51 protein-coding genes and 3 pseudogenes (2 of these 54 cut by a window edge) are annotated in these 56,072 nt (G+C 58.4%); 24 read left to right on the forward strand and 30 right to left on the reverse strand.

The window, feature by feature from the left end; translation table 11 throughout:
- From RGM3321_RS12905 to RGM3321_RS12925, 5 genes are all read left to right on the forward strand, one after another.
- Positions 1-852 carry the 3' portion of a DUF4329 domain-containing protein gene (locus tag RGM3321_RS12905; protein WP_244393348.1) on the forward strand. The gene continues 558 nt to the left of window position 1, outside the view, so only the last 852 of its 1,410 coding nucleotides appear in the window; its start codon lies beyond the left edge, outside the window; its stop codon occupies positions 850-852.
- A 206-nt stretch (positions 853-1,058) separates the two neighbouring features.
- Complete coding sequence (locus RGM3321_RS12910) at positions 1,059-1,832, forward strand: FKBP-type peptidyl-prolyl cis-trans isomerase (RefSeq protein ID WP_002552635.1); 774 nt, start codon at positions 1,059-1,061, stop codon at positions 1,830-1,832.
- A gap of 365 nt (positions 1,833-2,197) precedes the next feature.
- The gene (locus tag RGM3321_RS12915) at positions 2,198-2,650 is read left to right on the forward strand and encodes a YkvA family protein (protein ID WP_002552636.1); all 453 of its coding nucleotides are present in this window, start codon (positions 2,198-2,200) and stop codon (positions 2,648-2,650) included.
- Between the two features lie 100 nt (positions 2,651-2,750).
- Complete coding sequence (locus RGM3321_RS12920; RefSeq protein WP_244393349.1) at positions 2,751-3,092, forward strand: helix-turn-helix transcriptional regulator; 342 nt, start codon at positions 2,751-2,753, stop codon at positions 3,090-3,092.
- Positions 3,089-3,460 carry a hypothetical protein gene (locus RGM3321_RS12925; protein WP_057442012.1) on the forward strand — a complete coding sequence of 124 codons (372 nt, stop codon included), beginning with the start codon at positions 3,089-3,091 and terminating at the stop codon, positions 3,458-3,460. Before RGM3321_RS12920 ends, RGM3321_RS12925 begins: the two co-directional genes overlap by 4 nt.
- Before the next feature lie 135 nt (positions 3,461-3,595).
- Here the strand turns inward: RGM3321_RS12925 and RGM3321_RS12930 are convergent, their stop codons facing one another.
- Positions 3,596-5,368, reverse strand: coding sequence for a bifunctional diguanylate cyclase/phosphodiesterase (locus RGM3321_RS12930; RefSeq protein ID WP_244393350.1), 1,773 nt, complete (start codon positions 5,366-5,368; stop codon positions 3,596-3,598).
- Between the two features lie 116 nt (positions 5,369-5,484).
- Complete coding sequence (locus tag RGM3321_RS12935; protein ID WP_244393351.1) at positions 5,485-7,566, reverse strand: carboxy terminal-processing peptidase; 2,082 nt, start codon at positions 7,564-7,566, stop codon at positions 5,485-5,487.
- A 138-nt stretch (positions 7,567-7,704) separates the two neighbouring features.
- Here RGM3321_RS12935 and RGM3321_RS12940 point away from each other — a divergent pair, with 138 nt between their 5' ends.
- Entirely contained in the window at positions 7,705-8,667 is a 963-nt protein-coding gene (locus RGM3321_RS12940; protein ID WP_244393352.1) for an NAD(P)H-quinone oxidoreductase, read from the forward strand.
- 19 nt (positions 8,668-8,686) lie between these two features.
- Here the strand turns inward: RGM3321_RS12940 and RGM3321_RS12945 are convergent, their stop codons facing one another.
- The 6 genes from RGM3321_RS12945 to RGM3321_RS12970 all read right to left on the reverse strand — a co-directional run bounded on the left by RGM3321_RS12945 (position 8,687) and on the right by RGM3321_RS12970 (position 14,017).
- Positions 8,687-9,340 (reverse strand): HAD family hydrolase, encoded by a 654-nt coding sequence (locus RGM3321_RS12945; protein ID WP_219171124.1) that lies wholly within the window; start codon positions 9,338-9,340, stop codon positions 8,687-8,689.
- Positions 9,341-9,450: 110 nt separating this feature from the next.
- Positions 9,451-10,440, reverse strand: a complete 990-nt coding sequence (locus RGM3321_RS12950) for an ABC transporter ATP-binding protein (RefSeq protein ID WP_057402091.1) — start codon at positions 10,438-10,440, stop codon at positions 9,451-9,453.
- Between the two features lies 1 nt (position 10,441).
- Positions 10,442-11,239 (reverse strand): ABC transporter permease, encoded by a 798-nt coding sequence (locus tag RGM3321_RS12955; protein WP_244393353.1) that lies wholly within the window; start codon positions 11,237-11,239, stop codon positions 10,442-10,444.
- Entirely contained in the window at positions 11,226-12,068 is an 843-nt protein-coding gene (locus RGM3321_RS12960; RefSeq protein ID WP_244393354.1) for an ABC transporter permease subunit, read from the reverse strand. Before RGM3321_RS12960 ends, RGM3321_RS12955 begins: the two co-directional genes overlap by 14 nt.
- The gene (locus RGM3321_RS12965; protein WP_058399782.1) at positions 12,065-12,871 is read right to left on the reverse strand and encodes an alkaline phosphatase family protein; all 807 of its coding nucleotides are present in this window, start codon (positions 12,869-12,871) and stop codon (positions 12,065-12,067) included. The genes RGM3321_RS12960 and RGM3321_RS12965 overlap by 4 nt, the downstream gene beginning before the upstream one ends.
- A 78-nt stretch (positions 12,872-12,949) precedes the next feature.
- Entirely contained in the window at positions 12,950-14,017 is a 1,068-nt protein-coding gene (locus tag RGM3321_RS12970; RefSeq protein ID WP_219171125.1) for an ABC transporter substrate-binding protein, read from the reverse strand.
- Positions 14,018-14,371: 354 nt separating this feature from the next.
- Between RGM3321_RS12970 and RGM3321_RS12975 the strand changes: the two genes are divergently transcribed.
- Positions 14,372-15,094: a UTRA domain-containing protein gene (locus RGM3321_RS12975; protein ID WP_244393355.1), complete on the forward strand. Its 723-nt coding sequence runs from the start codon at positions 14,372-14,374 to the stop codon at positions 15,092-15,094.
- 628 nt (positions 15,095-15,722) lie between these two features.
- Here RGM3321_RS12975 and RGM3321_RS12980 read toward each other — a convergent pair.
- Complete coding sequence (locus tag RGM3321_RS12980) at positions 15,723-15,890, reverse strand: hypothetical protein (protein WP_244393356.1); 168 nt, start codon at positions 15,888-15,890, stop codon at positions 15,723-15,725.
- A gap of 114 nt (positions 15,891-16,004) precedes the next feature.
- Between RGM3321_RS12980 and RGM3321_RS12985 the strand changes: the two genes are divergently transcribed.
- The gene (locus tag RGM3321_RS12985) at positions 16,005-19,034 is read left to right on the forward strand and encodes an Ice nucleation protein (protein ID WP_244393357.1); all 3,030 of its coding nucleotides are present in this window, start codon (positions 16,005-16,007) and stop codon (positions 19,032-19,034) included.
- A 253-nt stretch (positions 19,035-19,287) separates the two neighbouring features.
- On the opposite strand, the gene RGM3321_RS12990 is transcribed toward RGM3321_RS12985, so the two are convergent.
- The 5 genes from RGM3321_RS12990 to minC all read right to left on the reverse strand — a co-directional run bounded on the left by RGM3321_RS12990 (position 19,288) and on the right by minC (position 24,042).
- Positions 19,288-20,577: a M18 family aminopeptidase gene (locus RGM3321_RS12990; protein WP_122258286.1), complete on the reverse strand. Its 1,290-nt coding sequence runs from the start codon at positions 20,575-20,577 to the stop codon at positions 19,288-19,290.
- A gap of 700 nt (positions 20,578-21,277) precedes the next feature.
- Positions 21,278-21,913, reverse strand: a complete 636-nt coding sequence (locus RGM3321_RS12995) for an RluA family pseudouridine synthase (protein ID WP_122258285.1) — start codon at positions 21,911-21,913, stop codon at positions 21,278-21,280.
- Between the two features lie 90 nt (positions 21,914-22,003).
- Positions 22,004-22,258: a cell division topological specificity factor MinE gene (gene minE / locus RGM3321_RS13000; protein ID WP_002552653.1), complete on the reverse strand. Its 255-nt coding sequence runs from the start codon at positions 22,256-22,258 to the stop codon at positions 22,004-22,006.
- Entirely contained in the window at positions 22,258-23,070 is an 813-nt protein-coding gene (gene minD / locus RGM3321_RS13005; protein ID WP_003382726.1) for a septum site-determining protein MinD, read from the reverse strand. The genes minE and minD overlap by 1 nt, the downstream gene beginning before the upstream one ends.
- Positions 23,071-23,301: 231 nt before the next feature.
- A complete protein-coding gene (minC, locus tag RGM3321_RS13010) occupies positions 23,302-24,042 on the reverse strand; it encodes a septum site-determining protein MinC (RefSeq protein WP_244393358.1) in 741 nt (246 codons plus the stop codon).
- 120 nt (positions 24,043-24,162) lie between these two features.
- On the opposite strand from minC, the gene RGM3321_RS13015 reads away from it, so the two are divergent.
- Positions 24,163-25,095 carry a lipid A biosynthesis lauroyl acyltransferase gene (locus tag RGM3321_RS13015; RefSeq protein WP_244393359.1) on the forward strand — a complete coding sequence of 311 codons (933 nt, stop codon included), beginning with the start codon at positions 24,163-24,165 and terminating at the stop codon, positions 25,093-25,095.
- Between the two features lie 32 nt (positions 25,096-25,127).
- Positions 25,128-26,309, forward strand: a complete 1,182-nt coding sequence (locus RGM3321_RS13020) for a patatin-like phospholipase family protein (RefSeq protein ID WP_244393360.1) — start codon at positions 25,128-25,130, stop codon at positions 26,307-26,309.
- A gap of 41 nt (positions 26,310-26,350) precedes the next feature.
- Here the strand turns inward: RGM3321_RS13020 and RGM3321_RS13025 are convergent, their stop codons facing one another.
- The 5 genes from RGM3321_RS13025 to RGM3321_RS13045 are packed head-to-tail and all read right to left on the reverse strand — an operon-like array spanning position 26,351 to position 29,934.
- Positions 26,351-26,587: a Rieske 2Fe-2S domain-containing protein gene (locus tag RGM3321_RS13025; RefSeq protein WP_002552658.1), complete on the reverse strand. Its 237-nt coding sequence runs from the start codon at positions 26,585-26,587 to the stop codon at positions 26,351-26,353.
- On the reverse strand, positions 26,571-27,428 hold the full coding sequence (locus RGM3321_RS13030; RefSeq protein ID WP_244393361.1) for an iron-containing redox enzyme family protein: 858 nt from the start codon (positions 27,426-27,428) through the stop codon (positions 26,571-26,573). The genes RGM3321_RS13025 and RGM3321_RS13030 overlap by 17 nt, the downstream gene beginning before the upstream one ends.
- Positions 27,428-28,225: a dihydrodipicolinate synthase family protein gene (locus RGM3321_RS13035; protein WP_244393362.1), complete on the reverse strand. Its 798-nt coding sequence runs from the start codon at positions 28,223-28,225 to the stop codon at positions 27,428-27,430. The genes RGM3321_RS13030 and RGM3321_RS13035 overlap by 1 nt, the downstream gene beginning before the upstream one ends.
- Entirely contained in the window at positions 28,215-28,745 is a 531-nt protein-coding gene (locus RGM3321_RS13040) for a DUF6190 family protein (protein ID WP_244393363.1), read from the reverse strand. Before RGM3321_RS13040 ends, RGM3321_RS13035 begins: the two co-directional genes overlap by 11 nt.
- Positions 28,738-29,934 (reverse strand): pyridoxal phosphate-dependent aminotransferase, encoded by a 1,197-nt coding sequence (locus tag RGM3321_RS13045; protein ID WP_244393364.1) that lies wholly within the window; start codon positions 29,932-29,934, stop codon positions 28,738-28,740. Before RGM3321_RS13045 ends, RGM3321_RS13040 begins: the two co-directional genes overlap by 8 nt.
- Before the next feature lie 217 nt (positions 29,935-30,151).
- Here RGM3321_RS13045 and RGM3321_RS13050 point away from each other — a divergent pair, with 217 nt between their 5' ends.
- A complete protein-coding gene (locus RGM3321_RS13050; protein ID WP_347880972.1) occupies positions 30,152-30,832 on the forward strand; it encodes an acyl-homoserine-lactone synthase in 681 nt (226 codons plus the stop codon).
- A gap of 1 nt (position 30,833) precedes the next feature.
- Here the strand turns inward: RGM3321_RS13050 and RGM3321_RS13055 are convergent, their stop codons facing one another.
- Positions 30,834-31,577, reverse strand: coding sequence for a LuxR family transcriptional regulator (locus RGM3321_RS13055; protein WP_279613996.1), 744 nt, complete (start codon positions 31,575-31,577; stop codon positions 30,834-30,836).
- A gap of 289 nt (positions 31,578-31,866) precedes the next feature.
- On the opposite strand from RGM3321_RS13055, the gene RGM3321_RS13060 reads away from it, so the two are divergent.
- On the forward strand, positions 31,867-32,970 hold the full coding sequence (locus RGM3321_RS13060; protein ID WP_244393366.1) for a pyruvate dehydrogenase: 1,104 nt from the start codon (positions 31,867-31,869) through the stop codon (positions 32,968-32,970).
- A 2-nt stretch (positions 32,971-32,972) separates the two neighbouring features.
- Here RGM3321_RS13060 and RGM3321_RS13065 read toward each other — a convergent pair whose 3' ends face one another.
- Positions 32,973-33,425, reverse strand: coding sequence for a MarR family transcriptional regulator (locus RGM3321_RS13065; RefSeq protein ID WP_054098552.1), 453 nt, complete (start codon positions 33,423-33,425; stop codon positions 32,973-32,975).
- A gap of 144 nt (positions 33,426-33,569) precedes the next feature.
- On the opposite strand from RGM3321_RS13065, the gene aceE reads away from it, so the two are divergent.
- A complete protein-coding gene (aceE, locus tag RGM3321_RS13070; protein ID WP_244393367.1) occupies positions 33,570-36,239 on the forward strand; it encodes a pyruvate dehydrogenase (acetyl-transferring), homodimeric type in 2,670 nt (889 codons plus the stop codon).
- A 109-nt stretch (positions 36,240-36,348) separates the two neighbouring features.
- On the opposite strand, the gene RGM3321_RS13075 is transcribed toward aceE, so the two are convergent.
- The 3 genes from RGM3321_RS13075 to RGM3321_RS13085 all read right to left on the reverse strand — a co-directional run bounded on the left by RGM3321_RS13075 (position 36,349) and on the right by RGM3321_RS13085 (position 40,339).
- A complete protein-coding gene (locus tag RGM3321_RS13075; RefSeq protein WP_244393368.1) occupies positions 36,349-37,203 on the reverse strand; it encodes a pirin family protein in 855 nt (284 codons plus the stop codon).
- A 201-nt stretch (positions 37,204-37,404) separates the two neighbouring features.
- Positions 37,405-37,815: a PA2817 family protein gene (locus RGM3321_RS13080; protein ID WP_004657828.1), complete on the reverse strand. Its 411-nt coding sequence runs from the start codon at positions 37,813-37,815 to the stop codon at positions 37,405-37,407.
- A 76-nt stretch (positions 37,816-37,891) separates the two neighbouring features.
- Positions 37,892-40,339, reverse strand: a complete 2,448-nt coding sequence (locus RGM3321_RS13085) for an acyl-CoA dehydrogenase (RefSeq protein WP_244393369.1) — start codon at positions 40,337-40,339, stop codon at positions 37,892-37,894.
- A gap of 162 nt (positions 40,340-40,501) precedes the next feature.
- On the opposite strand from RGM3321_RS13085, the gene RGM3321_RS13090 reads away from it, so the two are divergent.
- From RGM3321_RS13090 to RGM3321_RS13100, 3 genes are all read left to right on the forward strand, one after another.
- Positions 40,502-41,125 carry a glutathione S-transferase gene (locus RGM3321_RS13090; protein ID WP_244393370.1) on the forward strand — a complete coding sequence of 208 codons (624 nt, stop codon included), beginning with the start codon at positions 40,502-40,504 and terminating at the stop codon, positions 41,123-41,125.
- Between the two features lie 183 nt (positions 41,126-41,308).
- Positions 41,309-42,241 carry an ABC transporter ATP-binding protein gene (locus RGM3321_RS13095; RefSeq protein WP_005733932.1) on the forward strand — a complete coding sequence of 311 codons (933 nt, stop codon included), beginning with the start codon at positions 41,309-41,311 and terminating at the stop codon, positions 42,239-42,241.
- Entirely contained in the window at positions 42,238-43,026 is a 789-nt protein-coding gene (locus RGM3321_RS13100) for an ABC transporter permease (RefSeq protein ID WP_244393371.1), read from the forward strand. The genes RGM3321_RS13095 and RGM3321_RS13100 overlap by 4 nt, the downstream gene beginning before the upstream one ends.
- A 33-nt stretch (positions 43,027-43,059) precedes the next feature.
- On the opposite strand, the pseudogene RGM3321_RS13105 reads toward RGM3321_RS13100, so the two are convergent.
- The 5 genes and pseudogenes from RGM3321_RS13105 to RGM3321_RS13125 form a co-directional block, all read right to left on the reverse strand.
- Positions 43,060-43,682, reverse strand: a pseudogene (locus RGM3321_RS13105) (hypothetical protein).
- Positions 43,679-44,104, reverse strand: coding sequence for a hypothetical protein (locus tag RGM3321_RS13110; RefSeq protein WP_244393372.1), 426 nt, complete (start codon positions 44,102-44,104; stop codon positions 43,679-43,681). The pseudogene RGM3321_RS13105 and the gene RGM3321_RS13110 overlap by 4 nt, the downstream one beginning before the upstream one ends.
- Positions 44,105-44,182: 78 nt before the next feature.
- The gene (locus tag RGM3321_RS13115; RefSeq protein ID WP_244393373.1) at positions 44,183-44,329 is read right to left on the reverse strand and encodes a hypothetical protein; all 147 of its coding nucleotides are present in this window, start codon (positions 44,327-44,329) and stop codon (positions 44,183-44,185) included.
- Positions 44,326-44,613: pseudogene (locus RGM3321_RS13120) on the reverse strand (DUF4123 domain-containing protein); the annotation flags it as partial. The pseudogene RGM3321_RS13120 and the gene RGM3321_RS13115, both read right to left, overlap by 4 nt.
- Positions 44,614-44,617: 4 nt before the next feature.
- A pseudogene (locus RGM3321_RS13125) lies at positions 44,618-44,938 on the reverse strand (contractile injection system protein, VgrG/Pvc8 family); the annotation flags it as partial.
- 237 nt (positions 44,939-45,175) lie between these two features.
- Here RGM3321_RS13125 and RGM3321_RS13130 point away from each other — a divergent pair.
- From RGM3321_RS13130 to murB, 7 genes are read left to right on the forward strand one after another with little or no spacing between them, the layout of a single operon-like run.
- Entirely contained in the window at positions 45,176-47,392 is a 2,217-nt protein-coding gene (locus RGM3321_RS13130) for a DNA internalization-related competence protein ComEC/Rec2 (protein WP_244393374.1), read from the forward strand.
- Positions 47,393-47,434: 42 nt separating this feature from the next.
- Positions 47,435-48,151: a MotA/TolQ/ExbB proton channel family protein gene (locus RGM3321_RS13135; protein ID WP_010214839.1), complete on the forward strand. Its 717-nt coding sequence runs from the start codon at positions 47,435-47,437 to the stop codon at positions 48,149-48,151.
- Positions 48,148-48,579 (forward strand): biopolymer transporter ExbD, encoded by a 432-nt coding sequence (locus RGM3321_RS13140; RefSeq protein WP_002552677.1) that lies wholly within the window; start codon positions 48,148-48,150, stop codon positions 48,577-48,579. Before RGM3321_RS13135 ends, RGM3321_RS13140 begins: the two co-directional genes overlap by 4 nt.
- Positions 48,579-49,574 carry a tetraacyldisaccharide 4'-kinase gene (gene lpxK / locus RGM3321_RS13145; RefSeq protein ID WP_244393375.1) on the forward strand — a complete coding sequence of 332 codons (996 nt, stop codon included), beginning with the start codon at positions 48,579-48,581 and terminating at the stop codon, positions 49,572-49,574. Before RGM3321_RS13140 ends, lpxK begins: the two co-directional genes overlap by 1 nt.
- Before the next feature lie 17 nt (positions 49,575-49,591).
- Entirely contained in the window at positions 49,592-49,777 is a 186-nt protein-coding gene (locus tag RGM3321_RS13150; RefSeq protein ID WP_002552679.1) for a Trm112 family protein, read from the forward strand.
- Entirely contained in the window at positions 49,774-50,538 is a 765-nt protein-coding gene (gene kdsB, locus RGM3321_RS13155; RefSeq protein ID WP_244393376.1) for a 3-deoxy-manno-octulosonate cytidylyltransferase, read from the forward strand. The genes RGM3321_RS13150 and kdsB overlap by 4 nt, the downstream gene beginning before the upstream one ends.
- 34 nt (positions 50,539-50,572) lie before the next feature.
- Positions 50,573-51,592 carry a UDP-N-acetylmuramate dehydrogenase gene (gene murB / locus RGM3321_RS13160; RefSeq protein WP_244393377.1) on the forward strand — a complete coding sequence of 340 codons (1,020 nt, stop codon included), beginning with the start codon at positions 50,573-50,575 and terminating at the stop codon, positions 51,590-51,592.
- Positions 51,593-51,682: 90 nt separating this feature from the next.
- On the opposite strand, the gene rne is transcribed toward murB, so the two are convergent.
- The gene (gene rne / locus RGM3321_RS13165) at positions 51,683-55,006 is read right to left on the reverse strand and encodes a ribonuclease E (RefSeq protein ID WP_244393378.1); all 3,324 of its coding nucleotides are present in this window, start codon (positions 55,004-55,006) and stop codon (positions 51,683-51,685) included.
- 725 nt (positions 55,007-55,731) lie between these two features.
- On the opposite strand from rne, the gene rluC reads away from it, so the two are divergent.
- Positions 55,732-56,072 carry the start of a 23S rRNA pseudouridine(955/2504/2580) synthase RluC gene (gene rluC / locus RGM3321_RS13170; protein ID WP_002552683.1) on the forward strand. 616 nt of this gene lie beyond the right edge of the window, so the window shows 341 of its 957 coding nt (coding positions 1-341); the start codon lies at positions 55,732-55,734; its stop codon lies off the right edge, out of view.

Below are 56,072 nucleotides of genomic sequence, written 5' to 3' on the forward strand. Positions count from 1 at the left end.
GCGTTGCAGAACCTCACCATGATGCCCAGTGATGTGGTCCGGTTGCTTGCAGGTGCCGGGGACCTTGAAGTGATAGTGCCCAGCCGCCTGTGGGGGAGGGTCGGGAAAGTGTCTACTGACTGGCGTCCTTATCCGGACGATACTGCCACTCGCACGTCTTCTGTAACACCGCCCGCAAGCTGCGCCGTGCAATGGCCACCCAGGCCGCTGAGCCTCAGTGTGCCATTCACCAGTGCCGATGAGGCTGCACGTTACGCGCACGGCCAGATCGGCACTCGCATTCATTCGCAGATCATCGGTTTTCTACTGTTCAACCCGGTAACACGCGCCTACCGGATTGCCGAGCCGATCCTTGAAGACCGTACCCCGGTGTACGCGCCCTGTTCGGCATTTCACCCCGATGCGTACTACCGGCCTGCGTTACCTGATGGCTATCGTGTTGACGGCATGTATTTTTCGTCTGCCAACCTTGTAGCCGACGGCGGGCGTGAAGTAGTGAGCGATTTCTTCGAACCTGACGACCTGCATCGCATGTTCAGTTATCGGTACAAGCCTGCACAGCGGCCCAAAGGCCCGCCGATTCGCTATGGTTTCGAGATGTCGGCAGTTTATTTCTCGACAGCCGATGGTGCACTGCTCGCGTACACACCCAGCCGGTCCGACGAGGAGCTTCAGCTTTTGCGAAGCGTGTCGCGCGTGTACTCGGGGGCTGAGTCCATCCAGGCGCAACTCGCCGCAGGTACGATCAATATGCAGGACTTTGTTCGTAGAGTGGCACGAGCCGGGCAACTGCGCGTGCTGCAGACCAGTGATCGCTGGCCTCATGCAGGGGTGGTCAGCCCCGTGCCTTGAGCCCTTCGCTGCAAACCTGCGCGTTTCCCATGCGAATCAAAAACTGAACTGCAACTGAACAATCCAGTGCCGCGCCGGGAAAACCTTTGGATACCTGAACTTATCGGCGTTTTCTCCCTCTCATGCCGGTAGCCATTGATCGCGGCGGCCTGATAAGCTCGCGGCTTTACTCGTTTGCCCTTTTGGCGCATGAACAAGGAATTAGCATGAAACAGCATCGGTTGGCAGCGGCGATTGCCCTGGTCGGTCTGGTACTCGCAGGTTGTGACAAGCAAGCCAGCACCGTAGAGCTGAAAACTCCGGCACAAAAAGCGTCTTATGGCATCGGTCTGAACATGGGCAAAAGCCTGGCTCAGGAAGGTATGGATGATCTGGATTCCAAGGCTGTGGCCCTGGGTATCGAAGACGCAGTCGGCAAGAAAGATCAGAAACTCAAAGACGAAGAGCTGGTTGAAGCCTTCTCGGCCCTGCAGAAGCGCTCCGAGGAGCGTCTGGCCAAGATGAGCGAAGAGGCTTCGGCCGCCGGCAAGAAATTTCTCGAAGAGAACGGCAAGAAGGACGGCGTGGTCACCACTGCTTCCGGCTTGCAGTATCAAATCATCAAGAAAGCGGATGGCGCTCAGCCAAAGCCTACCGATGTTGTGACTGTTCACTACGAAGGCAAACTGATTGACGGCAAGGTCTTCGACAGTTCCGTTGAACGCGGCAGCCCGATTGACTTGCCTGTAGGCGGCGTTATTCCGGGTTGGGTCGAAGGTCTGCAACTGATGCACGTAGGCGAGAAGATCAAACTCTTCATCCCGAGTGATCTGGCCTACGGCGCGCAGAGCCCGAGCCCGGCTATCCCGGCCAACTCGGTACTGGTGTTCGATCTTGAACTGCTGGGTATCAAGGACCCTGCAGCGGCACCGACTGCTGGTGCTGATGCCGACGAAGAAGAAGAGGCAGCTCCTGCCGCTTCGGCTCCGGCCAAGAAGTAACGCACTACCTGGCTACAGAAAACGCCCTGTCTCGACAGGGCGTTTTTGTGTCCGGCTTATTTCCCGAACGCTTGGCCATTCGGGCAGTCCCACTATCATGGACGCTCGCAGTAGCATTGTCCGACAGTCCGGTAAGGTAACGGCACTCGCTTGAGCGAGGCGCCGGTTTCACACCTTTGTAGCTTTTTTGTGAGTAAAAAACGCCCGATTTGACTGTGGCCCCCCGATAACGGGGAGTTCAGGCATGAAAAAAGCCACTGTTCACAAGGTTATCCACAATTATTGTGGATAACCTTGTGGCACCGGCCAGGCAGGTTCGCCGGATCTGCTTTTATCGAAAGACATTTTGCTGAACGGGAGTGGGTATGAAAGCACCGTGGAATTTTATCCGTTATCTGCCCGGAGCCCGGCGTCTGCTGGCAGCGGGGCGACTGCCAGGGTTGTTGTTTGCTGTTGCGCGCAAGGGCAATAGCGAAGGTAATCGTCTGGGCAAGCTCAAGGACGATCTGCGTTTGCTCCAGGCCCTGTGCCTGGCTTACTGGCGCGGAGAGTACCGAAGCATCAGCCCCAAAGCCATTTTGTCCATTGTCGCGGGCCTGATGTATTTCCTCAGCCCGCTGGACGCTATTCCTGACTGGATTCCAGGCCTGGGAATGTTCGATGACATCGCAGTGCTGGCCTGGGTCACCAAGCACTTGAGCGACGAACTGGATGCTTTTCGCGCATGGCGCGAGCAGCAACCGCCCGAGAAGCTCATCGTGGTCGAGCAGTTGCCCAAGACTCAGGCGCTGTTGGAGAAAGAGCGGGGTAAGGTGTAAGTCTCACGGATGGAACACAAGCCGTAGCGTTACGCTGTTAAGATGCCAGCCTATGAATCAAGCCTGATCAGTATGCGGTCGTGTAGCACAAGGTGACTCTATGGATCTTCAAGTGATATCCCGTGATGGTGAGCCGGAATATGCAGTGCTGCCCTGGGCTCAGTACCAGGCACTGCTCAAGGCTGCCGGGTTGGTAGGCAAGCCGCGCCAGGAACCGGCTGCATCGACTTCCGGCATCGCTGCCGGTGAGCTTCCAGGGTTCGATGAGTTGCGGGCACTGCGCGAGGCTAGAGGCCTTGAAGTGGCCAGCCTGGCCCGTACGGTCGGCATCAGTCCGTCTTATCTGGAGTTGATCGAGAATGGTACTCGTCAGCCCGATGCTGCAATCAGACGCAGCCTGGCATGGGAGCTTGGAGTGCCGGGCTGGCGAGGCGAGTCGTGAGCGTGCGCATCAGCCGTCAGCATTGGGACGGCCTGCTCAATGAGCTCGACCAGGCGCGCCGCCAGCGTCATCTGCTGACCTATCGCGCGTTGGTCGAGCGTTTGCAATTGCCCAGTCCGGCCATGCAGACCCTGACCGCGGCCCTGGAGCATCTGGCCGCCATGGACGCCCGCGCGGAACAGCCTTTGCGCAGCTCGCTGGTGATCAGTCAGGGCGCAAGCCGCCTGCCGCGCCCAGGCTTCTTTGAGTGCGCAGAGCGCCTCGGACGCTTCTCTGGGCCGTCAGATGGCGTCGCCGCCGCTTCGTGGCACGCAGCCGAAGTGGTTCGGGTGTTTGAACACAGCTACCCGGAAGTGGAAGTGCAGTAGAAGAGGTCCCGCCCCGAATCTTCAATGGCTGTATCGACCCCTTCGTGAGCAATGCGGATCGCCGCCCCGGTCACTCCCACAACTGCGAACCTGTGCGAGCTTGCTTGCGAAGTCGCACGTTCACCTCATCTACCCTCACGCTTGCACCAATAAATCCAGCCGCGTCGAATCGATCACATGAATGCTCGCGCCAGCAACGTCCTTGGCGAAATGTTTGGCTTGTGAGGCCAGGTCGGCCAACTGGCTGGCATCGACCAGCGTGCAGCTTTCTTCGTGCAGATGTACTACGCCAATCGACAGTGATAACAACGGGAATTCCTGGCGTTGTCCCTGTCGGTTGAGGGCGACGAAGCAACCGGCTTCCAGATGTTCCGCGCGGTAGAAACGTCGGCATTGATTCTGGAAATCATCCAGCAGGGTTTTCAGGCGCCGCTCCCAGTCCTCAATGCCCAGCACCATCAGAAAATCATCCCCGCCGATGTGTCCGACAAAGTCCCTGCTCGGGTCGATACGGTCGTTCAGGCACTGCGCGAGACACAGCAGCACTTCATCACCACGGGCGTAACCGTAGATGTCGTTGAAAGGCTTGAAGCTGTCAATGTCCACATAGCAGATCACCGATTCGCGGCCCTGTTGCAGGAGACGCGTCAGGCATTGCTGGATCGGAACATTGCCGGGCAGCAGGGTCAGAGGGTTGGCGTAACGTGCCTGCTGGATTTTCATCTCGGTAATCAATTTCAGAACATCGATCACCCGTCCGAGGCCCAGATAGGTACCGTTGGAGGTGATGATGAAATCCTCTTCGATGCGCTGCCGGGCGCGGCTGGTCAACAGTCGGCTGACCTGTTGCAGTGACTGGCTGACTTCCACGGCCAGAAAGTCATCGCTCATCAGGCGGCTGATCGGCTTGCGGGCAAACAGTTCGGTGCCGAAGGGCTTGAGCAGTGCCTCGGACAATGAATGCCGATGGACGATGCCGCAGGGCCTGGCCTCGTCGTCCAGCACGGCCAGCGAGTTGAGGTTGGCCTGCCTGCGAAACGCTTCCAGCACTTCGGCGGTGGGCGTGGACTGGCTCACTGATGGTTGCGGGTTGAGCAGGGCAGAAAGGTCTGCCGCTTCTTCGTTCAGCGACACGCTGGTGGTCTCTGCCTTGGGCAGCATGGCGCGGGTGTCGCGCGGCGGGCGTTCTTGCGGACGCGCAAGCAGATAGCCTTGAACCAGGTTTACGCCCATGTCCTTCAGCGTTGCCAGCTCTTCGGGCAATTCGATGCCTTCGGCAATCACGGTCGCTCTGGAAGCCTTGGCCATCTGCAGCATGGAGCCAACGAACTCGCGCTTCACCGCATCCTGATGAATTCCGTCGATGAAGTGCCGATCGATTTTCACGTAGTCCGGGCGCAGCTCCGACCAGAGTCGCAGGCTTGAATAACCAGCGCCCAGGTCATCCAGCGCGATGGAGAAGCCCATGTCGCGGTAGTGGTGCAGCGCGTTGTACAGCAGGTCGAAATCATCGGTGGGCATCTGCTCGGTCAGTTCGATGACTACATCCTTGGGCGCGATCTGATAACGACGCAGCATTTCCAGGGTGCGACCCGGTGGATGAGATGTTTCGAGCAGCGATTCGGGAGAGACGTTGAGGAACAGCTTGCCCGGCAACTTCTGCTGACTGAAACGCCGGCAGGCGCTGTCACGGCAACTCAGTTCCAGCTCACTCAGGCGGCCTGCCTGTCGAGCGATGGCAAACAGGTTCAGGGGCGAATGCAACGCGCTGTTGGAAGGTCCGCGGGTCAAGGCTTCATAACCCAGAATTCGACGTTCCGATAGCGAAACGATGGGCTGGAACAAGCTGTGCAAATCACCACGAGCCAGAATTGAACTCAGTGTGCTCAACTGTTCGGTTAGGGGCATGGTCGTCTCGAAGAGAATAAAAAGGGCTGAGCGCTTGCGCGTTCAGCCCCGTATTTCACGACAGCTTCATGACTGTTTGATGACGTTGGAACTAAATGGCCATCAATGAGCCTGCCTTATTTTTTTGCCACGGCAGCGCTCAGACCCAGATAGTCGATCAGAATACGCCCGGTCTCTGCCAGGTAGGCATCGTCCTCGGGTTTGGTTTTCTCATCTTCCACTGGCAGCGCGTCTTCATCTTCCTTCTTCAACTCTTTGAGCGGCTCTTCACCCTTGGCCTTGCGGCGGGTGTTTTCCAGTGCAAGCTGCTTGCTTTCGATGGACGCATGTTCGGCACGACGGTCAGCTTCATTGAGGCTGACAGTTTTTTCGTTCATCAGCTTCTTGGCCAGCGCCAGGCGGTCTTCAATGAACACGAACTCGGCGTCTTTCGCCGAGCGCGCTTCATGACGCGCCTGCAGTTGGGCCAGGAAGGGCTTGAACGGATCAATGGCAGGTTTGATCGCCGGTTTGATGCTGTCCCATGGCATAGCCTCGGGCAGGGCGCTCTCGCCGATTTCCTTGGTATCGATCAGCGACGGGTAGGTGATGTCCGGCACTACACCCTGATGCTGGGTGCTCTGACCGGAAACCCGGTAGAACTTGGCCAGGGTCAGCTTCAGTTCGCCATGATTGAGCGGCTGAATGGTCTGCACGGTGCCTTTACCGAAGGTCTGGCCACCGATCACCAGTGCGCGGTGATAATCCTGCATCGCACCAGCGAAAATCTCCGACGCCGAAGCGGACAGACGGTTGACCAGCAAGGCCATAGGGCCTTTGTAGAACGCGCCTTTGGCTTCGTCTTCCAGCACATCGACCTTGCCGTCGGCGTTACGCACCAGCACGGTCGGGCCTTTGTCGATGAACAGACTGGTCAGCTCGGTCGCTTCCTGCAACGAACCGCCACCATTGTTACGCAGGTCCAGTACCACGCCGTCAACCTTCTCGGCCTGCAGCTCGGTAAGCAGTTTCTTCACGTCGCGGGTGGTGCTCTTGTATTCCGGATCGCCAGCACGGTAGGCCTTGAAGTCCAGATAGAACGCAGGGATGTCGATGACCCCGAGTTTGTAGTCCTTGCCATCCTGTTTGAGGTGCAGGATCGACTTCTTGGCAGCCTGTTCTTCGAGTTTCACCGCTTCACGGGTGATGGCGACAATCTTGCTGGTCTGGTCATTCGGCGCATTGCTGGCCGGGATGATCTCCAGACGGACCACGGAACCTTTCGGACCGCGGATCAGCTTGACGACTTCATCCAGACGCCAGCCGATCACGTCGACCATTTCCTTGTCGCCCTGGGCAACGGCCACGATCTTGTCGGCCGGCGCGACCTGCTTGGTCTTGGCCGCAGGGCCTGCCGGGACCAGACGCACGATTTTCACGTTGTCGTTATCGCTCTGCAACACAGCGCCGATGCCTTCCAGCGACAGGCTCATGTTGATGTCGAAGTTTTCCGCGCTGTCAGGTGACAGGTAGTTGGTGTGCGGGTCGTAAGACATGGCGAAGGTGTTGATGTAGGCCTGGAAGATATCTTCGGCGCGAGTCTGGTTCAGACGGGCCTGCTGATTCTTGTAACGCTTGGTCAGGGTTTCCTGGATCTTCGCCGGGTCCTTGCCTGCGATCTTCAGGCGCAGGACTTCATCTTTTATGCGCTTGCGCCACAGCTCGTCGAGCTCGGCAGTGTCCTTGGGCCACGCGGCGTCCTTGCGGTCCACCAGCAGGGTTTCCTTGGCGTTGAAGTCGAGCTTGTCGACGCCCTTGCTCAATTCAGCCAGCGCGAAGTCCAGACGCGCCTTGATGCGGTCCAGGTAGCGCTTGTAGATAGTGAAACCCGGATTCAGGTCGCCACTTTTGAGGAAGTCGTCGAACTGGAACTGCCATTTGTCGAATTCGGCAATGTCGCTGGCCATGAAATAGCTGCGCGAGGGGTCCAGTTGCTTGATGTAGCTCTGGTAAATAATCGCTGAACGCTTGTCGTCCAGGGGCGGCTTGCTGTAGTGATGTCGCTTGAGCAGCTCAACCACGTTGAGACTGGCAATCACTTCGTCGCGGTCCGGCTGAAGATTATCCCAGCTGTTGGCGGCAAAGGTACTGGCTGACATCGGCAAAACACCAAGGCCGACAAACAGTGCGAGGGCAGTGCTGGGGAGTAATTGCTTCATGCTGATTCGACGCGAGGACAATTGATAACGCATATTAGGCCGTCTGTGAGGTCGCCGGTTCCTTCGGACCCGGCCGCATAATGCAAAAGCCCGGGCAAAACAGCCACGGGCTCAGTCTGGACTCACTATGGAGGCACCGTGAAGGCATTGCAAGGCGTTGAAGGACATGTGGAATGGGTCGAGGAGCCGAGTCCGGCCCTTGATGTGGGACAAGTACGTATCAAAGTGGCTGCGGCAGGTTTGAATCGTGCCGATCTGTTACAGCGCGAGGGCAAGTATCCGCCGCCGCCCGGGGTCACTCAGACGCTGGGTCTGGAGTGCTCGGGGGTGGTCGCCGAAGTCGGTCCGGGTACGTCCTGGGTGGTCGGAGACCGCGTCTGCGCGCTATTGGCGGGCGGGGCGATGGCTGAAGAAGTGGTGGTCGACGGGCGACACGTATTACCGGTCCCGGAGGGGCTGTCGCTGCATGAGGCCGCCGCCATCCCTGAGGTGTATGCCACCGCGTGGCTCAACCTGTTTCAGCTGGCAGGCCTCAAGCCGGGTGAAAAGGTGTTGTTGCACGCAGGCGCAAGTGGGGTTGGTTCAGCCGGTATTCAGCTTTGCAAGGCGTTCGGCAACCCGGTCTGGGTCAGCGTCGGTTCGACCGAGCGTCTGGCCTATTGCGTCGAACTTGGCGCGCAGGGGGGCGTGGTACGCAGCGAAAGTCTTGAAGGCCTGAACGATTTTGCACCGTTCAACGTCATCCTCGACCCGGTGGGCGCAAGCTACGCCGAACTCAACGTGAAACTGCTGGCTCTGGACGGTCGCTGGGTGTTGATCGGTATCATGAGCGGGCGCGAGGCGCAGGTGGATCTGGCGCACGTGCTGGGCAAACGTATCCAGCTGATGGGTTCGACCTTGCGCAGTCGCGATGACACATTCAAGGCCGACCTGCTCAGCGACCTTGGCCAGCACGTCTGGCCGCTGTTCACTGAAGGCCGCCTCAAGCCGCAACTGGCAAAATCCTTTGCGATCAAGGATGCCGATGCTGCGTTCGAAGAGCTGGCGACCAACACGGTGTCCGGCAAGATCGTGCTGGTCATCGACGAAAGCCTGGTCTGACTCGTCGGTGCCTCTGGGCTCAGCTCCAGTCGTGCACCGGCCAGCCTGCTTTCTGCGCGTGTTCCAGTAACACGGCATCGGGGTTGACCACGTTAGGGTGGTCAACCTTGAGCAGCAGCGGCAGGTCATTGCGTGAATCCGAGTAGAAGCTCGCCCCCTCAAGGTTTTCCCCTTCGGCGTCCAGCCACTCCATCAGGCGCGTGATCTTGCCTTCTCGATAGGTCAGCACGCCGACCGTGGCACCGCTGTACACGCCATGTTGCACGTCCAGTTCGATACCCAGCACTTCGTCGATCCCCAATCGTTCTGCGATGGGTTTTACCAAGTGCACACCTGACGCCGAGATCACCAGAATCCGGTCGCCTTTGGCGCGATGCTGAGCAATACATTTGCAGGCGTCGCTGTAGATGATCGGCTCGATGACATCCTCAACCCACGGGCCGACCAGATGATCGACTTCTTCCGGCGTACGACCCGCCATAGGCTCCAGGCTGAAGGCCATGAATTCTTCCATTGCCAGCTCGCCTGCGCTGTAGGCGGCCATCAGTTCGTCGTTGCGCTGCATGAACGAGGTTGAGTCGACCCAGCCCAGGCGACCCATCTGCTCGCTCCAGAGCGTGGCACAGTCGCCACCGATCAGGGTCTCGTCCAGGTCGAAAATTGCCAGGGGCATGTGCGTTTCTCCTAAAAGTCTGTTGAATCAGCTGTCAGCTTCACGTCTGGCGTCTTGATCGGCAAGCGCATGGCGTTATCCGTGCAGAACAAATTCAGTTCAGAGCACGGTCAGTTCAGAGCACAGAGCGCCGACGGTTCGATGTTCAGTGTTACACGCCTTCCGTCAGGGTGCAGGTCGTCGGCGCTGCGGTTCAGTACGTCGACCACCAGTTCCACGCCGCGGGCCTGTATCCGGTAGCGGATGACGTTGCCGAGCAGACTGTGACTGCGTACTTCGCCTTCCAGTTCGCCGGTCAGGCTCAATTGGATCGATTCAGGGCGAATCGCAATGCGGCTGGTGATCGGGCGTTGCATCAGGCGTGTGGCGTCTTCGGCTTCCAGCAGGTTGTAGTTGCCAATGAAGCCTGCAGCGAACACGTCAACCGGAGCGGTGTAGAGGGTTTCTGCGTCACCACTCTGCACGATCCGGCCTTCATTCATCAGGAAGATGCGGTCGGACATGGTCAGCGCCTCCTCCTGATCGTGGGTCACGAAGATCGTGGTAAGGCCCAGCTCGCGCTGAATGGCGCGGATCTGTTCACGCAGATTTTTGCGAATTCGCGCATCCAGTGCCGACAGCGGCTCATCGAGCAACAGCAGGCGTGGGCGAGTGACCAGCGAGCGCGCCAGAGCCACGCGCTGGCATTGCCCGCCGGACAACTGATGCGGATAACGCGTGGCAAAGTCGTGCAGCTCGACCATGCGCAGAATATCGGCAACGCGCTTTTCGCTTTCGGACGCACTGACTTTCTGAATCCGCAGCCCGAACGCGACGTTTTGCTCGACGGTCATGTTGGGAAACAGCGCGTAGCTCTGGAACACCATGCCGATGTTGCGTTTTTGTGGCGTGAGCGGCACCAGGTCAGTGCCATCGAGCAGGATGCGCCCGCTATTGACTGGTGTCAGCCCGGCAATGCAGCGCAATAACGTGGACTTGCCGCAGCCGGACGGGCCGAGCAAGGTGACAAACTCGCCTTTCTTGATACTGCAGTTGATGTCGCTGAACACTGACGTGCTGGCATAGCTTTTCTGCAGGTTTTCAATGCTGACAAAACTCATTTCAGTCTTTGTCCTTGTTCAGTCGATTGGCGGCCCAGGTCAGCACCAGCACGAAGAGGAAATAGGAAATCACCAGCGCGCTGTTGAAGTGACCGCTGCTGTTGCGCATGTTGTTCAGGTACACCTGCAGGGTTTCATAGCGGGTGCCGACCAGCAGGTTGGCGAACACGAACTCACCGAACAGGAAGGAGAATGACAGCAGCAGCGCGATCATCAGGCCCTTACGCAGGTTAGGCAGCACGACCATGAACGCTGCTTGCCAGGTACTCGCCCCAAGCAATTGGGCCGCGTCCATCAGGTCCGTCAGGTTGATGGCCTGCAGGTTATTGGTGATGGCGCGGTACATGAAAGGCAGGGCAACAGTGAAATAGCAGCCGATCAGAATCCATGGCGTGCCGACCATGGCCATGGGGCCGGAGCCATAGAGTTGCAGCAGGCCTACCGACGAGACCACGGGAGGCACGGCGAACGGCAGCAGGATAAGGATGTTCATCAGCCCGTCGAGGCGCGGGAAGTAGTAATGCACGACAAACAGCAGCGGCAGAATCAGCACCACCGAGAGTATCAACGCGCCGACGCATACCAGTAGTGACTGGCCGAACGCCGCCAGAAAGCGCGGATCGCTCCACAGCGCCACGTACCACTTGAAGGTCAGGCCACTGGGCAGAATGGTCGCCGACCAACTGGTGGAAATCGAGTACAGAAAGGTCCCGGCCAGCGGCAGCAACAGGATCAGGAACAGCAGGTAAACCACGGTTTTATGGTAAATGCCCGCGGACCTTCGTTCAGCGCGCGACATGGTAGCTCCTCTTCAACAGCCACTGATGGACGACTGTGACCAGAGTCATGAGGCCGACCAGAATCATCGCCAGAGCGCTGGCCATGTTCGGGTCCAGAGTGATATCGCCTGCCACCATCGCGGCAATGCGGATCGGCAGCACGTTGAAATTGCCGGTGGTCAGGGCGTACACCGTGGCATACGCGCCCAGCGCGTTGGCCAGCAGAATCACGAACGTACCGAGCAGCGCAGGGGTCAGGACCGGCAGGCCGATATAGCGCCAGAATTGATAACTGCTGGCACCCAATAGCGCCGCCGACTCGTTCCAGTCCTCGCGCACAGCGTCAAATGCCGGGTAGAGCAGCAGCACGCCAAGCGGAATCTGGAAGTAGGTGTAGAGGATGATCAGTCCGGCCTTGGAGTACAGGTTGAAGTCATCGATGATCCCGGTCTGCTTGAGGATCAGGGTCAATGCGCCGTTGAAGCCCAGCAGAATGATGAACGCGAACGCCAATGGAACACCGGCAAAGTTGCTGGTCATGTTAGCGAACGAGTTGACGAAATCGCGCAGCCGCGAGTCTACCTTGCGCAGCGAATAGGCACCCAGTACGGAGATGATGATGCCGAACAGGCTCGACCAGAAGCTGATCTCCAGGCTGTACTGGATCGCCTGCCGATAGAACTTCGAGCTGAACGCTTTGCTGAAGTTTTCCCAGCCCCAACCGGCGTCACTTTGCAGGCTGTGGATCGCCACCCAGAGCAGTGGCGCAATCTGAAACACAATGAAGAATACGGCAAAGGGCACCAGGCACAACAGCCCCAGCCCCTTGCCTCGGGAAAATCGGGTCAATTGAGAATCTCCCGGCAGACCGGTTTGTCGTGATGTACGCCGAGCAGCTCGCAGATGGTGCCGCACAGGTCGGTCTGGCGTGGCGCTGCATCGACATTCAGGCTGAACGCATCACCCAGCACGAACAGCGGCACTTCACGTTCTTCCGGCAGCAGACCGTTGTGCGAGCGGTCGTTGTTCATGCCGTGGTCGGCGGTCACCAGCACTTGATAGCCCGCGTCCAGCCAGCGTTGCAGGTAGTCAGCCAGAATGATGTCGGCATTGCGTGCGGTGTTGCGATATTGCGCAGTGTCGAGGCCATGCTTATGCCCGGCGTCGTCGATGTTCATGGGGTGAATCAGCAGAAAGTTCGGTGCATGTTTCAGGCGCAGGCTTTCAGCGTCGGCGAACAGGTGCGAGTCCGGGTAGTGATCGGCCCAGTAAAACAGCCCGTGCTGAATAGGGAGTTCCGTTGCTTCGGTATGACGATCTCGTGCCGTGTCGAACGGCGTGCGGTTATACAGCTCGCTGAACCAGTGATAGGCCGCCGCTGCAGTGGTCAGCCCTGCGTCGCGAGCGTAGTGAAAGACGCTGCGCTGGTTAGACAGGCGTGAAACGTTGTTGTGCACGATGCCGCTGTCGATAGGCGCGACCCCGGTCAATATGCATTCGTACAGGGGGCGGGAGAGGGCGGGTAGCGCGCATTCCAGCTTGTAGAGCGCGGCGCGGCCAGCATCATGCCAGGCTTGAAGATGGCCCATTGCGTGGCGGGCCACGTCGTAGTTGAGGCCATCGAGCACGATCAGGATGACGTTGTGTTTCATGGGCGACTCGCTTTGAAAGAACGGGCGAGTCTGGCTCGCCCGATGTACACGACTTCATCCCTGAGCCGCAGGAGAGAATCAGTTCATCTCGATAATGACCTGCTCGTTCCACTTCTGAGGCAGCGCTTTGGAGGTTTTTTCCCAGGCAGCTGCGTCTTTGATCGGCTTGGCATTGAGGTATTGCTCATGCGGCAACAACTGGGCTTTCACGTCGTCTGGCAGCTTGATGTGTTCGACGCGAATCGGACGTGCATTGCCTTTGGCCAGGTTGATCTGACCAGCATCGCTGAAGGTGTATTCACGCGCCAGTTTGGCAGCGTTCGGGTGCTTGGCGTATTTGTTGATGATGGTGGTGTAGCCGGAAACCACCGAGCCGTCCGAAGGGATCAGCACCACGTAGTCATCCGGTTTGGCCATCTTGGCTTTGTAGTTGAGACCGTTGAAGTCCCAGACCACGCCGACTTCGATTTCGCCTTTTTCGATGGTTTGAATGGTCGGGTTGGCCAGCGACAGGCGCTTCTGCTTGGCCAGGTCGGTGAACAGTGCCAGGCCTGGCTCGATGTTGCTTTCGTCGCCTTTCATGGCAATGGCTGCGGCCAGTACGCCATTGGTTGCTTGTGCAGCAGTGCTCACATCACCAATGGAAACCTTGTATTTGCCGGTTTTCAGGTCGGCCCAGCTTTTCGGTATTTCAGAGCCGTGCAACAGGTTCTTGTTGACGATAAAGGCGATGGTGCCGGTGTAGGCAAGCGCCCAGTGGCCGTCCTTGTCCTTGGCCCATTCCGGAATCTGCTCCCAGGTGGTTGGCTTGTAAGGCTGGGTCACGCCTTTGGCAACGGCGATAGGGCCGAACGCGGCACCCACGTCGCCAATGTCACCGCTGGCGTTGTCCTTCTCCGCATCGAATTTGGCGATCTCCTGGGCCGAACTCATGTCGGTGTCCATGTGCTTGAGGCCGTATTTGGTTTCCAGGTCTTTCCAGATGCCACCCCAGTTAGCCCAGTCATCCGGCATGCCGAGACTATTGACCGCGCCTTCAGCCTTGGCCGCAGCCTCCAGCGTTTTAAGGTCCGTGTCCGCAGCCATGGCCAGCGAACTCATCGCCATGGCTGAACCGAGGAGTGATGCCAACAATAGATGTTTCATTCGGAGCTCCTAGTGCGCTTCTTGCAAGAAGTGTTCGTTGCGGATTGTTTGGTCTAGATCAGCAATACCTGAGCCAAGTTAGGCTTTTTGCATGACATTTTCGTGTCGTGTTCAGTGGCAGAAGCTGTTTTTAACGTGGTTCGGCAGTGCCTGGAGCTAAGCGTAGACCATGGGAACGTGCTTGCTTTTCAACGGTTCAAGGCCTTTTTTTAGAGCAGTTGGCATGGATCGTGTTTTCTCATGTCACAGAATGGTCATGCGCCCGGCCTAGGCTTGAAGCAACGGAGTTAACGGCGTCGGTTGCACTGATGTGTGCCCCGCAACAGAGCTGGTCTAGTCCAGATGGATACCGGAATGCGCGAAGATGTGCCACGGGCGGTAACAACGATTTGCAGTGCTCTGCAAGAGCAGATCGAACATGGCTTGTTGCCGCATGGCAGCAAGCTGCCTGCGGAACGCAAGCTTAGCGAGGTGTTTGCTACCACCCGTATCACATTGCGTGAGGCTCTCGTGCAACTGGAGGCGCAAGGGCTTATTTACCGCGAAGAGCGTCGCGGCTGGTTCATTTCCCCGCCACGACTGGCGTATGACTTGATTCGGCGCAGCCATTTTCACGCAATGGTCTGCGCGCAGGGAAGAGTGGCTCACACTCAGCTGCTGTCGGCGCGCCTGCAACCGGCTTCGGCGATGATCTGCGAAATGCTCGAACTGCCCGCACTGTCGAGCGTGATTCAGATCTGCCGCGCCCGGCGTATCGATCAGCGGCTGGTGCTCTATGTCGAGCATTACCTGAGGCCGGAATTATTCCCCGGCATCCTCGATCACGACCTGAACGAGTCACTCACCGAGCTTTACGCCCGCTGTTATGACCTGCATTACGGACAAGTGCATTTCGATATGGTCCCCACGGCACTGCATGCCGACGCTGCAGCCGCCTTGAAGGTTTCCCTGGGCAGCCCCGGCCTGCGTATTGCGCGAATCAACTATGACCAGCGCGATCGACTGATTGATTGTGATCTTGAATACTGGCGTCATGATGCTATTCATGTGCGCGCCAATGTGCGGGGCAATTTTTAGTTAAGTGCGGCGCTTCAAAAACTTCGGGAATGCGGCAAGTTTCAGTAAATTAATATCGGTGCATTCAGCGCGTTTTTAGTTGTGAGTGCCAGCCAGTAAGGCGTGACCTCCCTGGTCATTGAAAAACCTTGGCTGTGCAGGCTGCTCAGGCCGAGTACGTGCGCGCAGACGTCCGGCTTATTTAAAAATTTAATGAGAAAGTGACTTTAAGTCCCAGGGGGGCGAGCGTAACTTAAAAAGATTTTGCGCTGAGAAAGTTAAGGTTTTTTATTCCGGTTGTCGAAAATAATTATTAAAAATTCATATTGATTAATATTTGTTAGTTGGGTGTGATACGTTTTTAGAGCGTCGTTGCGCGTAGTCGGTGAGTAAGTTGCCTGGCGCAGTTTCGCGTGTTGAATGTGAAGGTTGACACCGTAGCTGGCCGTTGACGATTAAATTGATGAGTGCGGCTACTTTCATTTAAAGGACCTATGAGGGCGCTGTAATGAATCTCGAAAAAGCGTTGGTATTACGGACATGTGCAAATAACATGGCCGATCACTGTGGTTTGGTATGGCCTGTCTCAGGGGCCGTTGAGTGCAGGCATTGGCAACCCACAAAAGCACATGAAAATGGACTGGCAGGTTTATTGTGGGGTGTTGGAACCAGCGCCTTTTTGAGTGTGCATGCCGATGCGCGATGGGTTGTCTGTGAAGTAGCCGTTGCCGACCTCATTGCGTTGCCCGAGAGCGGAATGGTGAAATTCCAGCGTGCGCAAGTCGTTCATGTCGGTGACAAAAACAGTGCTGCACATTACCTCTTGACGCACCGGGCCAGTTACTCATCTACAAGTTCCCCTGCGACAGTCGAGGTTCGTCCGGCCAGTGGCGAGCTTGTTGTCAGTCATGAAGTATTTGACGTGGCATCAGTGAGTGCTCCTGTCGGCGCGGAGGGCAGTCTTCCTGCCGTCACCACGCAAACGCTGCAGACAGCGACCTACGGCAGCACGTTGATCGGCGACAGCCACAGCCAGCTCGTCGCGGGTTACGGCAGCACCGAAACGGCGGGAAGCCATAGTGATCTGACCGCTGGATACGGCAGCACCGGCACGGCAGGGTCCGACAGCTCGCTGACTGCCGGTTACGGCAGTACGCAAACTTCCGGGAGTGACAGCTCGCTCAGGGCTGGTTATGGCAGTACACAGACCGCTCAGGAAGGCAGCCATCTTACTGCCGGCTATGGCAGCACCGGCACCGCAGGCGCGGATAGCTCATTGATCGCAGGTTACGGCAGCACGCAAACCGCAGGCGGCGATAGCGCACTGACAGCGGGCTACGGCAGCACCCAGACCGCGCAGGAAGGCAGCAACCTGACGGCTGGGTACGGCAGCACCGGCACAGCAGGCTCCGATAGTTCGCTGATTGCCGGTTACGGCAGCACACAAACGTCAGGAGGGGATAGCGCACTGACGGCGGGCTACGGCAGCACTCAGACCGCGCAGGAAGGCAGCAACCTGACGGCTGGGTACGGCAGCACCGGCACAGCAGGCTCCGATAGTTCGCTGATTGCCGGTTACGGCAGTACGCAAACCTCAGGCGGCGATAGCGCACTGACGGCGGGCTACGGCAGTACGCAAACCGCACAGGAAGGCAGCAACCTGACCGCCGGGTACGGCAGCACCGGCACAGCGGGTTCTGACAGCTCGTTGATTGCCGGTTACGGCAGTACGCAGACATCAGGAAGTGACAGCGCACTGACTGCGGGCTACGGCAGTACGCAAACCGCACAGGAGGGCAGCAACCTGACCGCCGGGTACGGCAGCACTGGCACGGCAGGTTCCGACAGCTCGTTGATTGCCGGTTACGGCAGTACGCAGACATCAGGAAGTGACAGCGCACTGACTGCGGGCTATGGCAGTACCCAAACCGCACAGGAAGGCAGCAACCTGACCGCTGGGTACGGTAGTACCGGTACCGCAGGTTCTGACAGCTCGCTGATCGCCGGATATGGCAGCACGCAAACCTCGGGCAGCGGCAGTTCGCTCACAGCAGGCTACGGCAGCACCCAGACTGCCCGTGAAGGCAGCACCCTGACGGCAGGATATGGAAGTACCGGGACAGCCGGTGCCGACAGCTCGCTGATTGCCGGTTACGGCAGCACACAAACGGCCGGTGCTGACAGTAACCTTACCGCTGGCTATGGAAGCACGGGCACCGCAGGTCATGAGAGCTTCATTATTGCGGGTTATGGAAGTACGCAGACAGCAGGCCACAAAAGTATTCTGACCGCTGGCTACGGGAGCACTCAGACTGCCAGGGACGGTAGCGACCTGATCGCGGGCTATGGCAGTACTGGAACAGCAGGTTCGGGCAGTTCGCTGATCGCAGGGTATGGCAGCACCCAGACCGCGAGTTACAGAAGCATGCTGACCGCCGGTTATGGAAGTACTCAGACGGCCAGAGAATACAGCGACCTTATCGCAGGTTATGGCAGCACTTCAACGGCAGGATCAAACAGTTCGCTTATCGCCGGATATGGAAGCACCCAAACGGCGAGCTTCAAAAGCATATTGACTGCCGGTTATGGCAGTACCCAGACGGCACAGGAACGCAGTGACCTGGTGACAGGTTACGGAAGCACGTCAACTGCGGGTTACTCAAGCTCCCTGATTGCTGGTTACGGAAGTACGCAGACGGCAGGCTACGAGAGCACGTTGACCGCCGGTTACGGCAGTACGCAAACCGCGCAGGACAGCAGCTCGCTGACCACCGGCTACGGAAGTACTTCCACCGCAGGCTATGCGAGTTCGCTGATCGCGGGTTATGGCAGCACGCAGACGGCAGGTTATGAGAGCACGTTGACTGCGGGTTACGGCAGTACGCAAACGGCGCAGGAACGCAGTGACCTGGTTACAGGTTACGGAAGCACTTCCACCGCAGGCTATGCAAGTTCGCTGATCGCCGGTTACGGCAGCACGCAGACGGCAGGCTACGAGAGCACGTTGACAGCCGGTTATGGCAGTACGCAAACCGCGCAGGAAAAAAGCTCGCTCACCACCGGCTACGGAAGTACTTCCACCGCCGGCTATGAGAGTTCGCTGATCGCGGGCTATGGCAGTACGCAGACGGCAGGCTATAAAAGTACGCTCACGGCAGGTTATGGCAGTACCCAGACTGCCGAGCATGGAAGTTCATTGACGGCGGGGTATGGCAGTACGGCAACGGCCGGGCAGGACAGCTCATTGATCGCCGGTTATGGCAGTTCCCTGACCAGCGGAATCCGAAGTTTTCTGACGGCAGGTTACGGCAGTACGCTGATCGCCGGGCTTCGCAGTGTGTTGATTGCCGGTTATGGCAGCAGTCTCACATCGGGCATTCGCAGCACATTGACTGCGGGCTACGGCAGTAACCAGATCGCAAGTTATGGCAGTTCGTTGATTGCGGGTCATGAAAGTATTCAGGTGGCCGGGCACAAAAGCATGCTTATCGCCGGCAAGGGCAGTTCGCAGACCGCAGGTTTTCGCAGCACGCTGATAGCCGGTGCAGGCAGCGTACAGCTTGCAGGTGACCGCAGCAGACTTATCGCCGGTGCAGACAGTAATCAGACCGCGGGGGACCGCAGCAAGCTACTGGCCGGTAACAACAGTTACCTCACCGCTGGCGACAGAAGCAAATTGACCGGCGGGCATGACTGCACGTTGATGGCGGGAGACCAAAGCAGATTGACCGCCGGAAAGAACAGTGTGTTGACAGCAGGCGCTCGTAGCAAGCTTATTGGCAGTGAAGGTTCCACGTTATCGGCAGGAGAAGACTCCACGCTTGTTTTCAGGCTCTGGGATGGTAAGCGGTACAGACAACTGGTGGCCAGGACGGGAGAAAACGGTGTTGAAGCCGACATTCCGTATTACGTGAACGACGATGACGATATCGTCAATAAAACCGACGAGGACGATGCCTGAGCCACGTAACCGGGTTATTCGTACTGAATCATCGACAGGGTACGTCGGTGCGGTTCGGGACATGAAGTCCCTTTATAAACGAATCAACGGTGTACTGCCCAAAGGTGCCGAGGGTAAAACCGATAAAGCCTGCGTTGTTTTTTATGTGTAAGCCGCGAAACTTTATTTTCTTCAATCAGGGTTTTTTACCGGGCGTCAGGACTGTTACGCGGGAGCAGCACGCCGCTCCCACGAGAATCAATCATTGCAGATGTTATGGCAGCTCGTGGCTGGCATAGAACGCGCTCAGTACTTTGACCAGATGCGCCAGGTCATGACTGCCGGCCAGTTCGCGAATCGAATGCATGGCGAACGTCGGCAGGCCGATGTCTACCGTGCGGATACCCAAATGGCTGGCGGTGATTGGCCCGATAGTCGAGCCGCAAGCCATGTCGCTGCGCACCACGAAACTCTGCACCGGTACTTCTTCAGCCATGCACAGATGGCGGAAGAAACCGGCTGTTTCACTGTTGGTGGCGTAGCGCTGGTTGCTGTTGACCTTGATTACCGGCCCGGCGTTGAGCTTGGGACCATGATTGGCGTCATGTTTTTCGGCGTAGTTGGGGTGTATGCCGTGGGCGTTGTCGGCCGATATCAGCAGCGATTTCTGAATGGTTCGTACGTAGTCTTCGCTGCTTGGTAGCAGGCGCTGGACGATCTGTTCAAGCATTGCGCCGTCTGCGCCACAGGTCGACGAAGAACCGACTTCTTCATGATCGGTGCACACCAGTAGAGCGGTTTCGTCACTTTCGCTGTTCAGCAGCGCTTGCATCCCGGCATAACACGACAGCAGGTTGTCCAGGCGTGCGCCTGCCAGGAAGTCCCCATTGAGGCCGACAACGGCGGCACTCTGTGTGTCATAGAAGCTCAGCTCGTAATCGAGCACCACGTCCGCATTCAGCCCGTGTTCGCGGGCCAGTTGATCAGTCAGAAGCGCACGGAAGTCCGCGCGTTCGTCGCCAGCCACTTGCGCGAGGATTGGCGGCAGTTCGTTTTGCGCATTGATCGCCCAACCTTCATTGGCAGTGCGGTTTAAGTGGATGGCCAGATTGGGAATCACGGCAATCGGCAGCTTGAAGTCGATCAACTGACTTTCAACCTTGCCATCGCGGCGGAAGGTGACGCGACCTGCCAGCGACAGATCACGGTCAAACCACGGTGCCAGCAGCGCGCCGCCGTAGACTTCGACGCCCAGTTGCCAGAAGCCCTGGCGCTGCAATTCCGGTTGCGGTTTGACCCGCAGGCACGGGCTGTCCGTGTGTGCGCCAACCATGCGAATCCCGCCGGTGAGTGGCGACTGGCGGCCCATGCGGAAGGCGACGATAGAAGAGTCATTACGGGTGACGAAGTAACGACCTCCAGTTTCTATTGCCCAGGTATCACGTTCATCCAGCCGTTGAAAACCCGCAGCTTCGAAGTGTTGCACGAGGGTGGCGGTGGCGTGGAACGGGGTGGGAGAAGCCTTCAGAAAATCGATGAGGCCTTTGTTCAACTCTGCGCGCATAAATAGCTCCAGACAGCAATGGCGCGAGTTTACCGCATTGGCTCAGTCGTTGCCGCTGCCACAGAAACGCTTTTCGACCGCGAAGGAGCCCGACGAAGTTGAGCCGGAAACCGGAGCCAAGGGCCTTGCTCGCTTTGGTCCCTCAAAGTGAGTCGCCGAGGGGCGAAAAGGTAACTTGAGCTGAACGCTAATCCACCTGAAGTCGCAGAACCGCTGTGTGACGCGAAGCGTAACGAACTGCATGCCTACGCGGAGCGCAGGCACGATAGTCTAAGCTGACGCACAGCGCCGAGAGTAAAAGCGCTTTTCAACCGCGGTGGCACTGACGACGCAGAGTGCGACGTTAGTGACGGCTGAGTCCTGGCGCTGATCCGGGGGTAGCCTGGCAGGACGCCAGGCTAGCCGCATCGGGCCATGGATGGCCCGTTGCGGCTAGCCCCGGATCAGTGACAGGGCGAAGGAACCCGACGAAGTCGGGCCGGAAACAGGAGCGGGGGGCTTTGGTTACTTTGGCCCCATCAAAGTAACTCGCCGAGGGGCGAAAAGGTGACCTGAGTCGACCCTAAATCCACCTGAAGTCGCAGAACCGCTGTGTGACGCGGAGCGTCACGAACGGCATTACCACGCGGAGCGTGGGAACGATAGTCAGAGCAGCTGTATGACGCGGAGCATCTGCACGATAGCCAGCGTGTCATTCAGATCAGAACGGCGCGGGGCACTCGAAGGTCAACCGCTCGCCGGTGCCCGGATGAGTAAAGCTCAGCATGCTCGCATGCAGGCACAGGCGCGGGTACGCCGCCAGCGCTTCGGGATGGGCATACAGACCATCGCCCAGCAGCGGATGACCGATCGACAGCATGTGCACCCGCAGTTGGTGCGAGCGACCGGTAATAGGGGTAAGTTCGACCCGACAGTGGGTGTCGTGGCGTTCGACGACCTTCCAGAATGTCAGCGCGTGCTTGCCTGCCTCGTGGTCCACCACATGCCGGGGCTTGGTGGGCGGATCGTAGCGTAAAGGCAGGTCGATACTGCCGCTGTCCAGCGACGGTTGACCCCAGCACAGTGCGGTGTAGGCTTTTTCGGTTTCGCGATCATGAAACTGCCGCGACAGTTCGCGATGCGTGTCTGCATCGCGGGCCAGCAGGATGATGCCCGACGTTTCCCAGTCCAGACGATGGACGATGCGGGCTTCGGGGAAGCCGTTTTCCTGCAGACGGGTAATCAGGCAATCCTTGTTGTCATCGGCGCGGCCGGGGACGGAAAGCAGCAGGGTAGGCTTATCTATTACCAGAACGGCTGCGTCCTGATAAATGATGCGGATGTTCGACAACGGCATGCAACGGCCTCGAAACGCTAGGAACGCCAACGGCGGTAAGGGCGCAGCTTCCTGAGAAGTGCGCCGATACCGCCGCAAGCGACTGCCTGATCAGCGATCTGGCAGGGTGATATTGAGTTCCAGAATCGAGCAGCTGCCTTGGCTTTCCAAAGCAACCTGAACTTGATCGGACTCGATATTGACGTATTTACGGATCACTTCCACCAGCTCTTTCTGCAGTGCAGGAAGGTAGTCCGGCGTACTGCGCTGGCCGCGTTCGTGCGCAACGATGATCTGCAGACGCTCTTTCGCTACCGAGGCCGTGCTTTCTTTTTTGCGGTCACGAAAGAAGTCAAAAATATTCATTAATTACCCCCGAACAGACGTTCAAAGAATCCTTTCTTCTGCACATCCAGGAAGCGATGTTCCCGGTCTTTGCCCAGCAGGCGGTCAACGGCATCGCTGTAGGCCTGGCCAGCGTCGCTCTGGTCATCGAGAATGACCGGCACGCCCTGGTTGGAGGCTTTCAGGACAGCCTGGGATTCGGGGATCACGCCGAGCAGGGTAACAGCAAGGATTTCCTTGACGTCTTCCACACCGAGCATTTCACCCTTGCTGACACGCTCAGGGTTGTAGCGAGTGAGCAGCAGGTGCTCCTTGATCGGATCTTCGCCGCGTTCGGCACGACGTGATTTGCTGGCCAGCAGGCCCAGCATACGGTCGGAGTCACGCACAGAGGATACTTCGGGGTTGGTCACGACGATCGCTTCATCGGCGAAATACATGGCCAGGTGAGCACCGGTCTCGATGCCGGCCGGTGAATCGCAGACGATGTATTCGAACGATTCCTTAAGCTCCATGAGGACTTTTTCAACGCCCTCCTTGGTTAGTGCGTCCTTATCACGGGTCTGGCTGGCGGCCAGCACGAACAGGCCTTCGATCTTCTTGTCCTTGATCAGCGCCTGTTGCAGGTTGGCTTCGCCATTGACCACGTTGACGAAGTCATACACGACACGACGCTCGCAACCCATGATCAGGTCGAGGTTACGCAGGCCGACGTCGAAGTCGACGATGACTGTCTTGTGACCACGCAATGCGAGACCGGTACCGATAGCGGCGCTGGTGGTGGTCTTGCCCACACCACCCTTGCCGGATGTAACAACGAGAATCTTGGCCAAGGTGTATCACCCCTAGAGGAAAAGGACATTAAGTCCCTGAAGAGCATCTCCTTGCGTCGCGCCCGTCGAAGCATTGTGTCAATTCTGGGGTCTGATTCCGGAAAGGTAGCGTTAAGCTATTACTTTCAACTCATATACCCGCTGAAAAGCAGTGCTTGTCAGAACTTCCTGCCGCCTTCACGACGGTTTCGCGACGAATCAGAGATACTTTGAAAATTGCGGCAGTATCCGTTAAAGACGAATGATGTTCAACACATCACCTGACAGGCTGACCTGGACCGGCGAGCCCCATAGCGGGTCCCGGCGCAAGTCTTCGGAAACCTTATATTGCCCGGCAATCGAAATCAGCTCTGCACTCAACTGCTGACAGAAGATTCGTGCTTTCGTGTCGCCTTTTATTCCCGCCAGTGCCCTGCCGCGCATCGGGCCGTACACATGGATGTTTCCATCGGCCAGAAGTTCCGCACCTGGACTGACCGGCGCGACCACAACCAGATCGCCGCCCTGGGCATAAATCTGCTGACCGCCGCGCACCGGAGCGGTTATCACGCGGGTCGGTTTGATGAGCGGTTCGGGCGGTTTTTCCGGGATCTTTTTCGGCGCTTCGGCTTCAACCGGGTCGATTACGCGCTCACGTGCGCCGGACGGCGGCAGCACCGGAAGATCAACGGCAATGGCTGCAGCGATGTCTTCGATGCGGTTGGCACGGATCGCCAGGGTGCGCAGACCGTGCTGGCGACAGATACGCACCAGCCCGGGGAGATCCACCGGGCCTTCGTTCGGCGCAAGTTTGTCCAGAGCCAGGATCAATGGCGTATTACTGAAGAAGTTGGGGGCTTGTGCCACTTTCGCCGCCAGTTGCCTGTCGAGCGCTTCAAGGTTGGTCCGGGCCAGCTCCATCACAGTGATGGCGAGCATGCTGCCCTTGAGCTGAAATACAGGTTCCGGGTTTTGCGATTCAATCTGGCTCATGGTTGATATACACAACAGCTTGTCGCTAAAAGTGCCGAGACTTATAGCGAGAACGCCCGCGAGCCGCAAGCAGGTAGAACCGTTGTAGAATGCGCGGCCTTTGTTCTGACGGAAGCCCAAATGGATCGCCCGCGCTTTAAAGCCAGTTTCCTTCACCCCCGTTTCTGGCCGTTGTGGCTGGGGCTGGGGCTTTTATGGCTGGTTGTCCAGTTGCCGTTTCGTGCCCTGCTGGCCATCGGTCGGGCATTGGGTGCGGTCATGTACCGAGTGGCCACTGATCGAAAAAATATCGCGTCACGCAATCTTGAGCTGTGTTTTCCTCATTTTTCTGCGGCCGAGCGCAAGCGTCTGCTCAAGGAAAACTTCGCCTCCACCGGGATCGCCTTCTTCGAGATGGCCATGAGCTGGTGGTGGTCGAAAAAACGTCTGGCCAGGCTTGCCCATGTCGAAGGACTTGAGCATTTGCAGAATGCCCAACAAAAAGGCGAGGGCGTGATTCTGATGGCGCTGCACTTCACCACGCTGGAGATCGGCGCGGCGCTGCTGGGCCAGCAACACACCATCGACGGCATGTACCGCGAACACAAGAGCCCACTGTTCGATTTCGTCCAGCGTCGCGGACGCGAGCGGCACAACCTTGATTCGCTGGCCGTCGAGCGCGACGACGTGCGTGGCATGCTCAAGTTGCTGCGTGCCGGCCGGGCCATCTGGTATGCACCGGATCAGGACTATGGCGCGAAGCAGAGCATCTTTGTGCCGCTGTTCGGCATTCAGGCCGCGACCGTGACCGCTACCAGCAAATTTGCGCGTCTGGGCCGTGCTCAAGTGGTGCCCTTCACTCAGCAGCGTCTGGCAGACGGCAGCGGTTACAGGCTGGTGATTCACTCACCGCTACAGGATTTTCCGGGTGAAAGCGACGAAGCCGATTGCTTGCGTATCAATCAATGGGTAGAAAGTGCTATCACTGAATGCCCGGAACAGTATCTTTGGGCGCATCGGCGCTTCAAGAGTCGACCGGCCGGCGAACCGAAGCTATATAACAAACGTAGATAAAAAGCGTCGTTGACCACTGAGGCCAGTTGTAGATGCCAGATACCGCAGTAGTGACCCAGGCTGTAACCGAAGTCGAGCCCGTGACCGGGCTTATTTTGTCAGGTGGCGGTGCGCGTGCTGCGTATCAGGTTGGCGTACTTGCAGGCATTGCCGACTTGCTGCCTCCCGGTTCTCCCAATCCCTTTCCGGTCATTGTCGGTACGTCGGCCGGGGCGATCAACGCGGTGAAACTGGCCAGCGGTGCGCTGCACTTTCGCATTGCAATTCATCAGTTGACCGAGTTCTGGCAGTCGTTCCGCAGCCATCAGGTGCTGCGCAGCGACTGGTCTGGTGTGATTCATCAGGCCAGCCGTTTTTTCGGCCGCAGCCTGATGGGCCTCGGGCGAAATATCCCGGTTGCCTTGCTCAACAGCTCGCCTCTGCGTGAACTGCTCAACGAGCGGCTGGACCTGTCCGGAATCGAGGCCGCCATTGATGCCCATCACCTGCGCGCCGTGGCGGTAACAGCTTTTGGCTATGAATCAGGGCAGGCAGTCACGTTCTATCAGGGCCGCGGCACCATCGAGCCCTGGCTGCGCCATCGGCGTATCGGCCGTCCGACCCAACTGACCGTGGATCACTTGCTCGCCAGCTCAGCCATTCCCTTGCTGTTCGCCCCGGTGATGCTGGATCAGGAATACTTTGGTGACGGTGCCGTGCGTCAGTCGGCACCGATCAGTCCGGCGCTGCACCTGGGCGCCAATCGTGTTCTGGTCGTAGGCGTGAGTGGCAATCCGCGCGGGCTGAAAACCGAAAGACCGGCGCCGCGTGCGCCAAGCGGCATACAGCCAAGTCTGGCGCAGATCAGCGGCCACATGCTCAACAGCACGTTCATCGATAATCTGGAAAGCGATATCGAGTTGCTGGAGCGCTTGAACATGGCCAGCGCGTTGCTGCCTTGCGATCAGATCAGGCTGCCTGGTATGGAGCCGGTGGAAGTCCTGGTGATTTCCCCAAGCCGCCCGCTGGACGAAATCGCTGCCCGGCACCGCCGTGAACTTCCGCCCGCATTGCGCACGTTCCTGCGCGGGCCGGGCGCGACCAAGAGCAGTGGTGCCAGTGTTCTGAGCTATCTGTTGTTCGAATCGGGTTATTGCAGCGAACTGATCGAATTGGGCCGACATGACGCGATTGCCCAGGGTGCGGAACTGAAAAGGTTCCTGCGCCTCACATGACGCCTCCACGGCAGGAGCGAATCCTGCCGTGGGACGCGCTTCTACCTCAGTCGCCGAACCTGCAGGTTGCCACAAGGCGGGCCGCTCAATTGCTCTCCGGTTTCGAGGCTGAACACCGAGAAGTGCAGGGGGCAGGTAATGGACCGGCGTTTCTCATTGACCACTCCATGCTCCAGCCACCCCTCACGATGCGGGCAACTACTCGGTACCAGGTATTGCTCCTGGCCGATATGCACGGTGAACGTGTCGGGACGACGAAACTCAGCAGGCTCGTTCAAGGTTGATCTCCTTGTTGAAGTGCTTGAGTCGACGAGCTTTCTCTACGGCCAGGTCGAATGCCAGATTGGTGATCTCGCGCCCCATGCAGATGCCGCGCCACGCTTTCACCGGGTCCAGATCACCGCTGACGTCCATGGCCTTGAGCAGGCGCTGCCCCTCGATGGCATGGAAAACGTCTATATGAACGTGTTCGGAATAGTAGGTATGAGCCTGGATCTGCAAGCGCTCGCAGAGTTGGGTGTAACACTCGAAAAAGAACGGCACCACGGTCTCGAAGTAGGTAATGACCCCGGCAAACCATGATGGATCATCAGCGCGCATGGCCAGCCAGCAGAACATGTTGGGAAAGGTGAAACCGGAGCTTGAGTTGGCCTCCACGTAGAATTGCAGTTTCAGCGGCATGTCCAGTTCGCGCAGCAGGTCCTGATACAGCGTGGTATGCGAGCGCTTGAGGTTTCCCGAGCCGAACTCGTCGATCATCATGCGCAGCATCGGCATTTGCGCAGGCAGGCTGAGCCTGGGCATCAGATGATAGAAAACCTGCGCTTCGGTCAGACCATCCAGCGCAAACTCCTGAACCAGAATCCGGAACTCGTCGAGCGTCATGTCGCTGCCGACATATTGCGCGCTGGGCGGTACTTCGCTGCTCTCCAGTTCGACCAGTTCGGCCAGCATTCTGCGCAGACCGGCGAGATCACCTGGAACATCCGCAGTCATGCTGCGTTCGATGGCGTCGTCGATCCAGCGCTGCTCGAATGCCAGGAGCTCCTGTGGGATAGGCACGAGTTTTTCGATAAGCGCACGATTGGCCAGAAACAGTTGCTTTTGCATGTTTTCCATTAGGCAGCCTCCTCGGTCATAACCCGGTCGCTGTCGATCACGCCACGGGCTTTAAGCTCGCGCTTGACGTGGGCGTACCAGTCGGACGCACTCAGCAGATACCGTTCATTGAGCGTCGCGATTTCCTGACTGAGCGCTGGCTGTTGGCGGGCAGCCGCCTGCCGACAGAGCTGCGGTTCCAGGTTGGCGAGGGACACCACATTGCCGTCGGACTCCAGTTCGCCAGCCAACTGCATTTCCCAGCCGATAAAGTAGTCGACGCCCTGATGCCGAATGGCATCCACCTGATCCTGCGAGCGAGACATGGATGGCGAGTCCTTGAGGCCAATCACCCTGGGTAACTGCGCGATGGCCTCGAGGGTGGCGAAGGTCTTCTCGTTGCCTGACAGGGCGGCCTCGTTGTACATGAAGATATCCAGACGGGTCGCGTCATGAATGGTCTGGTAATGGTCGATGATCGCCTGCTGACTGATACCGGGAGTAAACGGCGAGGTGAACATCACCGCTTGCGCGCCGGCATCCTGAGCCATCAGGGCAAAATCCAGTACCTCCTGCGTCGAACTGCGCTCAATCCCGGCGATGACCAGCTTGTCGCCTGCATGGCGTAGAGTCAGCTCCAGCATCTGTAGCCATTGCTGGCGCGACAGCCGCCAGCCTTCTCCGGAGGTCAGGCATGGAATGTAGCCGTCGACGTGGGCTGCGAGGCTGCTCAAAAGACGTTCAAGACTGGTTTCGCAGACCTGCGCCTGTTCGTTCAGAGGCGTTACCAGCGGCACCAGAATGGTTTTACCAGACATGTTCAAAGTCCTCGTTGCGGATCACCATGGCACTCGACTGGTCATAGAGACGTTGCAACATCTCCGGGAACGCAGGCTGTCTGACGGGGCTTTCGAACGGCTGCAGGAAAGGCTGCAGGAAAGGCTGCAGGACGTGCAGGCGCAGCAGCTCCGGATCGTGGGTATAAAACGGGATTTGCTGCTCCAGTACCTGCGCCGCCAGCAGTTTCTTTTCGACGGGCAGGCCTTTGAGCAGTGTGTCCGTCGCGGCGCGCTGGAGTATGTATTCGCTGCAACCCTGGCGCTGGATGGCCATGTCGGTGTGCAGTACATCCATGAACGGGTAGTACACGTCCTGCAAGGCACGGCTTTTCTTCCAGATAATGGCGTCGCAAATGCCTATCTGGGCGAAATTCATCTGCACGCTGCTTTCGTAGAACCGGGAAAAGAAACCCAGGGATTTGTCACGCACACCGGGATCGGCGTGGTGCATGCCCATGAACACTGTTGCGTCGATCATCGGCAGGTCGAAGTCAGACATGGAAGTTCTCCAGTGCCTTTGCGATGACCTGAACGGCAGCCGCGAATTCGTCCGGTTTGCGTGCCAGTGCCAGACGGATGTAACGCTGGCCTTTCTCGGGCTGGCTCCAGTAGAAATATTTGCCCGGCAGCACGTACACGTCCCATTGCAGCAGATAAGCCTGCAACTCATCGGCGTTAATGCCTGGAGGCAGGATCTCGAACCACGCCATGCTAGTGTCGATCATCGGTTTCACATATTGCAAAAACCTGCCCTCAAGACCCGCCCGGGCCATGCGGCGGTTGACGTCCAGCACCGAACGCACGGAGTTGAATTCATCGTCGTTGCTGTCCTCGATGTAGCGGGTCACTACATTGAGGATGAACGGCGAGACGTTCAAAAGGACGCTGGTGACGATGCTGTAGATATCGGCGTTGATGTCCTGGCTGGCCATGAGGGTGGCGCATTTGGTGTCTTGCAGCGGCCAGGTCTTGCCAGTGTCTTCCATGACCAGGTATTGCGTGCCGATATCGTCGAGAATCGCGTAGGCGTCCACGCGTTCCCGACCGGCCGCCTTGAAGAACGAGGCGAAACAGAAATCAAGTATCAGCAGTTTGTCGTAATCGCGGCAGTATCTGGCCACTTCGACGAACGTATCCGGCCCGTCGGCAAACAGGCTGGAACCGGTCGGGTTATTGGGGTCGACCAGAAAGATCGCATCCAGCCCGATGGCCGCTTTCTGCAAGTTTGCGTACACCTCGGTCGATGAGGTGAACAGACTTTCATCGAGTGCCGACATAGGCACTTCCATGTGTTTCAAGAGATCGTGCAGGTTGTCGAAGCAAGGCTCGATCAGCCCGACACTCATGTTCTGTTTGCGCAGGTAGGTCGCGGTAATGTGCATGGCGATGGACGCTGCGTAGACGAGATAGATTTCGTCGTGGCGTTTCAGCGCATGGTGCTGGCCATGGAAGGTGAAAAAGGCATGAATGAAGGCCTGCTCACTCTGGTATTGGGTCTGGTTCTGCGCCTGATACCACAGCTCGGGCAGGCTGGCGACGATCATGCGCTGGGTGTCGCTCTGATCCTGATGAGTGTGCGCATCGGCCAGGTTGAAACGGGTTTTGAGGGCAGAGATTTCGTGTTGGGTAATATCGTCCAGAACAGGAACCGCGTTCAAGGTGTCGATACCGGCATATAGACTGTTCATACCATTATCCCTATGGAGTCATTATTGTTTGGGGCGCAGCCGTCCTGGATATCCAGAACGCCGAAGCAGATTTCCTTATTTTCGGCTGAAATAACACTGTACCTAAGTGCAAATAACAGAACGTTATATTTCAAGGTATTGACCTGTTCTTAGGTACAGTAGATTTACCGTTTTAAATACGCGATGCTTCACGCTGGTTGTGCAAGGTGGAGTTTATATGTCGAGCGGGTTTGAGTTTCAGCTAGCCAGTTACACGACGATACCCGTTACGTTGCTGGAAACGCTATATTCCATGCGCAAGAAGATTTTTTCAGATCGGCTTGAGTGGAAAGTTCGTGTGAGTCATGCATTTGAATTTGATGAATACGACAATGCCAATACCACTTACCTTGTTGGAAGCTGGAACGGGGTTCCGCTGGCCGGACTAAGGCTGATCAACACCTGTGATCCCTACATGCTGGAAGGTCCATTCCGCAGTTTTTTTGACTGCCCTGCGCCCAAAAATGCTGCCATGGCGGAGTCGAGCCGGTTCTTTGTCGACACGGCTCGCGCACGCTCGTTGGGTATTCTGCAAGGGCCACTGACCGAAATGCTGCTGTTCTCCATGCACAACCATGCTGCGTTGTCCGGTTTGCAATCGATCATCACGGTGGTCAGCAAGGCAATGGCGCGGATAGTGCGCAAGTCCGGCTGGGAGCACCATGTGCTGTCGACCGGTGAGGCATCGCCAGGCGAGACGGTGCTGCTACTGGAGATGCCGGTGACGGCCGACAACCATCAGCGGCTGCTCGGGAATATTGCCCTCAGACAGCCTGTCACGGATGACCTGCTGCTTTGGCCGATAGCGCTTGGCGTATCAGACCCCGCACCGCCAGCCTGCATGCACAGCGCTGCCTGAGTCAGACCATGCCCATGTTGATGGCTTTGTAGACTGCCTGCTTGGCAGTGCGCACTTCGAGCTTGCTGGAGACGTTGGACATGTGAAACTTCACGGTGCGTTCCGAGATGGAAAATATTTCAGCGATTTCGCTGTACGACTTGCCCATGGCCACCCATTTCAACACACCTGTTTCGCGGGTGGACAACTTGCACTGGGCGGGCTGCGGAAAGAGTTCATGGGGCGCTCGGCTCTTGATCAGGCGGTCATGGAAGCGGATGAGGCTCATCTGGATATCGGCGGCTTTTTCGCGGATTCGCTGATCGAAATCATTCTGCTGCCGGGCATTGCAAAGACTCAGTGCGGCAAAAAGCCCGCTGGCATCGTGCAGGGTGAAAGTGGCCCCCGAGGACAGCTGATATTTGGCCGATCGTTTCAGGAAATCGTCGGTTTCGACGCCTTGAACGGCATTGCGGGCCTCTCTCCAGAAGAATGGCGTAATGCTATGCCAGGCATGTTTGATGATTGGATCAATGAGGTGATAGTTAGAGGCTACATAAGATTTCAGCCAGGAGTCAGGGTAATTGGACAAAATGACGGGTTTGACGTTACGGGTCTTGGGCGTGGAAAAGTAGGCATAGGTGAAGTCGCCAATGTGGTGCAGATCGTTTTCAAAGTCTTCGATCAGTTGACGGAGAGGGGCAGGGGTCCCGTTGATTTTCAACGGTGGGCAGTCAAGTTGGGCTTTCACGGTACGAACCTCCATGTAATACCTTGTTTATTGTTCTGTTCTCGGCCTGGCTGTACTCATTATCCTCATTTGTAATTTAAGTAGTACATGAAAACATGGACTACCTGTGTCTTTTGATTTTGAACACAGGTTAAGGCTGTAAAAAAGTGCTCTTGTTGAAGCATTCGCATGCGAGTGCACGCGTGTTCGGGCGTTGGGCTCTGCACCGTGATCACGCACATTAGGCGGGATTTTGTTGCGATTGCAATCATATTCTTCGTTCCATTAAGGTGCAAGGACGCTTGTCCGACAGCAAGGAGTAGAGATGAACAGCGCAAATGGCCACCAGTTGGCGCCGCAAACCCGGGTCGCAGCGTTGGCTTGCATGGAAAAGATTCAAGCGGCTGCGGGGCTTGCACTGCGCGGGTGCTGTTCACCCCTGTTTGCGATGGCCGACATCGTTGAGCGCCTGACGCGAGACCCGTCTACCTCGCGGCGCATATCGGTAGTGCGAGCCAGCAAGCACATGGTCTGCGAGCAGGAGGGCGTGCTCGCCAGCGCCTGGCCTTTGCGATTTGCTGCACAGGCCGGCAAGGTCGAATTGCCACTGATCTACATGATCAGCAGCGAAACCTCTGCCGAACTGAGCGCGCTGGCATCGGAATCATCCCAGCGTGGAATTTTCTGCAACGACATCGAGACGTTGCCATCTCGCTGGCCCAAGGGCGCTCATCCGTGGCTGCCGTTGTGGCTCCTTTCAAACCGCAAGTGTCAGCCTTACGACCCTGCGGATGCCGCGGAGGCTCGGGCTATCACGCTGCACGCCTTGCACAGCCTGTATGTTGAGGGCCGGGCCGGTTTCTATTACATGGCGTTGCATGACGAATCCAATGATCAGGTCAGTGCGTTGAGCGAGACGCAGGCTGCGGCGGCTGTGCAAGGTATGTATCGGGTTGGCGATGCCGTTTCCGGCAATGACGGCCGTCGTGTGCGCCTGCTGGGCGCGGGCCTGGCCTTGCGTTCGGTGCGTCAGGCGGCCAGCCTGCTAAAGGAGCACTGGAATGTCGATTGCGAAATCTGGAGCTGCCCCAGCTATACCCGACTGGCGCGCGATGCCGACTCTGGCCGACGCTGGAATCGCTTCCATCCCTTGAAGACCCCTCGGTCCTGGCACTTGCGTGATTGCCTCGGGGAAGGGCACGACGCCGTGGTGGCGGTCACCGGTTATCCGCAGGCCGTGGCCGAGCAACTGCGTGAACATGTCCCCGGACGGTTTGTTGCCTTGGGAGCCGATTCCGCTGCGCCGCAAGGTAAGCCTGCAATCAGCCCCGAGTGGATTGTCGTTCAGGCCCTGACCGCGCTTGCGGAGGGCGGGCAACTGAGCTACGAGCCGCTGAAACTCGCCCTGCAACGCTATCGGCTGGTCTGATGTCAGCTTTTACTGCCACTTTGTCGGGCTGCCAGTGCGGCACGCTCCAGCGCATCAGCAAACACGCGGCGCTGCGGGGCGTCGAATTGCGCCAGAAACAGCTCGTCGACCGCCGTTTCGTAGATCTGCCACATCTGTTTGCGCAGTGCCCGGCCCTTGTCTGTGATCGCTGCCACCGCGCCCCGGCCGTCGCTGTCGGACCTGTGGCGCTCCACCAGCCCTTCGCTTTCAAGGCGGTCGATGAGGCGGGTCAGGTTGTAGCGTTCGATGGCCATGACATCGGCCAGTTCATGCATGCGGCGCATGCCCTGAGGCCCGCTTTCCACACCCCAGAGCGCGTCATACCAAGCGTATGGGGGCAGCTCGGCCGCCGCCAGACGTCGTTCGATTTCGCGAATAAGACAGCGGTGCGCCCTGACGAATCTGAACCACGTATCCGGTTCGGCTGACGACATGAATCACCTTTGTCTGAAATTCTTGAGGGTTGCAATAGTAACCGAGCACGGGATAAATTCCGGCATGTGATTGCAATTGCAATCAGATTTTTCAAGGCAGACGCCTGTCCGGCGTCCACTGCCGCATCATAGTAGGAGACGACGATGGCACAGCAACCCCGGTTTCTTGACGAGGATCCGCAAGAAACCCGCGAATGGCTCGAATCGATTGAGTCTGTACTCAACAGTGAAGGGCGCCCGCGCGCGCACTACCTGATCGATCAGTTGCTGGACTTCGATGTCGCTCAACACGGCGATTTCTATGGTCGGGTCACGACGCCCTACGTCAATACCATTCCCAGCGACCGTCAGCAGCCTTATCCGGGTGACCTCCAGGTTGAAAAGCGTATCAACGCGTTCATCCGCTGGAACGCCCTGGCGATGGTACTGCGTGCCGGCAAGCATTCCGGTGTGGGCGGCCATATCGCCTCCTACGCGTCTGCCGCCGTGCTCTATGACGTGGGGTTTGATCACTTCTTCCGTGGCCGTACCGAGCAGTTCGCGGGCGATCTGGTTTACATTCAGGGCCATTCTTCGCCGGGCATTTACGGCAGGGCGTACCTGGAAGGTCGCCTGAGCGAAGAGCAACTGGACAACTTCCGTCGCGAAACGGATCGTGATGGCATTTCGTCCTATCCACATCCGCGTCTGATGCCGGACTTCTGGCAGTTCCCTACGGTTTCAATGGGGCTTGGGCCAATCACGGCGGCGTATCAGGCGCGCTTCATGCGTTACCTGGAAAATCGCGGGCTCAAGGAACATCAGGGCCGCAAAGTCTGGGCATTTCTCGGCGATGGCGAAATGGACCAGCCCGAGTCTCAGGCAGCCATTGCGCTGGCCGGGCGCGAGAAGCTCGACAACATCATCTTCGTGGTCAACTGCAACCTGCAGCGTCTCGACGGCCCGGTGCGTGGCAACAGCAAGGTCATTCAGGAATTTGAAAGCTTGTATCGCGCCGCTGGCTGGAACGTAATCAAGGTCATCTGGGGCAGTGGCTGGGATGCGTTGCTGGAGAAGGACAAGAGCGGACTGCTGCGTCAGCGCATGATGGAATGCGTGGACGGCGAGTACCAGAACTACAAATCCCAGAACGGCGCCTACGTGCGTGAGCATTTCTTCGGCAAGTACCCTGAGTTGCTGGAGCTGGTCAGCGACATGAGCGACGACGATATCTGGAAGCTCTCGCGGGGCGGGCACGATCCGGAAAAAGTCTACAACGCCTACGCTGCCGCAATGCGTCACAAGGGCGGGCCGACCGTGATTCTGGCCAAGACGGTCAAAGGTTTCGGTATGGGCGAGGCGGGAGAGGGGCAGAACATCAACCACCAGTTGAAGAAACTCGGGGCAGAGGCAATCAAGGCCTTCCGCGACCGTTTCTCTCTGGACATCACCGATGATCAACTGGGCGACATGCCTTATCTGAAACCCGCCGAGGGCAGTACCGAAGCGCTGTACCTCAAGGCACGCCGTGCTCAGCTGGGCGGTTACATTCCGGCGCGTTTCAGTGACGCGGCCACCTTGCAGGTTCCGCCGCTTTCGGTGCTGGATACCCAACTGAAAAGCACCGGTGATCGCGGTATATCGACGACCATGGCCTTTGTGCGCATCCTCTCGACGCTGCTCAAGGACCCGAACATCGGCAAGTTGATCGTGCCGATTGTGCCGGACGAGTCGCGAACCTTTGGTATGGAGAACCTGTTCCGCCAGATCGGCATCCATTCCCATGTTGGTCAGTTGTACACGCCACAGGATGCAGGGCAACTGAGCTACTACAAGGAAAGCACCGACGGGCAGATCATGCAGGAAGGGCTGAACGAGTCCGGCGCCATTTCCTCATGGATTGCAGCCAGTACGTCCTACGCCAACCATGGCGTGATGACCGTGCCGTTCTATATCTTCTATTCGATGTTCGGTTTTCAGCGTGTTGGCGATCTGGCCTGGGCGGCGGGTGATGCCAGGGCCAGGGGCTTTCTGCTGGGGGCCACCTCAGGCCGGACCACGCTGATGGGCGAAGGCCTGCAGCATGATGACGGGCACAGCCACGTGATGTCGTCGACGATACCGTGCTGTGTGTCTTACGACCCGACGTTTGCCTTTGAACTGGCGGTGATCATTCAGGACGGCATGCGCCGCATGTTTGCCGAAAATGAGGACATTTATTACTACATCACCTTGCTCAACGAAAACTACCCGCACCCTGATCTGCCCGAGGGCGCCGAAGCCGGCATTATCAAGGGAATGTACCCATTGCAGGCCAGTGCATCGGTCAACTCCGGCAAACACGTGCAATTGATGGGCTGCGGGTCGATCCTTCTGGAAGTCATCGCGGCCGCCAGATTGCTGGAGGACGACTTTGGTGTGAGCAGTGAAATCTGGAGTGTTACCAGCCTCACCGAGCTGCGCCGTGAAGGCCAGGACGTCGAGCGCTGGAACCTGCTGCACCCTGAGCAGGAGCCGCGCCTGAGCTACGTTGAAAGCTGTCTCGCCGACAGGGAAGGGCCGGTCGTGGTGGCAACGGATTACATGAAGATCTTCGCTGACCAGATCCGTCCATTCGTCCCCCTGCGTCGTTTCGTGGCGCTGGGTACGGATGGTTTTGGTCAGTCCGATACCCGTGAATCGCTGCGTCATTTCTTCGAGGTAGACCGTTACTTCGTGGCAGTGGCTGCGCTCAAGGCGCTGGCCGATGACGGCAAGGTCGAGCGTAAAGTCGTTGCTCAGGCAATCGAACGCTACAAGATCGACCCAGACAAGCAGGACCCTGTGCTGGTATGAGTCGCGCCCGTCTCTCTGTCACCAAACCGTAGACAGCAAACCGTGCACTTCAAGCGAAGTGCACGGTTTTTTGATTACCTGAGTGAGAATACCTGCCTGCTTCAGATTTTCACGCCGTCAGACGATCTTCCCGGAAATCACGCAACGCCTGGTCAATCTCTTCGCGGGTGTTCATCACGAACGGCCCGTACTGCACAATCGGCTCGCGCAAGGGCTTGCCTGCAATCAACAAGACGCGCGCACCCTTGGTGCTGCTGATCTGCAAATCACCTGTGTCAGACAGGCGCGCAAGATGGCGCTTGCTCACTGACTGTGCGCTGCCCTCTATTTCGATACTGCCTTCGTAAACGTACAGCAATGCAAGATGCCCGTCGGGCATGCGCGGGCTGATACGACTGCCGGTTGGCATGTCGAAGTCAAAGTACAAGGGCTCGGTATCCGGGCGCTGTACCGCGCCGACCTGTTGAACCTGGCCATCGTCGAAATGCCCGGCCAATACCACCACCTGCACACCGGCTGCAGTGGTCAGGCGAGGAACGTTTTCAGGCTGGATGTCCTGATAACTGGCGTCGTTCAGCTTGTTCTTGCCCGGCAGGTTCAGCCATAGCTGAAAACCTCGCATGCTGCCTTCTTCCTGTTCAGGCATTTCGCTGTGAATGATCCCGCGTGCGGCGGTCATCCACTGTACGCCGCCGCCCTGCAGCAGGCCCACATTGCCCATATGGTCTTCGTGACGCATGCGGCCTTCAAGCATGTAGGTCACCGTTTCGAAGCCACGGTGAGGATGAGGTGGAAAGCCCGCGATATAGTCATCAGGCACGTCCGACCCGAACTCGTCCAGCATCAGGAATGGATCGAATTGTTCCACGCCCCGTCCGCCGAAAACACGTGTCAGTTTGACTCCCGCGCCGTCAGAGGCAGGTTGGCCTGCCTGAATTGACAGGACTTTACGAAATTGAGTCATGGAAAAAGAGCACTCCTTATCAGGTGGCCTTTTCAGGCGCCAAGGAGTGTCATGGTATGCCTGTCCAGTCGATAAACTGATTCGAATCCCGGAACGGAATGATCGTATTTATCGATGTGTTGTCTGCCGATACGTATTGGCGTCAGTAACAGGCAACCTGCCCGGAATAGCCTCCGGGCCAAGCGTGAGAGCACTGGGTGATCAGTGTTTGCTGCCCTGTGTCGACATGGCCAGCAGTTGCTTTTCCTGGTTCCAGTCAAACGGTTCGTCGTTTTGCTCGGCTTCGTAACGGCGCTCTTCCAGCGCCTGATAGAGCTCGATTTCATCATCCGGCATGAAATGCAGGCAGTCACCGGCGAAAAACCACAGCAGGTCGCGAGGCACCAAGTGGGCGATTTGCGGGTAGCGCTGGATGACCTGACACAGGATGTCCTGGCCCAGGTACTGGCTTTCTATCGGGTCTTGCGGCAGTTGCTCGACCAGTTCGTCGAAGCGCTCCATGAACAGCGCGTGGCTTTCTTCCGGAACCTGCTCGGCCTCGCCCAGCGCGACCAGAATGCTGCGCAGGTGTGCGAGCAGGCCAAGTTGGTGATCGAGAGTGGCGTCGGCCATCGGGTAATCCTCAAATGCAAAAACAGGCGCGAGAGTATAAAGCTCTACGCGCCTGCTGTGTGGTGTGACCTGACTATCAGCGAATCTTGCCCGCTGCCAGGGTCAGTTCTTCCTTGTCGAAATCATCCACGTCGATCACCTTGCGACGGGCGGTTTCGGCTGTACGCAGTGTCTGTGCTTCTTCTGCTTGCAAGACACCGATGCGCAACGCAGCGTCGATGGCGTGCTCGCCTGCGGTCGGTTTGATCTGACCACTCTTGAGCGCCACTTGCAGCTTCTTGTGCAGCGGGTAGGCGGCGCTCAGCAAGTCGATGGCATGTTGCAGCGCGCCGACCGGATCTTCTGCCGATTGCGGGCGATAGCAGCCTGCCAGCAACTCTTCCAGTGTCGGATCGCCCTTGGCGCGGCCCAGTACCTGTGCAACTTCGGCGTCCAGTTTGTCCGACGGGCCCTTGTGGCGACGACCGAACGGGAACACCACTGCACGCAACAGTCCACCCAGCACACGGTTGGGGAAGTTGCCGAGAATTTCGTCCATGGCACGTTCCGAATGGCCCAGACTTTCTTCCATGGCCCAGCGAAACAGCGGGCTCATGTGATCCGGCGAGTCAAGATCGTGGTAACGCTTGAGTGCCGCCGAAGCCAGATACATATTACTGAGCACGTCACCGAGACGCGCCGACAGGCGTTCGCGACGTTTTAACTCACCGCCCAGCAGCATCATGCTCAAGTCCGCCAGCATCGCGAACGCTGCTGCCTGACGGTTCAACGCGCGGAAGTAGCCTTGGCTCAGGTTATTGCCCGGTGCTCTTTCGAAATGGCCAAAGCCCAGATTAAGAATCAGGGTGCTGGCAGCGTTGCTCACCGCAAAACCAATGTGCTTGAGCAGGAGCGTGTCAAACTCGAGCAGCGCCTGCTGCTTGTCTTCGCGCCCGGCCAAGGCCATTTCCTTGAGCACGAATGGATGGCAGCGAATGGCACCCTGGCCGAAGATCATCAGGTTGCGTGAAAGGATATTCGCCCCTTCAACAGTGATGAAAATCGGCGCGCCTTGCCAGTTGCGGCCCAAGTAGTTGTTCGGGCCCATGATGATGCCCTTGCCGCCATGCACATCCATGGCGTGACCTATACATTCGCGGCCACGCTCGGTCAGGTGGTATTTGAGGATCGCGGAGAGCACCGAGGGCTTTTCGCCCAGATCGACCGCATTGGCGGTCAGCATGCGCGCGCTGTCCATCAACCAGGCGTTGCCACCGATACGCGCCAGTGCTTCCTGAATGCCTTCGAACGCCGACAACGGCACATTGAATTGCTCGCGTACCTTGGCGTACTGGCCGGTGACCAGGCTGGTGTACTTGGCGGCGCCGGTGCCGACCGCAGGCAGCGAAATCGAACGTCCCACCGACAGGCAGTTCATCAGCATCATCCAGCCTTTGCCGAGCATTGGCTGGCCACCGATCAGGTAGCTCAACGGGACAAAGACGTCTTTGCCCGAATTCGGGCCGTTCATGAACGCTGCGCCCAGCGGCAAGTGGCGACGGCCGATTTCAACGCCTGGTGTGTCGGTCGGAATCAATGCTAGGCTGATGCCAAGATCTTCTTCTTCGCCTAGCAGATGCTCGGGGTCGTAAGCCTTGAAGGCCAGGCCAAGCAGGGTGGCGACCGGGCCAAGGGTGATGTAGCGCTTTTCCCAGGTCAGGCGCAGGCCGATGACTTCTTCGCCTTGCCACTGGCCTTTGCAGATAATCCCGGTGTCGGGCATCGCGCCCGCATCGGAACCTGCCAATGGGCCCGTCAGCGCGAAGCAGGGGATATCTTCGCCACGTGCCAGACGTGGCAGGTAATGGTTACGCTGTTCGTCGGTGCCGTAATGCAGCAGCAATTCGGCAGGGCCGAGGGAGTTAGGCACCATCACGGTTGAGGCCAGGTCGCCGCTGCGGGTGGCCAGCTTCATGGCGACCTGAGAGTGGGCGTAGGCCGAGAAGCCCTTGCCACCGAATTCTTTCGGGATGATCAGGGCAAAGAACCCGTGCTCTTTCATGTGCGCCCAGGCTTCAGGCGGCAGGTCCATTGCCTGACCGATTTCCCAGTCGCTGACCATCGCGCAGAGTTCTTCGGTCGGCCCGTCGATAAAGGCCTGTTCTTCTTCGGTGAGCTGGACTTTTGGATAGGCCAGCAGCTTGTCCCAGTCCGGGCGACCGCTGAACAGCTCGCCATCCCACCAGACGGTACCGGCGTCAATCGCATCCCGTTCGGTTTCCGACATGGGTGGCAGGACTTTCTGAAACCAGCTGAACATGGGCGCAGTGAAGTGCTTGCGGCGCAGTTCAGGCAGCACAACAGGTACGAACACTGCCAGCCAAAACACCCAGAAAACGGTCAGTAGCCATCCTGGCGCGTGGCTGAAAATGCCCATGGCCAGCAGGTAGACGGCTACCACGCCAAGCGCCGGGAGCGGGGCGGTACGCCGATGGGCCAGCCAGGCAATTCCGACGACCAGCACTACAATCCACAACAACAGCATAGGTATTCCTCCGTGATGAGCGCCGCCGTGGCCGCGATCAAGAACTGGTCGCCGGGCAGTGGTGAGGCGACATCGATAGTGACCCCTGGTTGACGAGGAAGTTGCCGCCGCTTCGGGGTAGACTGTGAGCCTTTATTTATCAGCGACTGCGAGGGGAACGCAATGCTCAAGATCTGGGGACGGAAGAATTCCAGCAATGTGCGCAAGGCACTCTGGATTGCCGAGGAAACAGGCGTACCCTACGAGACGCAGGACGCCGGTGGGGCATTCGGGCTGGTCAATGAAGCGGCTTACCGCGCGAAAAACCCCAATGGCCGGATTCCCATGATTGAAGACGGCGACTTCGTGCTTTGGGAGTCGAACGCGATCGTACGCTACCTGGCCGCCCGCCATGCCCCGGACTCGGACCTGTACCCGGCTGACCTTCAGGCCCGCGCCAACGCCGACAAGTGGATGGACTGGACCTCTTCGACTATCGCGGCCCCGTTCAGCCCGGTGTTCTGGGGCGTGGTACGCACGCCGCCCGAGAAACAGGACTGGCCAGCCATCGAGCAAGGCATCAAGACCCTGCACAGCCTGCTGCTGGTTGCCGATGAGGCCCTGTCTCGCCAGCCTTACCTGTCCGGCGAGGCTTTCGGCATGGGCGACATTCCCCTGGGGTGCTTCGCCTACGGCTGGTTCGAAATGCCGATTGAACGTCCGCCGCTGCCCCACCTCCAAGCCTGGTATGAACGCCTCAAGACGCGCCCTGCTTATCGCAAGGCCGTCATGAGTCCGCTGACCTGAGCATGCAGTCCGAGCTTTTAAAGCAGTTGACCGGGCTCATGTCCGGCTCATGATATTTACTATTAACAGATGTGTCTGTACTTGAATGACCCAGCCGAGCACCATTGCATGCCTGGGTCGTCATGACAGGCGTGTGTTCCCGGTCTGCTTCATTCCTTTTTCCTGATGAGTACTCTTTCCGATATGTCTTCCGCTCTGTCCATTCGGCAGCTAACCAAAACCTACGGCAACGGTTTCCAGGCCTTGAGTGGCATTGATCTGGACGTGGCCGAAGGTGATTTCTTCGCTTTGCTTGGCCCTAATGGCGCAGGCAAGTCCACCACCATCGGTATCATCTCGACGCTGGTCAACAAGACCAGCGGCACGGTGAACATTTTCGGTCACGATCTGGATCGCGAGCCCGCTGCGCTCAAGCGTTGCATTGGCGTGGTGCCGCAGGAGTTCAACTTCAACCAGTTCGAGAAGACCTTCGACATCGTCGTCACCCAGGCAGGTTACTACGGCATCCCGGCAAAGATCGCCAAGGAGCGCGCCGAGCAGTACCTGACTCAACTGGGCCTGTGGGACAAGCGCGACGTGCCTTCGCGGTCGTTGTCAGGCGGTATGAAACGGCGCTTGATGATCGCCCGTGCGCTGATTCATGAGCCGCGTCTGCTGATCCTCGATGAGCCCACTGCTGGTGTGGACATCGAGTTGCGCCGTTCGATGTGGACGTTCCTGACCGAACTGAATCAAAAAGGCATCACCATCATCCTGACCACGCACTACCTGGAAGAGGCCGAGCAGCTGTGCCGCAACATCGGCATCATCGACCACGGCGTGATCGTGCAGAACACCGGCATGAAACAATTGCTCAGCACCCTGACCGTCGAAACCTTCGTGCTGGATTTGAAGGCGTCCTGGCAGACTGCGCCGCAGTTGCCCGGTTTCCCTTGCCGGTTGCTCGACAGCCACACCCTGGAAGTCCAGGTCGACAAGAACGTCGGCATTACTGCGTTGTTCAGCCAGCTCGCTTTCCAGAACATCGAAGTCTTGAGCCTGCGCAATAAATCCAATCGCCTTGAGGAGTTGTTTGTGTCCCTGGTGGAAAAAAACCTTGCGAAGGTGGCGCTATGACCGTGCAGAGCGGCGAGTTGCGCCCCAACCTGATTGCCTTGAAGACCATCGTTTTCCGCGAGGTCCATCGCTTCATGCGGATCTGGCCGCAGACCCTGCTGCCGCCAGCCATCACCATGGTCTTGTACTTCGTGATCTTCGGTAACCTGATCGGCCGTCAGATCGGCGACATGGGTGGCTTTACCTACATGCAGTACATCGTGCCGGGGCTGATTATGATGTCGGTGATCACCAACTCCTACGGCAACGTGGTCTCAAGCTTCTTCGGCGCCAAGTTTCAGCACTCCATCGAAGAACTGATGGTGTCCCCGGTCTCGCCGCACACCATCCTGATCGGCTATACGCTGGGCGGCGTGTTGCGCGGGCTGATGGTGGGTTTCATCGTCACCATGCTGTCGATGTTTTTCACCGACCTGCAAGTGCATCACCTGGGCGTCACCATTCTTGTGGTGGTGTTGACCGCCACCATCTTCTCGCTGCTGGGCTTCATCAACGCAGTGTTCGCGCGCAACTTCGACGATATTTCGATCATCCCGACTTTCGTCCTGACCCCACTGACCTATCTGGGAGGCGTGTTCTACTCGATCAACCTGCTGCCGCCGTTCTGGCAGACCGTATCGCTGGCCAACCCGGTCCTGCACATGGTCAATGCCTTCCGCTACGGCATTCTGGGCGTCTCCGACATCAAGATCAGCATCGCCCTGGCGTTCATGATCGTGGCGACGTTTGTACTGTACTTCGGCTGCGCACGGTTGCTGGTGAGCGGGCGCGGTATGCGTCAGTAACATCGAGTGACGGTGACCCGCTTGTGTGGCGGGTCACTCGTTTATGGGTTGGCTCCCTGCATGGCGGGCCATGGCAATTTCCAGCTCCGCAGAGCGGGTTGCCCACTGTTCGGGTGGTAACGGTTTTGACCATTCGATGATGTCTGGGTGTTCAAGGTCCGGTGGCGGTGATAGCTTCCAGCGTTCCAGCGCGTCGATCAGTAGCGTGTTGAAAATGAACAGGCCGAAAAAGCCTTCCCATAGCAGAGTCAGAAACCAGCCTTTTCTTTGTGCAGCTGCAACAAGATCGTCCAGGTAGCTCGCCCATATACCTTTTGGTCGGTTGAATCTGGATGTTCTGTCGGATACGGCATCCGGTCCGATTTCCATATAACTGCGCATACACTCCCAAAGTGCCATGGTAGTTTCGCCCCCGCCGCAATTGAAACCCATGCTGAAGTGCCTGTGGTCTTCTGTTGCTTCGGCGTCAGGCTTTTCAAATCCGATGAAAAGCAGCCCCATTGTGACGCGACCTGCCTGACTGATGCTGGAGCACTGGGTGGCAGCCGCTGTGACTGACTTCCACGGGACGATCCAGTAGGCAGCGGCAGTGGTGCCAGATAATCATTTTGTGAAAACAGTTTCTTCTGGCGGGTGCCGGCGGGATGGCTGCTCACCGTCTGGTTCCAGGTTGCAGGTACACAGAGCACTTCTGTTCGCCCAGTTTGTAGACCTGAGCACTGTCCAGTTTCGGAGTGGGATCATTGCGCAGGGCGATAACGCTATTTTCGGGCGTTACAGTAAAGGCCAGACCTCGCGCGCCGCCGATGAAGCCCTGAACACCGTATAGCGCGGTGAATGGTGTCCCGTAGCGCACGCGCAACGACACGCCGCGTGGCAATGAGCCGAGTTCGCGATCGACACGCTTGAAAACACCGGTAAGACGCAGCCCTTGGCCCTGTGCTGCGGGAATCCACTCGCAAGCGCTGTTTCTCAGCCAGTGAGCGGCCATGTTGCGCACGGTGTAAGGACGTTCTGTCAAGCCAGGCGCGCCACGTGTTTCCAGCCAGAGCTGATAATCCATCGGGTCGCCGATCATCGACAGGTCCAGCCGGATGTTGTTGGGTGTCGCGCCGGGCTGACAAGCGGGATGAGTGGCTGCTTGCTCCGCAAGTGCCTAACGCACAGGCACCACAAACACCTTTGGCTGGCTGGCCGGACAGCTTGCCACCCGGCTGTTGATATCGTCGTGAGGTCTTGTGCTGGCTGCGCGGTCGGCGGCAGCCAGACGGATGATCGCGGTGTGGCTTTCCCGGTTACTCATACGGCAGACTCCATGTTGCGGATGAGTTGGCGGGGCAGTTCAGCAAGCAGATCGTCCAGGCGCTCTTCGGGCGACATAAACCGCTTTTCGAGAATGGCCTGATAAGGCGCATGAGTGTCGCCGTGAGGAAAGTTCGCACCTAGGCAAGCGAAAAGCGCGACCCAGCGGGTGACCTGACTGTCGGTGCTGTAGCCATGACGTGCCGCGCTTCTTCGGCAGGCTTTTGCCCACTGATGTCTTTCGTCGGGGCCAAGCCCCTCAAGTGTTTCAGGAAAGAAACGTTGGCGGTGAGGTGCGGTGTGCCAGATAGCTGAAGTGGGGAGCCAGCGTGACGCTGTAGTGCGCCAGCCGTCTGCCCGAGTCACGTTACCTGACTTGATAGATCTGCCCATGGATGCCTGATTCCATGCCGTCGAATGCCAGGAATGCCTGTTTGTGCAAAAGCTGCTCAAGGTCTGGGTCAGGGTCAGGGTCAGTGCATTCGCTGACCAGATCTATCGTGAACGCGTAAGGCCTGCTGATGCCTTCCGTACCATCGAAGGCAAGCACTTGAAATGCGTAGGGCGCATCTTCGATAGTCAGACCGAAACGATGTTCTGGTGCAGGCATTTACGTGTCCCGGTCTACAGTTATTTTTGGCGGGAGGCACGCTAACAATCCATCGCCGAAAAAAATGCAGGAAATTTCCGAGTTTTAGTGCGGATAATGGATAGTTCATTTCAAGGGTGGGTTTTTACGCTGTTGAGGCGCGCTAAATGACAGGTTTTCAAATCCCGCAACACACCATCGCTTCCGACATTTCAAGATTGCGCTGATCCTTGAAGCTTTCCGCTTCAAGGAATCACCATGCGCACAGGGATGATCGCGCTCGCGTCAGGGCTTGTGGCCTTACGCTTTCTGCCTGCTTTGCCGCCGACCTGGCTGTTGCTGCTTATGCCGATACTGGCGTTGATGCTGCTGCCGTTTCGTACCTATCCGCTGGCGCTGTTCCTGCTCGGTCTTACCTGGGCGTGTGTTTCTGCGCAGTGGGCGTTGAATGACCGTCTGGCGCATCGTCTGGATGGTCAGACGCTGTGGCTGCAAGGCAAGGTAGTCGGTTTGCCCAGTGTCGCCGAGGGCGTGGTGCGTTTCGAGCTGGAAGGGGCCAGGTCGCGCAGGGCGATACTGCCTGCACGCATCCGGGTGGCGTGGTACGGCGGTCCGCAGGTCAACAGCGGTGAGCGCTGGCGCATGGCGGTCAAACTCAAGCGGCCAGCCGGGCTGGTCAATCCTGACGCTTTTGATTACGAAGCCTGGCTGTTGGCTCAGCGCATCGGTGCCACCGGTACGGTGGTGGATGGTCAATTGCTGGTACCTGCGCGTGGGGCGTGGCGCGATCTTATTCGTCAGCGCTTGCTGGCGGTTGATGCGCAGGGTCGAGAGGGCGGTTTGGCGGCGCTGGTGCTGGGCGATGGCTCCGGGCTGTCGAGTACCGACTGGCAGGTGCTGCAGGACACCGGCACGGTGCATCTGCTGGTGATTTCCGGCCAGCATATCGGTTTGCTGGCCGGAGTGATTTACGCGCTGGTCGCAGGCCTTGCACGCTGGGGACTGTGGCCACGGGCTTTACCCTGGCTGCCTTGGGCCTGTGCGCTGGCGTTCATCGCTGCGCTGGGTTACGGGCTGCTTGCCGGTTTCGAAGTGCCGGTACGGCGTGCCTGTGTGATGGTTGCGATGGTGCTGCTGTGGCGTTTGCGCTTTCGGCACTTGGGCGTGGTCTGGCCGTTGTTATTGTCATTCAACGCGGTGCTGATTTTCGAGCCGCTGGTGACACTGCAGCCGGGGTTCTGGCTGTCTTTCGCGGCGGTCGGCATTCTGGTGCTGATTTTCAGTGGCCGTCTCGGTGCCTGGAATTGGTGGCAAAGCTGGACGCGTGCGCAGTGGCTGATCGCAATTGGCTTGCTGCCTATTCTGCTGGCGCTGAACCTGCCGATTAGCCTCAGCGGACCGTTTGCCAATTTGCTTGCCGTGCCTTGGGTCAGCTTGATAGTTCTGCCGCCTGCGTTGCTCGGAACACTGCTGCTGCCGGTCCCTGTTGTCGGCGATGGCTTGCTCTGGCTGGCCGGAGGAGCGCTGGAGTGGCTGTTTATGTTTCTCGGCTGGGTTGCTGCGGTCTTGCCCGCCTGGTTGCCCAGTGCAATGCCGGGCTGGGCGTGGTTGCTGAGTCTGCTCGGGACCTTCATTTTATTACTGCCCAAAGGCGTGCCGATGCGTCCGCTGGGTTGGCCATTGCTGTTGCTGTGCGTTTTTCCGCCGCTCGACTCAGTGCCTGCAGGCCAGGTAGAAGTATTGCAGCTGGACGTGGGGCAGGGCCTGGCCATTCTCCTGCGCACTCGAAATCACACACTGTTGTACGACGCAGGTCCACGTTTCGGCGAGTTCGATATCGGTCAGCGTGTGGTCGTGCCCGCCATGCGCAAGGCTGGTGTGCGTCATCTGGACCTGATGTTGATCAGTCACGCCGATTCCGATCATGCCGGGGGCGCAGCGGCAGTTCATCAGGCATTTCCGGTTGACCGTGTATTGGGCGGTGAGCTGGCCAGGCTCGCGCCGCAACTCGACGCGCGCTTGTGTGTGAGCGGTGCGCGCTGGGAGTGGGATGGGGTGGTGTTCTCCACCTGGCGTTGGGAGCAGGGGCCTGATGGCAATCCGGCATCCTGTATCTTGAGTGTCGACGCCGGGGGCGAGCGTCTGCTGCTGACAGGTGATATAGACGTCGACGCGGAACGTGCGGCAATCGCCAGCGGTTTTGACCTTCGTGCCCATTGGTTGCAGTCCCCGCATCACGGCAGCCGGACCTCGTCATCCAAAGTGTTTCTTCAGGCCGTCGGACCGGTTGGCGTGCTGATCTCCCGTGGCCGTAACAACGCCTTTGGTCACCCGCATCCGTTGGTCATGGCGCGTTATCGATGGCTGGGTATGGCCATTTATGACAGCGCCGAGCTGGGCGCTGTCAGTCTGCGGCTGGGTACGTTCGGCACGCCGCAGGCAGAGCGCGCAAAACGGCGTTTCTGGCGTGACTGAGTGAATGGATATCGATCTCGGCGTTCGGCACTTGGCGACCCTATGATAGAGTGGCGCCAATTTTTCGAGGGAGTGATCACTGTGTGGGAACTGGTCAAATCTGGCGGCTGGATGATGCTGCCGATTATTCTGAGCTCCATCGCCGCTGCTGGCATTATCATCGAGCGTCTGTGGACGCTGCGTGCCAGCCGCATCACGCCGCCGCATCTGCTCGGACAGGTCTGGCAGTGGATTCAGGAAAAGAAGCTCGACGGCGAAAAGCTCAAGCAACTGCGCGCCGACTCGCCTCTGGGTGAAATTCTCGCCGCAGGTCTGGCCAATTCCAGGCACGGTCGCGAGATCATGAAGGAATGCATCGAAGAAGCCGCCGCCCGGGTTATCCATGAACTGGAACGCTACCTGAGCGCGCTGGGTTCGATTGCCGCCATGGCACCGTTGCTTGGCTTGCTGGGTACGGTGCTGGGCATGATCGATATCTTCGGCTCGTTCAACAGTTCGGGGGCCACGGCCAACGCCGGTGTACTCGCCGGTGGTATTTCCAAGGCGCTGATCTGTACCGCGTCGGGTCTTATCGTGGCTATTCCGGCAATCTTTTTTCATCGTTTTCTGCAAAGTCGCGTCGATGAACTGGTGGTCGGCATGGAGCAGCAGGCCATTCGTCTGGTTGAAGTGGTGCAGGGTGACCGTGATGTCGATCTGATTGACGCCAAAATCGATCTCAAGTCGCTGGCCAGAGCGGGCGGGGGCAAGAAGAAGTGAAATTTCGCCGTCGCAGACCCCGGGAAAACATCGACATCAATCTGGTCTCTCTGATTGATGTGGTGTTCATCCTGCTGCTGTTTTTCATCGTGACGACCACTTTCACCCGTGAAACCCAACTGCGGGTGGATCTGCCACAGGCGGTCACCGGTACGCCGGAGGTGGACGCCAGCGCGAAGCATCTGGACATCGCCATCAACGCCGACGGGATCTTCTCGCTGAACAACCAACTGTTGCCCAAGAACGACCTGGCAACCCTGATCGAAGCGCTGCAACGCGAGTCGGCGGGCGATACCAGCCTGCCGTTGTCGATCAGTGCCGACGGCAAGACCCCGCACCAATCGGTGATTACGGCCATGGATGCGGCGGGCAAACTGGGTTTCAGCCATTTGCGCATGACCACTGTCGAGGCCACACCGGCTAACTGATGGCATTTACCGACCGTTTGCTTGATGCCTGGTACAAGGGCCACCCGGCGCTTGCGCTTTTGCGTCCGCTTGAAAGCCTTTATCGGCGCGTCGTAGAGGGCAAGCGCGCGCGTTTTCTGGCGGGTGAGGGCAGCATCTACCGGGCTCCAGTGCCGGTTATTGTGGTGGGTAATATCACCATCGGCGGCACTGGCAAGACGCCACTGATTCTATGGATGATCGAGCACTGCCGTCGTCGTGGCCTGCGCGTCGGAGTTGTCAGTCGCGGGTACGGCGCCAAACCTCCCAGCCTGCCTTGGCGCGTCAAGGCCGACCAGAGTGCCAGTGAGGCGGGCGACGAGCCTTTGCTCATCGTCAAACGCAGTGGCGTGCCGCTGATGATCGATCCGGATCGCAGTCGCGCCGTGCAGGCCCTGCTCGCTGCCGAGCCGCTGGATCTGATTCTTTCCGACGATGGCCTGCAACATTATCGTCTGGCCCGCGATCTGGAACTGGTGCTGATCGATGCCGCCCGTGGGCTGGGCAACCGTCGGTGTCTGCCTGCCGGGCCATTGCGCGAGCCGGTTGAGCGGCTAGGCAGTGTCGACGCCTTGCTTTACAACGGCGCGGCGGCTGATCGCGACGATGGCTACGCATTTATGCTCAAACCTTCAGCCCTGATCAATCTGCGCAGTGACGAACGCCAGCCGGTGGATTATTTCCCGGCCGGGCAGGCGCTGCATGCGGTCGCCGGAATCGGCAATCCTCAACGTTTCTTCAATACCCTCGAAGGATTACACTGGCGGCCAGTGGCTCACGCGTTCGCCGACCATGCGGTCTACAGTGCCCAGGCGCTGACATTCACACCTTCATTACCCTTGGTCATGACCGAGAAGGATGCGGTGAAATGTCGTGCCTTTGCAGCCGATGACTGGTGGTATCTGGCAGTGGATGCAGTACCGTCCGATGCTTTTGTCGACTGGTTCGATGAGCAACTGCTACGTCTCTCTCCATGATTGCTTCAGGATCTCCTATGGACACCAAACTACTCGATATCCTCGCTTGCCCTGTCTGCAAGGGACCATTGAAGCTCAGCGCCGACAAGACCGAGCTGATCAGCAAAGGGGCAGGCCTTGCCTACCCGGTTCGCGACGGTATCCCGGTGATGCTCGAAAGCGAAGCGCGCACCTTGAGCACCGATGAGCGGCTGGAAAAATGACAGCAGCGTTCACCGTTGTCATTCCTGCGCGTTATGGCTCCAGCCGCTTTCCCGGCAAGCCACTGAAAACCATTGCCGGCAAGGCCATGGTCCAGCTTGTCTGGGAGCAGGCGTGCAAAAGCAGCGCCGAGCGTGTGGTAATTGCTACCGACGATGCGCGCATTGTCGAGGCCTGTCAGGCTTTTGGTGCCGAAGTGCTGCTGACCCGCGAGGATCACAATTCCGGCACTGATCGTCTGGCCGAGGTGGCTGCGCAACTGGGGCTGGCTGCTGATGCGATTGTGGTTAATGTGCAAGGCGACGAGCCGATGATCCCGCCTGCGGTGATCGATCAGGTGGCGTCCAATCTGGCGGCTCATCCCGAAGCCAGAATGTCTACGCTGGCCGAGCCTATCGATGACGTAGCGGCATTGTTCAACCCCAACATCGTCAAGGTCGCAACAGACATCAATGGCCTGGCGCTGACGTTCAGCCGTGCCCCCTTGCCGTGGGCACGTGACGCATTGGCCGTAAACAGGGACGAGTTGCCTGCTGGCGTGCCTTATCGTCGTCATATCGGTATCTACGCCTATCGTGCGGGCTTCCTTCATGACTTCGTCAGCTGGGGCCCGTGCTGGCTGGAAAACACCGAAAGCCTGGAGCAACTGCGTGCGTTGTGGAATGGCGTGCGAATTCACGTTGCCGACGCGCTTGAAGCGCCACCCGGTGGTGTCGATACACCTGAAGACCTTGAGCGCGTAAGGCGCTTGTTGGAGGGTTGATGCGGTTTATCCAGTGGCTCGGGAAGGCAGGGTCATGACCTTGCAGGTGCAGTCCGCGATTTCCCTCAAACCTTTCAACACCTTTGGCGTGGATGTTCAGGCCCGCTTGTTTGCCGAAGCGCACAGCGATGACGATGTTCGCGAGGCGCTGGCGTATTCGGTCGAGCACGATGTGCCGCTGCTGGTCATTGGCGGTGGCAGTAACCTGCTGCTCAGCGGTGACGTGCAGTCATTGGTGCTGCGCATGGCCAGTCGCGGCATTCGCATTGTGCGCGAAGATTGCCTTGAAGCAGTTGTCGAGGCCGAGGCGGGCGAACCCTGGCACCCATTTGTGCAGTCCTGTCTGGAGCTGGGGCTGGCCGGGCTGGAGAATCTGAGTCTGATTCCCGGTACTGTCGGCGCAGCACCGATGCAGAACATTGGTGCATATGGCGTTGAGATCAAGGATGTATTCCATAGCCTGACTGCGCTGGATCGTGAAACAGGCGAATTACGCGAGTTCTCTTTGCAGGACTGTAAGTTTGGCTATCGCGACAGCGTCTTCAAGCACCAGGTGGCACGCTGGTTGATCCTGCGGGTACGCTTCAAGCTCAGTCGCGTAGCCAATCTGCAGCTTGAATATGGTCCGGTTCGTCAGCGTCTCGACGAGTTGGGAATCGATAAACCGACGCCTTTCGATGTCAGTCGGGCAATCTGCGCCATTCGCAGTGAAAAACTGCCTGATCCAGCGGTGCTGGGCAATGCCGGCAGTTTCTTCAAAAACCCGATTATCCCTGTCGAACTGTACGCAACGATCAAACAACAGCACCCGGGCGTCGTCGGCTACTCGCAGGACGATGGTCGGGTGAAGCTGGCGGCTGGATGGCTGATCGAGCAAGCGGGCTGGAAGGGTTATCGCGATGGTGATGCTGGTGTGCACAAGCTCCAGTCGCTGGTGCTGGTCAACTATGGGCAGGCCAGTGGCTTGCAGTTACTGAGTCTGGCGCGCCGCATCCAGAGCGACATCGTCGAGCGTTTTGGCGTTGAGCTGGAGATGGAGCCTAATCTCTATTGAGATCGTAGCGTGAGCAAAGAGCGATCCTGAATCGCAGATGTGAAAAAGCCCCGCCTGTTTGCACAGGCGGGGCTTTTTCATGGGCCGGAGTTAAACGAGTGGTTTAGGCTCGTTTTCTTTATCGGCGTCATGTTGCGGTTTGACTGCTGGCTGCTCCGTCGCCGCTTCTTCAGTCTTTTCCTCGATAGCCTGAGAAGGCTGGACCGATTCTGCTTCAGCGGCAACAGGTGCTGCTTCGGCGATGACGACTGGAGTGCTGGCAGCAGCGGCTTCCTGCTGACGGCGTGCTTCTTCTTCACGCTTGCGACGACGAACTTCACGAGGATCATTCGGTGCACGGCCGGTGCTGCTGACCGGTGCTGCCGGTGTTTCCACGATCGCAGGGGCAGGCGCTGCTTCCTCGATGGCCTGAGGCGCGACGTAAGGAGCAGGCTCCTCCTTCACGACGACAGGCTCGGCAGCAGCAGGCGTTGGCAGTTCGGACGATTCAGTGGCTGGCACTTCTTCATGAGCCGCTGCTTCGACCGGCGCTTGTGGCGCTGGCGCTGGCTCTGGCGTTGGTGTGAACGGGACGACGCGCTCGGCATGCGGCGCTTCGAACAGCTCGGTCTGCGCGGCAATGGCAGGTGCTTCGACCGCAGCAGGCTGAACCTCTACTTCCGGAGCCGGTTTGGCGACTGGCGCATTATCCGCAACCGGCGCTTCAATGGCAGGCGCTTCAACGACCGGTTCTGCTGCTACCGGAGTTTCTGGAGTGGATGCTTCAATTACCGGTGCGTCAGCTTCCGGTGCCTTGGCAGCAGTTGCTTCGGCAACAGGCGCTTGCTGCGCGGGCTCTAGGGCTGGAGCGTCTACAGCAGTGCTGTTGGCCCGCTCGGCCTGCTGGTGTGCATCGGCTTCTGCTGTAGCGCTGATCACGCCGCCAGCCGCAGCTGCTGCGGTGAATCCCAGGCCAGCCGACAGATCGGTGGCGCTGCTGCCTTCTTCAGTATTTTCTGCCGAGCCGTTTTCTTCGGAACCGTTTTCTTCAGAGCCTTCGATCACGTTGCCATTGGCATCACGTTGACGCTCACGACGGTTGCTGCGACGACGCTGACCGCGGGAGCGGCGGCGAGGGCGGTCGCCTTCGCTACCGTCGTTGCCGTCCTGGTTCTCATCGTTCACCTGCTCTTCGTTAAGCAGCACTTCCTCTTCTTCGCTCACGGCGGCCGCGGCCTGTTCGGCGCGTGGTTGACGTTCTTCGCGAGGTGCGCGCGGCTGGCGTTCTTCGCGTGGTGCGCGTTCAGGACGCTCTTCACGAGCAAGGTTTACGGCAGGGGCTGCATCCAGAGGCTCGCGCAGTTCGCGGACCGGACGATCTTCGCGTGCTTCACGTGGCTTGCGCTCGCGGGAAGTACGGGCTGGACGCTCTTCACGTGGTGCCGAATCTTCGCGGGCTTCGCGCGGTTCACGAACGGTACGCTCTTCACGAGGTGCGCGTTCTTCACGAGGCGCACGTTCCTCACGTGGGGCGCGCTCTTCGCGCGGCGCGCGTTCGGCACGTTCCTCGCGGGGGGCGCGTTCTTCACGAGGCTTGCGCTCTTCGTCACGACGGTTGTTGCGGCCACGGCTCTGTTGGCGACCGTTGCGGCGTTCCTCGTTACGGGCCGGACGCTGTTCGGCAGCAGGTTTTTCAACCACAACCGGAGCGGCAGGCTCTTCCTTGGTCGCAAACAGGCTGACCAGGGATTTCACCAGGCCCTTGAACAGGCTCGGCTCGTGAGCGACCGGTGCAGGCGTTGGGGCAGGCGCAACGGCTTCTACCGGAACCGGCGCATTGGCACGGGCAGGTGCAGTCTTGACGGCTGCTTCCTGGCGAACCAGGGTGCGGGTTGCGGCAGCCAGCGGGGCGATTTCTTCCACTTCGGCTGCAGCCGCGGCGATTTCGTAGCTGGTCTGGCTGTTGTGTGCTTCCGGGCTGTCATCACGCAGACGCTGAACTTCGAAGTGCGGGGTTTCCAGCTGGTCGTTCGGCAGGATGATGATGCGCGCACGGGTGCGCAACTCGATCTTGGTGATCGAATTGCGTTTCTCGTTGAGCAGGAACGCAGCGACCGGGATCGGCACCTGAGCGCGCACTTCTGCAGTGCGGTCTTTCAGGGCTTCTTCTTCGATCAGGCGCAGAATGGCCAGAGAAAGCGATTCGACGTCACGGATGATACCGGTGCCGTTGCAGCGAGGGCAGACGATGCCGCTGCTTTCGCCCAGCGATGGGCGCAGACGCTGGCGGGACATTTCCAGCAGACCGAAGCGTGAAATGCGACCGACCTGAACGCGGGCGCGGTCGGCTTCCAGGCTTTCGCGGACTTTTTCTTCCACGGCGCGCTGGTTCTTGGCCGGTGTCATGTCGATGAAGTCGATGACGATCAGGCCGCCGATATCACGCAGACGCAATTGACGGGCGATTTCCTCAGCCGCTTCAAGGTTGGTCTGCAGGGCGGTTTCTTCGATGTCGCTGCCTTTGGTGGCACGTGCCGAGTTGATGTCGATGGACACCAGGGCTTCGGTCGGATCGATGACGATGGAGCCGCCCGAAGGCAGTTCGACCACGCGCTGGAACGCGGTTTCGATCTGGCTTTCGATCTGGAAGCGGTTGAACAGTGGAACGCTGTCTTCGTACAGTTTGATCTTGCTGGCGTACTGCGGCATCACCTGACGGATGAAAGTCAGGGCTTCTTCCTGGGCTTCGACGCTGTCGATCAGGACTTCACCGATGTCCTGACGCAGGTAGTCACGAATGGCGCGGATGATGACGTTGCTTTCCTGATAGATCAGGAAAGGGGCCGAACGGTCCAGGGACGCTTCCTTGATGGCGGTCCACAGTTGCAGCAGGTAATCGAGGTCCCACTGCATTTCTTCGCTGCTGCGGCCCAGGCCGGCAGTACGAACGATCAGGCCCATGTCGGCTGGAGCGATCAGGCCGTTGAGGGCTTCACGCAGCTCGTTGCGCTCTTCGCCTTCGATACGGCGCGAGATGCCACCGGCGCGAGGGTTGTTCGGCATCAGGACCAGATAGCGGCCTGCAAGGCTGATGAAGGTGGTCAGGGCTGCGCCCTTGTTGCCACGTTCTTCTTTCTCGACCTGAACGATGACTTCCTGGCCTTCGCTCAGGACGTCCTTGATGTTGACGCGGCCTTCAGGGGCTTTCTTGAAGTACTCGCGGGAGATTTCCTTGAGGGGCAGAAAGCCGTGGCGCTCAGAGCCGAAATCGACAAAGGCAGCCTCAAGGCTGGGTTCGATGCGAGTGATTCGGCCTTTATAGATGTTGGCCTTCTTCTGCTCGCGTGCACCTGACTCGATGTCCAGGTCGTAGAGGCGCTGGCCGTCTACCAGTGCAACACGCAACTCTTCGGGTTGAGTTGCGTTAATCAGCATTCTTTTCATGTAGTACCGTCGGTTTCCGGGCTGCCGGAAACGGCGTTCGGCACACACGACTTCTCACGGTCGGTGTCAGGGCGCGTCAGGAGTGGTTGGACACTCCAGTGTCTAGCGAGGTCCTCGCCCAGAGGGGGCGGAGGGTCGCGACGACGTTTCCTGCTTGCTGTGGTGGCGTAAGACACCCTTTCAGCAAAAGCTTTGTCAGGAGGAGGAATCGACCATCGGTAGCGGACGAGATGAAGCGTCTAGAACAAGCCTTGTGCTACACAGTCCGATGGTTGTGCGTCTCCACCCTACACGTATCCCTGATAATTCGGGTGCTGCCGCGCGCAGAATCCGCAGCGGGTTGGCATTTACCGCGATCTTCGATAGGGAAGGTCGCGCATCATGGCTTGAGGCGTTGTTCCCGAAGCATTCGCTCGTAGCGTCTGAAAGCGACTGCACTTTGTGAACTGGCCATGAACTGTCCGCACCGTCAGCGAGCTGTCTGCTCTGCTGTCAGGCGTGTTTCCGGCCTCATGTCACCTGCGCTCGTTACGTTTTCAGCGTGCTCCGTTGTCACCGAACACTGCGTAGGACGGCCTCCCGTCCTTGTGAATTGCGTTGGTCAGGGCCGGTTGTCAACCGTTGGTCCGCTGTCCGGCCGCTTTTGGCGGCGTTCGCGACTATAGCAGCAATCATTAAGTGCTTCAAATCCATAAAAAATTGTTATCATTTGCGGCATGACGAATATTGCCCCTCCAACCCCCGGCGTCCAGCTGGTTGAGGTTGCCCCGGAACTTGCCGGTCAACGCATCGATAATTTTCTGATTACTTATCTCAAGGGTGTGCCCAAAACCTTGATTTACCGCATTTTGCGCAAAGGCGAAGTGCGTGTGAACAAGGGGCGGATCAAGCCGGAGTATAAGTTGCAGGCAGGCGATATCGTGCGCATTCCTCCTGTACGCGTGCCTGAGCGCGACGAGCCGGTGCCGGTTGCGCAGGCTCTGCTGCAGCGCCTCGAGGCTGCGATTGTCTACGAAGACAAGGCGCTGATCGTGCTCAACAAACCTGCGGGTATCGC

It is taken from the genome of Pseudomonas sp. RGM 3321, from assembly GCF_022836805.1.
In the GTDB taxonomy this organism is placed as follows: domain Bacteria; phylum Pseudomonadota; class Gammaproteobacteria; order Pseudomonadales; family Pseudomonadaceae; genus Aquipseudomonas.

What these genes read in the sequence shown, in the direction of transcription:
- RGM3321_RS12915 (WP_002552636.1), top strand. Translation starts at nt 2,198, where the DNA reads ATGAAAGCACCGTGGAATTTTATCCGTTATCTGCCCGGAGCCCGGCGT.
- RGM3321_RS13150 (WP_002552679.1), top strand. Translation starts at nt 49,592, where the DNA reads ATGGACACCAAACTACTCGATATCCTCGCTTGCCCTGTCTGCAAGGGA.
- aceE (WP_244393367.1), top strand. Translation starts at nt 33,570, where the DNA reads ATGGCACAGCAACCCCGGTTTCTTGACGAGGATCCGCAAGAAACCCGC.
- RGM3321_RS13015 (WP_244393359.1), top strand. Translation starts at nt 24,163, where the DNA reads ATGGATCGCCCGCGCTTTAAAGCCAGTTTCCTTCACCCCCGTTTCTGG.
- RGM3321_RS12975 (WP_244393355.1), top strand. Translation starts at nt 14,372, where the DNA reads ATGCGCGAAGATGTGCCACGGGCGGTAACAACGATTTGCAGTGCTCTG.
- RGM3321_RS12945 (WP_219171124.1), bottom strand. Translation starts at nt 9,340, where the DNA reads ATGCCCCTGGCAATTTTCGACCTGGACGAGACCCTGATCGGTGGCGAC.
- RGM3321_RS13110 (WP_244393372.1), bottom strand. Translation starts at nt 44,104, where the DNA reads ATGATCGGCGACCCGATGGATTATCAGCTCTGGCTGGAAACACGTGGC.
- RGM3321_RS13080 (WP_004657828.1), bottom strand. Translation starts at nt 37,815, where the DNA reads ATGGCCGACGCCACTCTCGATCACCAACTTGGCCTGCTCGCACACCTG.
- RGM3321_RS12995 (WP_122258285.1), bottom strand. Translation starts at nt 21,913, where the DNA reads ATGCCGTTGTCGAACATCCGCATCATTTATCAGGACGCAGCCGTTCTG.
- RGM3321_RS12920 (WP_244393349.1), top strand. Translation starts at nt 2,751, where the DNA reads ATGGATCTTCAAGTGATATCCCGTGATGGTGAGCCGGAATATGCAGTG.
- RGM3321_RS13045 (WP_244393364.1), bottom strand. Translation starts at nt 29,934, where the DNA reads ATGAACAGTCTATATGCCGGTATCGACACCTTGAACGCGGTTCCTGTT.
- RGM3321_RS13060 (WP_244393366.1), top strand. Translation starts at nt 31,867, where the DNA reads ATGAACAGCGCAAATGGCCACCAGTTGGCGCCGCAAACCCGGGTCGCA.
- RGM3321_RS12930 (WP_244393350.1), bottom strand. Translation starts at nt 5,368, where the DNA reads ATGCCCCTAACCGAACAGTTGAGCACACTGAGTTCAATTCTGGCTCGT.
- RGM3321_RS13055 (WP_279613996.1), bottom strand. Translation starts at nt 31,577, where the DNA reads ATGGAGGTTCGTACCGTGAAAGCCCAACTTGACTGCCCACCGTTGAAA.
- minC (WP_244393358.1), bottom strand. Translation starts at nt 24,042, where the DNA reads ATGAGCCAGATTGAATCGCAAAACCCGGAACCTGTATTTCAGCTCAAG.
- RGM3321_RS13065 (WP_054098552.1), bottom strand. Translation starts at nt 33,425, where the DNA reads ATGTCGTCAGCCGAACCGGATACGTGGTTCAGATTCGTCAGGGCGCAC.
- RGM3321_RS13135 (WP_010214839.1), top strand. Translation starts at nt 47,435, where the DNA reads ATGATAGAGTGGCGCCAATTTTTCGAGGGAGTGATCACTGTGTGGGAA.
- RGM3321_RS13075 (WP_244393368.1), bottom strand. Translation starts at nt 37,203, where the DNA reads ATGACTCAATTTCGTAAAGTCCTGTCAATTCAGGCAGGCCAACCTGCC.
- RGM3321_RS13115 (WP_244393373.1), bottom strand. Translation starts at nt 44,329, where the DNA reads ATGAGTAACCGGGAAAGCCACACCGCGATCATCCGTCTGGCTGCCGCC.
- RGM3321_RS13085 (WP_244393369.1), bottom strand. Translation starts at nt 40,339, where the DNA reads ATGCTGTTGTTGTGGATTGTAGTGCTGGTCGTCGGAATTGCCTGGCTG.
- RGM3321_RS12965 (WP_058399782.1), bottom strand. Translation starts at nt 12,871, where the DNA reads ATGAAACACAACGTCATCCTGATCGTGCTCGATGGCCTCAACTACGAC.
- RGM3321_RS12955 (WP_244393353.1), bottom strand. Translation starts at nt 11,239, where the DNA reads ATGTCGCGCGCTGAACGAAGGTCCGCGGGCATTTACCATAAAACCGTG.
- minE (WP_002552653.1), bottom strand. Translation starts at nt 22,258, where the DNA reads ATGAATATTTTTGACTTCTTTCGTGACCGCAAAAAAGAAAGCACGGCC.
- rne (WP_244393378.1), bottom strand. Translation starts at nt 55,006, where the DNA reads ATGCTGATTAACGCAACTCAACCCGAAGAGTTGCGTGTTGCACTGGTA.
- RGM3321_RS12935 (WP_244393351.1), bottom strand. Translation starts at nt 7,566, where the DNA reads ATGAAGCAATTACTCCCCAGCACTGCCCTCGCACTGTTTGTCGGCCTT.
- RGM3321_RS12910 (WP_002552635.1), top strand. Translation starts at nt 1,059, where the DNA reads ATGAAACAGCATCGGTTGGCAGCGGCGATTGCCCTGGTCGGTCTGGTA.
- RGM3321_RS12970 (WP_219171125.1), bottom strand. Translation starts at nt 14,017, where the DNA reads ATGAAACATCTATTGTTGGCATCACTCCTCGGTTCAGCCATGGCGATG.
- murB (WP_244393377.1), top strand. Translation starts at nt 50,573, where the DNA reads ATGACCTTGCAGGTGCAGTCCGCGATTTCCCTCAAACCTTTCAACACC.
- RGM3321_RS12980 (WP_244393356.1), bottom strand. Translation starts at nt 15,890, where the DNA reads ATGTGCAGCACTGTTTTTGTCACCGACATGAACGACTTGCGCACGCTG.
- RGM3321_RS13095 (WP_005733932.1), top strand. Translation starts at nt 41,309, where the DNA reads ATGTCTTCCGCTCTGTCCATTCGGCAGCTAACCAAAACCTACGGCAAC.
- RGM3321_RS13050 (WP_347880972.1), top strand. Translation starts at nt 30,152, where the DNA reads ATGTCGAGCGGGTTTGAGTTTCAGCTAGCCAGTTACACGACGATACCC.
- RGM3321_RS12950 (WP_057402091.1), bottom strand. Translation starts at nt 10,440, where the DNA reads ATGAGTTTTGTCAGCATTGAAAACCTGCAGAAAAGCTATGCCAGCACG.
- kdsB (WP_244393376.1), top strand. Translation starts at nt 49,774, where the DNA reads ATGACAGCAGCGTTCACCGTTGTCATTCCTGCGCGTTATGGCTCCAGC.
- RGM3321_RS13035 (WP_244393362.1), bottom strand. Translation starts at nt 28,225, where the DNA reads ATGTCTGGTAAAACCATTCTGGTGCCGCTGGTAACGCCTCTGAACGAA.
- RGM3321_RS13030 (WP_244393361.1), bottom strand. Translation starts at nt 27,428, where the DNA reads ATGGAAAACATGCAAAAGCAACTGTTTCTGGCCAATCGTGCGCTTATC.
- RGM3321_RS13100 (WP_244393371.1), top strand. Translation starts at nt 42,238, where the DNA reads ATGACCGTGCAGAGCGGCGAGTTGCGCCCCAACCTGATTGCCTTGAAG.
- RGM3321_RS13090 (WP_244393370.1), top strand. Translation starts at nt 40,502, where the DNA reads ATGCTCAAGATCTGGGGACGGAAGAATTCCAGCAATGTGCGCAAGGCA.
- RGM3321_RS13040 (WP_244393363.1), bottom strand. Translation starts at nt 28,745, where the DNA reads ATGTCTGACTTCGACCTGCCGATGATCGACGCAACAGTGTTCATGGGC.
- RGM3321_RS13130 (WP_244393374.1), top strand. Translation starts at nt 45,176, where the DNA reads ATGCGCACAGGGATGATCGCGCTCGCGTCAGGGCTTGTGGCCTTACGC.
- RGM3321_RS13020 (WP_244393360.1), top strand. Translation starts at nt 25,128, where the DNA reads ATGCCAGATACCGCAGTAGTGACCCAGGCTGTAACCGAAGTCGAGCCC.
- lpxK (WP_244393375.1), top strand. Translation starts at nt 48,579, where the DNA reads ATGGCATTTACCGACCGTTTGCTTGATGCCTGGTACAAGGGCCACCCG.
- RGM3321_RS12990 (WP_122258286.1), bottom strand. Translation starts at nt 20,577, where the DNA reads ATGCGCGCAGAGTTGAACAAAGGCCTCATCGATTTTCTGAAGGCTTCT.